The following is a 57,671-nucleotide window of genomic DNA, read 5'->3' as shown; positions in this document are numbered from 1 at the left end:
TGACTTTACTTATGTGGATGACATCGTTGAGGGCGTTGTCCGCGTGATGAAGAAGGCACCGGACAAGAAGAACGGTGAAGATGGTCTGCCGATTCCGCCGTATGCAGTTTACAACATCGGTAATCAGAATCCGGAGAACCTGCTGGACTTCGTGCAGATTCTGAGTGAGGAGCTGGTTCGTGCAAAGGTACTGCCGGAAGATTATGACTTTGAAGCACACAAGGAACTGGTTCCGATGCAGCCGGGTGATGTGCCTGTGACCTATGCAGATACCAGTGCGTTGGAGCGTGACTTTGGGTATAAGCCGAGTACAAGCCTGCGGACCGGTCTGCGGAACTTCGCTGAGTGGTACGCTGAGTTTTATAAGTAAGGAAAGTTTCATATTGGCACTTTGCTGATTACAAATAAAGGAGATAAATATCATGAGAGAATTTAAGGATTTGAAGATTGCTGTGGCTGGTACTGGTTATGTGGGTCTTTCCATTGCTACGCTGTTATCTCAGCACCACAAGGTGACTGCTGTGGATATCATCCCTGAGAAAGTGGAACTGATTAATAACAAGAAGTCACCGATTCAGGACGAATACATTGAAAAGTATCTGGCGGAGAAAGAACTGGATTTGACCGCAACTCTGGATGCCAAGGAAGCATACTCTGATGCTGATTTTGTAGTCATCGCAGCACCGACAAATTACGATAGCAAGAAGAATTTCTTTGACACCAGTGCGGTGGAAGCAGTCATCAAGCTGGTCATTGAGTACAATCCGGAAGCCATTATGGTTATCAAGAGCACCATCCCGGTTGGGTATACAGCAAGTGTTCGTGAGAAGTTCCACTGCGACAATATCATCTTCAGCCCGGAGTTCCTGCGAGAGAGCAAGGCATTGTACGACAACCTTTATCCTTCCCGTATCATTGTTGGTACTGATGTGGATAATGCTCGTCTGGTAAAGGCGGCACACACTTTTGCAGAACTCCTGCAGGAAGGCGCAATTAAAGAGAACATTGACACTCTGTTTATGGGCTTTACTGAGGCAGAGGCAGTTAAGCTGTTCGCTAACACCTATCTGGCACTGCGTGTCAGCTACTTCAACGAACTGGATACCTATGCTGAGATGAAGGGGCTGAACACTCAGCAGATCATCAACGGTGTTTGCCTGGATCCTCGTATTGGTACTCATTATAACAATCCGTCCTTTGGCTACGGTGGATACTGCCTGCCGAAAGACACCAAGCAGCTGCTGGCGAACTACGCCGATGTACCGGAAAACCTGATTGTAGCTATCGTCGAGAGCAATAGAACCCGTAAAGATTTCATTGCCGACCGTGTGCTTGAAATTGCTGGTGCTTATGAAGCAAACGACAGCTGGGATGAGAGCAAGGAAAAAGAAGTTGTTGTTGGTGTATACCGACTGACCATGAAGAGCAACAGTGATAACTTCCGCCAGAGCTCCATTCAGGGTGTCATGAAGCGCATCAAGGCTAAGGGTGCAACTGTGATCATCTATGAGCCGACGCTGAAAGATGGCGAGAAGTTCTTCGGATCAGTAGTGGTTAATGATTTGGACGAGTTCAAGAAAAAAAGTCAGGCCATCATAGCGAACCGCTATGACAAGAGCTTGGATGATGTGAAGGATAAGGTTTACACTAGAGATATTTTCCAGCGTGACTAAGGCAAAGTGATTTCTTGTGAAGGATGCAGAGATGAAGATACTGATTATTCGAAACTACCCGTCTTATATGGCGGTTAAGAACAATACATATAATATTCAAGAAGTTGGTTTGGCAAAGGCGCTAGTACGAAAAGGACACATTTGTGATATCGTTTTTTGGACAGATAAGAAAGAAGAAACAATAACGATACCGGTAGATGATGTCGGGAGCATTCATGTCTTTTATAGACATGGAATGACAATGCTAAAAAATACGGTATATAAAAATTGTGAAGATTTGTTTAATCAGTATGATGTCCTTCAACCGTGCGAATACAATCAGATGCAAGCGTGGATTTTGGCAAAAAAGTATCCTGAAAAAACTGTGATTTATCATGGCCCTTACTTTAGCCCATTCAATAAACGTTACAACTTGATGTGTAAAGCATTCGATGCGATTTTTCTTAAGCGATATATCAAGCAGAAAACCTCCTTTATTGTTAAAAGTGAAATGGCAAAGGAATTTCTCATAAGTAAAGGGATATCTTCACAAAACGTAAAAACGATAGGCGTTGGTATTGATGCTCAGATGCTGTCAAATGACAGAAAAAAATGTTCAGAACCACTGTATCAGGCAATGACCGATGACCATAGTAGTATGAAGCTACTTTACATTGGACGATTTGAAGATCGTAGGGACATTCCTTTTATAGTTGATGTCTTTCAGAAAGTTCTTGAGAAAAATGTGAACGCACGGCTGTACATGATTGGAACAGGAGATCCAGAGTATATAAAGAAAGTCTTTCTGTATATGGAAAACGCTGGAGTTCGAGATAAGGTGGTTTGGCAGGAAAAGATGGAGCAGAAATATCTTTCTTGTATATACAAACAAGCAGACTTTTTCTTGTTGCCAACGGAATATGAGATTTTTGGAATGGTTCTTTTAGAGGCAATGTACTACGGAAATATTGTACTAACAACTCGAAATGGCGGTTCCAGTACATTAATTGAGCACGAAGAAAATGGATTTGTTTTTGGAAAAAAGGATGCTCTACAGTGGGCAAATACAATTTTGAATGTTACGGAAGAAAAGAAAAAAATAATCCAAAAGAGTGCGGAAGAAACAATTTCAAATGGGTTTACATGGGATAAACTTTCAGAGGAGTTTCTAAATGTGTATAGAAAAAAATCGGAGAGATGAGAGTGGAAAGAATATGAAAGAAGTTATTATTGCTACCGGTACGCTTGGAGGAGGAGGAGCAGAGAGAGTTTTTTTAAATATTGCAAATGAAATGGCTGAACGCGGAATCTGCGTTAGAGTTCTTGTCACAGGTTCACGACCTGCGCAGAGCTATCCTCTAGCAGAAGGTATTGCAGTAGATAAAATTGCATCTAAGAAAAAAAACAAGGCGCTGAAAATATTTGATAAATATCTTCAGTTCAGAGAGTATTTTAAACACCATGAGAATAGTACGGTGATTTCTTTTTTTCCTGATGTAAGTGCCTATTGTGTTCTGGCATCTGTTGGATTGCATAATAAAAATATTGTGTCAGAACGTAATGATCCAAACATAATTCCAAGAAAAAAATTCATGAAAAAAATCCGTAATACTGCATTTAGATATGCAGATTGCTGTGTGTTTCAAACCAGTGATGCAAAGAATTATTTTCCAAAGAGTGTACAAGAAAAAGGTATCATAATTGCAAATCCAATCAGTTCTGAAAAACTACCGGATCCTTGTGATTTAGGTGATCGAGAAAAACTTGTTTTAGCTGTTGGCCGTATTGTTCCGCAGAAAAATTTTTTGATGTTAATTAAGGCTTGGGAATTGATTGAAAATAAGTTCCCAGAATATGTGCTACATATTTACGGAGATAAAACATATAGAGATGGTGTGTTTGCTGAAGAACTTCAATTGTATATTGATAATCATAAATTACGGGAGAGAGTTTCTCTAAAAGGCTTTTCTAACAATATTTATGCAGTTATGAATCGTGCAGCGTTGTATGTTTCTTCTTCTGATTTTGAGGGTATGTCTAATACGATGCTGGAGGCAATGGCAATGGGAGTTCCGACAATTGCGACAGACTGCCCTATCGGAGGAGCGAAAGCAGTAATCAAAGATGGTAAAAATGGAATTTTGGTTCCCGTAGGTGATGAGAAACATATGGCAGCAGCAATAGAGAAGCTTCTGAGCAATCCAGAAGAATGTAAAGAGCTATCCACTGAAGCCAAGAAGGTGCGCGTTAATATGTCAATTCAAAAGGTATGTGATGACTGGATTAAGCTGCTCTAATTTTGAATAGAAAGGAGTACGCATTACTCAATGCGCGTGGTATAAAGATGAAACGAGTGATTATTTCAGGCGGTAATTTTGTAAATAAAGGCGCTGAAGCAATGCTATATGTGACCGCGAATGAGTGCTTTACTCGATTTGATGGGTGCGTTTGCAGTGTGCAGTTAGCAGAAGGTTTTTTCGAAATAAGGTCATTGGAAGATTTGAATCGATTAGCTAATAGCAGTGTTAAGAAAATGCAATCTAGCGGCAAAATTAAAAAGCTCATAGCAATGTTGGAAGAATACAAACGAGCAGATCTGATGCTGGATATCAGCGGATATGAACTGTGTTCAAAGTTGGGAAATTATCCGACGCTGCGCTACCTTTTTAAGATAGCACTGTGTAAATGGACTAAAACAAAAGCAGCTCTTATGCCACAATCGTTTGGTCCCTTTAGTTATGACGGAAAAATTAAATATATTATTCGGCTTATGATAAGGAAGTATTTAAAATATCCAGTAGTTTGTTTCGCTAGAGAGAAAAAAAGTGCGGAAGATTTGAAAAAAATTGCACCAAAAGCTAATGTGCGGATATCATCGGATCTTGTCTTACAAAATTCTCGGATTTTCGAAGCGGCTAAAGATTTTTTTCAAGATAGTAATTTCGAGATTAAAAATGAAAGCGTTGGTCTCGTTGTAAATAGACGTCTATATGAACAGTATGGTCACGACCGCATATTGTCGAAATATATAGTTATTGTTAACGCAATACTAGAAAAAAAGAAGAATGTATATCTATTATGTCATGCTACCGATGATTTGAATATTTGTAACGAGATTAAGAAAGAGTTTGAGAATGAGCATAGAGTTGTTATATTGAATGAGGTGCTTTCTTGTTTTGCTTTTGAATCACTGGTTCAAAATTTTGACTATATAGTTGCTGCAAGATATCACTCTATTGTACATTCCTATAAGGAGTGTATTCCTTGTGTTGCACTGGGCTGGGCAGTTAAATATCAAGAGTTATTAGGTCTTATGGGACAAAGTAAATATGTTCTTGATGTTGGGGACGTAAGCGACATCGTAATAATTGAAACACTTGAAAGAATGGATAAAAATCATAAAGTGGAAGAAGAAACAATCAGGCAAAATTTGAAAAAAGTGCAGAAGGAAAATTGTTTTGATGAATTGGAAAGGCGATTGAGGAGAAAAAATGAGTAAAAGTATACAGCAAGTTGTTAATAGTGGACAATGCTGTTCATGTGGAATTTGTACTGGCGTTTGCCCTAAATCGGCAATTTCATTGGAAAATGAAAAAGGAATACCGACACCAAGAATACATGAAGAAAATTGCATTCAATGTGGTCTTTGTGTTGATGTTTGCCCGGGTAAATCAGGCATAGATGAAGCGGTATCTCTAAAACCAAATGAGGTGAAAACATATTGTATAGGCGATTATAAAGCCACAGAGATATGTCATACCACTGATGAGGTATTGTTAAAAAAAGCAACATCTGGTGGAGTTATTTCAAGTATAATTTCCACATTACTCAGAGAAAAAAGTGTTTATGGATATGTAGCTGCCTTTGTTGTAAAGTCGAATAATTTTGAAACAACGGTCAAGACTGAAATATGCAAAGAACCTGAACAAGTAACAGGAAGTGAGAAATCTAGGTACATATCAGTTTCTCAAGAGGACGTTGTGCGATATATACTTGCACATAGAGAAGAGAAGATAATTGTTACGGGAACAAGTTGTGCAATTCAAGGAATATCTAATGTTATTCGAAAATTTCATTTAAAACGTGAAAATTATCTGCTAATTGGTCTGTTTTGCGATAAACTAATGACTTATCATGTGTGGGACTATTTTAATAGCATTCATAATAATGAAGGAATTCTTACTGAATTGTATTTTAGAGATAAAGAAAAAAATGGGTGGCCTGGGGATTTAAAGCTGGTGCAGAAGAATACAACGGAAGTTTTACCAAAGAAAATGCGATCTCAAGTTAAGGATTTCTTTTGCCATCCGAGATGTATCTATTGTATTGATAAATTGAACCGCTATGCAGATATTTCAGTTGGAGATAATTACACAGGTGAAAATACTTACCCAATGGGAAGCAGCTGTGTAATTATTAGAAGTGATTGTGGAATGAAAGCATACCAATCGATAAAAGATACATGTGTTACCTATAATACAAGTATAAAAAAAATAGTTGATAGTCAAGAAGTCTTGAAAAGATTGGAGAATTATCGTTTCACAAGATTTAAATTCTCTAAGGAAAAATTTCAGAGTGTGAAGCTAGGACTTAAATTTTATTACAAATTAATCAAAATAACGTTTGGAAATGAATTTTATGGAAGACAGAATGTAATAAAGTTTTTTATCAAACTTGATGAAATAATTAAAAATGCATTTTGAAACTTAATTGAGAACTTAATTGTTTAGGGTAATATCACGGAATGTAAAGATTAAAAATGAAGAGCGTTTAGCTACTAATGTTCCGAAACTCCTGTGAATTTGCTCACGAGTAAATACTACATCAAACTGTTAGATACAAGCTTGCTAATAAATAATATTATATCAATTCAAGCAGGTTGGTTGTTATTGGAGTCTAGCCCGATATGTTTCTTAATGTCAGAGGTGCCTTGGATGGCATTTATTGAAATAATAAAACTTAGATTATTGTACAAATATGAAAGCAGTGCAGACTTTCAATCTGAGCATGGGTTTTAGGAGTGAGATTATATTATGGAGAGAAACGGTTTAAAAATATCAAAAAATAGGTTACTACTAAATTTGATATTTATATATATTATTTCATTAGGAATTTGGGACTCTTTGACTAATATTTTTATCCCTAACAATATTAGAATTGTATTATGTGGCTTTTCTTTGTTTGTGCTACTTTTTATGACTAAATGGACGAAAAGAATGTCTCCATTGCCATGTGACATATTATTTATTCTTTCTATTTTAGTTTACTGTATAAACAATTATTATATAGAGATAAATAATAGTTTTGGATATTTAAGATATTTCTTATTATTTGCATTGCTGTTTATTGGGAGAACAATCTATAATTTTCCTAATCGTATTGTAAAACTATATACCTACATGTCATTGATACATGTGTTTGCCACTATATGGCTGAAATTTGATGCCTATTCGTATAAAAACATTATTGTCAAAATGTTTGATGCCAAGAGACAATCGTTGCTTTTAGCTCATTATGCACATGGATGGATATCTGGACTAGCAAATCATTATTCGTCTAATGGAATGTACCTAGCGACTACTATACTGCTATTGTTTTCGTACATATTATTTAGTGATTCAAATAGACGGAAAAAACAATTTAAGCTTTTGTTTTGCCTGGCATTTCTGGCCTTATTGTTTACAGGAAAGCGTGCTCATATGATTTTTTCTGTAATGGCAATGCTACTTGTCTATTATATTTATTCGGCAAATAAAAAGCACGGAAGATTTTTTAAAATTCTTACAATTGTAATTGGCGTTATAGGCTTCTTTTATATTGGATATTCATTGTTTCCAAACCTGTTTTCATTTATAGGTAGATTTTATGAGACAGCAGAGGATGGAGATGTAACACAGGGGAGATTAACAACATGGACTGCTGTTATGAGCGTATTTAGAACAAGCCCTCTTTTTGGAATTGGATGGATGCGGTTTAGCACATTAGCAGAAGGCTTTGGCGTTACGTCAAACGCACATAATGTTTATATTCAATTATTATGTGAAACCGGAATTGTTGGTTTCACTGTCTTTGTTGCTATGTTTGTTAGTATGTTTGCAATATCAGTGTACTTGTTTTCTAAAATGAGAACTGGTCGAGTTGAGTTACCAGATGAAGAGCAAAAAAATATGGCGTTCTCAATTGGCATGCAATTGTTCTTCTTGTTATATTGTTTTTCTGGAAATCCATTATATGATGCACCTATGTTTGTGCCATATTTTCTTTCTTTAGGAATAACTACATATTATTGGTGCTTAGTGCGAACATTGAATAATACGGAGGATATAACATGAAGATCTGTTTTTTGAGTTTGAATCTCTTTATGCATGGAGGAATACAGAGGATTATTCCGAATATAATCAATGGGATGACAAAAGAACACGAAATAACAATTGTTATGCCATATTCTAATAAAGATAATAATATTTTTGGGTTAAATAATGAAATTAAGATAAAAAATTTAAATGACTTCCCAAGACATAACAAGTATACATTGATAGGAGCATTTTCTTTAGCTGTTTGGAAAATAAATAAAAGAATTGGAATTCTTAACAATGAAATTGGTGCAGATATATTGTTGAAAACGTTATATGCAACGAAGCAAAAGAAAGGATTAATTCAATATTTTAATGATAATTCGTTTGATATAATTATTGCATTGACCGATTATTATTCGCTGCTTCTTGCAATGATAGCGCCAGAATTAAAAGCAAAGACTATTGGATGGCAGCATAACACTTATGAAAGTTATTTTTTGATGAAAAATCGAAATAGCTATGGGCAGGAAGTGCTGTTTAAAAAGATGATGAAGAATCTGAACCATCTTATAGCTTTGACAGATACAGACAAAGTTAAATTTTCAGAGAGTTTTGGGGTTGAAACAAGTACATTATATAACCCGGTTTCATTTGATATTTGTAATAAAGAGCCTCGAAAAGAAAATCCGCTTATTTTTGTTGGAAGAATATATCAGTATCAGAAGGGAATAGACTATTTAATAGATATTGTAGATGAAATAAGAAAAAAAAAGGAAAATGTTAAAATTGTTTTGGTGGGAGATGGTCCTGACAAAAAGAACTTGGAAGAAAATGTAGAGAAAAGAAATCTTCAAGATTGCATAAAGTTTGTTGGAATGTCATCAGATGTGGCGGAATACTATAAAAATGCATCCGTGTTTTTGCATACATCAAGATATGAGGGGTTTGGTGTTGTTCTTGTTGAGGCTATGGCGTTTGGTATTCCTGTTGTTGCATTTCATAATAATGGACCAGATGAAATAATTTCGAACGGAAAAAACGGTTTCTTGATAGAAAAGTATGATATTACTTCATTTGCAGAGCAGGTGATTAATCTGTTAGAGGACGATGGTCTATACCGATATATATCTTTAAATGCGAAAAAAAGAGCAGAGGATTTTTTACCAAAGAAGGTAACTGAAAGATTTGAAGAAATACTAACGAAAGTTTTGCTGGAAGAGGGAGTTGAGATGCAATGAGCATAGGAATTGTGACATACTATAATGCTATTAACGAGGGCGCATTTTTACAGGCATATTGTTTGAAGAATTTCATCGAGAGTTGTAGCACTTCTAAAGTGTATTTTGTTCCTAATAAAAGTGCGGACATTTTTAGCATACAAAAGAAGCAACTTTTGCAAACAAAGAATCCAAGATTGTTTTGGGTGAATTTGAATAGGATTATAGCCAATCGAGAAGCTCAAAAAGCATATTTACCAATTGGGACTATCAACAAAAACTATGATATTGTAGTTGTTGGTAGTGATGAAATGTGGAATGAAAAAAATAAGGCTTTTAATAAATATAACACTGCAGCATCGGTAAATGCAGGAACAAGAATATCCTATGCGGTGAGTATGGGGAATTTTGATGAAACTCTTTCCCGTGATAGTATAAAAGAAATTTCTAAATTTGTAGCAATCTCAGTTCGAGACTTAAATTCAAAGAAGATTTTAGAAGTAGCTGGGTTTACAAATGTGTCTGTTCATTTAGATCCAGTATTTTTATATCAGATACCATCTCAATTACCTAAAATACGGAAAAGCTTTATAATGATATACGGCTCGATTTCTAATGAAACAACGGTAAGAAAGATAAAGGAATATGCGCATAGAAATGGCTTTGTAACACTGTCGGTTGACATTTATAATAAATGGTGTGATGTAAACGTTGCTGCAAAAAATCCATTTCAATTTGTTGGCTATATAGACAAAGCAAACCTGATAATAACAAATATGTTCCATGGAACAATGTTATCTGTTGTACGTAATAAATCGTTTATTTCAATTCAAACGGAAAGACGAAAAAAGAAAATAGAATATGCCTCAAAGAAATTAATGTTTACAGAAAGATGTGTTGATGAACAGTTTGATTGGGATATTGAAGATGTCTTAAAAAATAAACTTGATTTTCAAATAATAAATAGTGTTATAGAGCAAGAAAAATGTTTTGTAAGAGAATATTTTGCGAGAATACTATTGAACAAGAGAGAATGAAAGGAAGTTTAGTATGCCGATTGAAAGCTTTATAATAAAACACAAAAATATGTTCGTCCGCGAAAACTCTAGAAGTGGGGGGATATTTACTGCTTTGACAGATATTATCCTTGACGAAAAAGGCGTTGTTTATGGCTGCCAACTTGATTCCGATTACGTTGCATATCATGGACGAAGTGAAACAATAGAAGGACGTGATCGATTTAGAGGGTCAAAATATATCCAGAGTGATTTGAAGGATACATTTAGACAGGTAAAAAAAGATCTTGTTGATGGAAGAACTGTCTTATTTTCAGGGACATCTTGCCAGATTGCGGGATTAAAAGCGTACTGTGCAAGTGTAAATACAGATAATTTGTATTGTATTGATATCATCTGCCATGGTGTTCCTTCACCCATGGTATGGAAAGATTATCTTATATATTGTGAAAAAAAATATGGTGGGAAAGTTACTGAGGTTGAATTTATTAATAAAAAAAGATTTGGGTGGAAAGCTCACAAAGAATCAGTTTGGATTAATGGAAAAGAGTATGATAACGTAATCTTCACTCATTTATTTAGAGATCACAATATTTTAAGACCGGCCTGCTATGAATGTCCATATAAATCAATAGAGCATCCTGGGGACATTACAATCGGTGATGCGTGGGGGATAGACAAAGTCAATCCCGAGTTTAATGATAATAAAGGTGTTTCGTTGGTATTGATTAATTCAGATAAGGGAAAGCGTCTTTTGCAAAAAACATATAATGACATAGATAAAATTGAGATAAATGTGTGTGACTATATGCAAACTCCGTTAATTCGTCCATACGAAAAACCGTGTACTAGAGAAAAGTTTTGGAAGCAGTATAAAAATAAGGGTTTCTCATATATTGTATCAAATTATGTTGAACTAAGTTGGCATAAAAAAATTATTCGTAAATTTTTGAAATATACAACGAGGAAAAAATATGAATGAAAAGAGTATAGTTAATAACCACAATCAGAAGAAAATTCCGATTTTATATACTAAAAAAAGTGATTGCTGCGGATGTTCTGCTTGCTATGCGATTTGTCCAATGCAAGCTATACATATGGAATTTGATGCTGAGGGATTTTTGTATCCCTTAATCGATGAGCATAAATGTATTGGATGCTATCAATGTCTTAAAGTTTGTGCTTATAAAAAAGATAAAAAAGCTAAATTAAAGAGGGGTTTAGATGAATAAAGATGGTATTAAAAAGAACTATATTTACAATTTGACTTATCAAATACTTAATCTTATTTTGCCGTTAGTTACAACACCTTACATTTCAAAAGTATTAGGCCCAGGTAATATTGGTATTTATAGTTATACTTACTCATTTGTATCCACATTTGTTATGGTTGGATCCTTAGGTATTGCAACATACGGACAGCGTGAAATAGCATCTGTTAATGACAACAAGGAAGAGTATTCTCATAGATTTTGGGAAATACAAGTGGTAAAAATGTTGTCGGTTTCATTATCCATGCTGTTTTATCTTGTTTTTGCACTGTGTTATAAAGACTATAGAATTTATTTTTTAATTCAAATACCTTATTTTTTAGCGGCAATCTTTGATATCAGTTGGTTGTTTCAGGGAATTGAAAAGTTTAAGTATGTTGCACTCAGAAATATTTGTGTAAAATTGCTAAGTTTGGCGTTAATCTTTTTACTTGTAAAAACTAAAAATGATTTGCCAGTTTACATTATGCTACTTTGCATTTCACAATTTGCTGGAAATGTAACAATGTGGATGCATTTAAGAAAATATGTGTATGTGAGCAAAGTGGCAGTTCGTGATTTAAAGAAGCACATTAAACCTACATTTATATATTTTGTGCCAACAATTTCATATCAGATCCATTCTGTTCTTGATAAAGCCATGTTAGGTGTTCTTTATCAAGATAACGCAGAAAATGGTTATTATGAGCAAGCACATAAAATTGTAAATATGGCAACTATGGTAATTAGCTCATATAATATAGTAATGCGCTCTAGAATGACAGCACTTTTTGTGCAAAAAAAGAAAAAGGAATTTGAAGTGAATTTTAATAATTCATTGCATTTTATTTCGATGCTAGTTTTTCCGATGTCGTTTGGTATGGCAGGAATTGCAGCGAATCTTGTTCCGTGGTTTTTAGGAATAGAGTACGGAAAGGTGACCACATTACTGTTGATGTTTTGCCCGATGTTCATAATACAGGGATTAAGAACATGCATTGGGTATAATATTATTACTCCAACTGGTATGCAGAGCAAAGGAAATATCGTGCAAGTAACTTCTGCTATAACAAATGTGTTTTTGAATGCAATGCTTATTCCAAAATATGGTGCGATTGGTGCAACGGTTGCTTCGGTTGCAGCAGAAGGCGTTGTTTTGATTGGTTACTTACATTATACTAAAGAGTATGTACGATTGAAAAATGTTATATACGCAGGTTATAAATATTTAGCAGCTTCGCTCGTAATGTTTTTTTCATTAAGTGTTTTGTCTAATAAATTTGATGCTAATATTTTAGATACTTTTGGTTTAATTATGCTTGGGGGTATAATATATTTTGTGGTCTTATTGCTATTTCGCGATGAGTTCTTTGTCACAAAAATGCAACAGTGTATTGGTAGGATGCTAAAAAGAACTAGAAAATAATGTTGAAATTTAAGTGAAAATGATTGGTTTCCACAAAAAGAATGTTGTATAAAAGTCAATACTACCCACACGAGTTTAACGAAAGAGAGTAGACCTTGTTCAGAATGTTTTTGAAAATCGTTCGTTTGATAGAAGTGAATTAAACACATAGCTCAGAAAACAGTAATCGTCTATGATATCTGGACATTAAGATTTACCTTTTTAAAATAAATGAATGAATACAGAGAGAGGAGAAAACGTGAAAACAACATTACTTATCATGGCGGCCGGTATCGGTAGCCGATTTGGAACAGGAATCAAGCAACTGGAGCCGGTGGATGTTTCTAACCATATTATCATGGATTACTCGATTCATGATGCGATCGAGGCTGGTTTCAATCATGTAGTATTTATTATACGTAAGGATATTGAGAAGGAATTCAAAGAGGTTATCGGCGATCGCATTGCCTCCATTTGCTCCTCTCACAACGTAACTGTAGACTACGCTTTCCAGGATATCAATGACATTCCGGGAACTCTGCCGGAAGGACGTACAAAGCCTTGGGGGACGGGTCAGGCAGTCCTTGCAGCAAAGGATGTCATCAAGACCCCGTTCATTGTCATAAATGCAGATGATTACTATGGAAAGGAAGGCTTCAAAGCCGTCCATGAGTATTTGGTGAATGGTGGCAAGTCTTGCATGGCAGGCTTTGTGCTGAAAAACACACTGTCCGATAACGGCGGTGTGACTCGTGGTATCTGCAAAATGGACGAGCAGAACAATCTGACTGAGGTTGTTGAGACTAAGAACATTGTAAAGACGGCAACCGGAGCAGAAGCAGACGGCGTAGTGGTTGATGTGAATTCTTTGGTTTCCATGAACATGTGGGGATTGACTCCGGAGTTTCTGGATGTACTGGAGGAAGGCTTCAAAGAGTTCTTTGAGAAAGAAGTTCCGGGCAATCCTCTGAAAGCAGAGTATCTGATCCCTATTTTTATCGGTGAACTGCTGGAACAGGGTAAATTGTCTGTGAAGGTTCTGAAAACAAATGATACCTGGTATGGCATGACCTACCATGAGGATGTTGCAGCTGTAAAGGACAGCTTCAAGAAGATGTTGGAGAACGGCGTGTATAAGGCCGACCTGTTCAGTGATCTGTAAACAGCGATGAAAGAAGCGATTGATTTACTCGGAAAGATCATCACAAACATCCTGACTGCTCTCTATGAGCCGTTTGGATTCTCGGTTCTTCTTTCTTTCCTAGCCATGTTTTTCTACCTGTATGCGTATGAGCCAATACATGCGGGCAAAGGATGGAAGAGTGCCATAGTGACCTGGTATCAGAAATTTAAAGAGAGCGTGTTCTTCCGGAAACTATTCTTCCTGGCCTTTGTGACATCAATGATTTTGTTTAGGACGTTACTAAACCGTAATCTATGGCTAAATCCTTTGTCCGATGTTATGGGCGGTTGGGGCATCTGGGAGACTGTGAATGGTGGACAGCAACTGACCACCGAGTGCATCGAGAACGTAATCATGATGGTGCCGTTTTCAGCAGTAGTGGCATGGACATTTGAAGAAAAGATAGGAAGCGGTTGGAAGAAGATACTGTGGCAAAGTGGAAAGATAGCGTTCATCTTCTCGATAAGCATTGAGATGCTGCAGTTACTCTTGCGGCTTGGTACGTTCCAGCTATCAGACATCTTTTACAACACAGTCGGCGGAGTGCTCGGTGGTTTATTGTACTGTGTAGTGATGAAGGCAAGAAAACGTCTGTAAAATTGGATGAAATTGTGATATACTGGGAGCGCGGGTAGCTCCCTACGCCGCTCGAAACTTTGCACACCTCTTCGTGGTGAGCGGCAGGCAACGATCTTACGGTCGGCTGAGATGCATGGAACTTTATACATAAGAACCTAAAGAGGTAAAAGAATGATTAAGAAAATAGTAATTGATAAGTTTAAGAGTATTAATCATCTTGAAATTACACCGGCGGGAAACTTTAATGTTCTTATCGGAGAAAATAATATTGGAAAAACTACCATTTTTGAAGCGATTCATTTGTGGAAAATGTGTTATGATAATAACCTAAAGAAAGACAAATCAGGCTTCTATTCTACAGCACATCATTTGAAGTTTGAAAGCATGGAATTCATCCGTGCTTATCATGACGAAGATTTGTTTCCAATAGGATGCAGTGGAAAAGATGCAAAATGCGCTGTGACATTGTCGATAGAATATAATGACCAGAGTTATGATTTGGGCTTTACCGTAAGCAAGGTTAGCAATATAGACGATGCTTATTTGCAAGTGGATTACATTGATGGAAATACATTTAAATCTTTCGCAACAATGGTTGCTGGAATTCAAGGCAAAAATCTTGCAAACTTTTTCGGTATAAACGAATCAAGACCTATTCCTAATATTGTGGCCAAAGAGCCATATATGTATAAGGCACAGGTGCTAGATAAAATAGCTAAAGGAAAAGGCTATGAAGTATTACGGAATAAGGTGATAAGCCATATTAATGAAGTGGAAACACATATTAAGAATGTCACGGGTGAAGATTTTGTGTTTTCCGAATCGGATAGAGATGACAAAACATACATATCCATAAAAGTTAATGGAAAAGATATTTTTTCATATGGAAGTGGATTTTTGCAACTAACAGAAATTTTCTCCTCAATGGAGTATCTTGATCCGAAAATATATATTTTATTAATTGATGAACCGGATGCTCATCTCCACTTAAAGTTGCAGAAGAGATTGATAGAGGAGTTTAGGAATATTCCGAATGCTCAAATGTTTATTATTACACATAATGAACGGTTCATGGAGCAAGTCGACGAAAATGAGATTCTGTTTTTAGATGAATGCTCCAAAAGCACGGGAGCTTTGAACCATTTACAAGCCGGCACAAAATGGGTGGCTCTTGAGGATTTAAAAGGATGCCTTAATCAACTTGACAAATTGAGATTTGCAAACAAATTGATTATGGTGGAGGGGCAAACAGATATAGAGTTCCTTGATAATATTAAGCCGAAGTATGAGGCTGTTACTGGGAAAAGTGAACCGGTTGCTAATGTGTATATTTCTATGAGGGGAATTGATACGCTTAATGGAAAACTGGTTGCATATTCAAGAGCTTTAAAAGGCGTAATCCCTGATTCTTGCAAATGGATTATTATTCGAGATACAGATTGTGTTCCGTGTACTAGGACGGAATCCGCGGGCAATGATGATAAAAAGGATATGGATACCTCTGCAGATGTTAAGGTGTTATTTCAAAACGGTTATGGCATAGAATCTACATTCGCTGCGGAACCAGGAAAACTTGCTAGAATTCTAGGACGGTACTACCTGTTGGATGATTCTGCACATACAACTATTGAAACGTACATAAGTGAAACTAGTAGTGATTTTGCACGAAGAGTGAGAGATATTACTGATACGGAATTATATGGGGAGTTTGAAAATCATTTTAATCGGCAGATTAAAAACAGGTCTGGAAGAACTTATAGAAGCTTACAATTCCGTGACGTCTTAGCGGTAATATCAAGTAATAATATTCAGTATATCATGACAAAAGGAATCATGAACAAATATCTGAAGGCTATTCACGATAAAATAGTAATCGGATTTCCGCAGACTGCAAGCATGACACCGTTAGATAAAGATTCCATTTTTAATGAGTACTACGCACATATAAATACTGTGGATGATTTATTAGACTGTCATAAAAAAATACTAGATGAGATATATACATAAGCCGCTTGCAGTCGGTATTGCCCTCAACACAACAAGCTACAACACTTAAACAAAAGGAAAGAGGTTATCACCATGCCCGGAACGAAAGGCAGCAAAAACCGTCCCAAAACCAATATCACCAAAGACTACGCATCCCAGATCGCGGAGAAGTAGGAATCTATCACTTCCTTGACTGCTGAGATCGCATCCATCACTGCCAACATTGACACTTTGAAGGCTGATCTGAAAGAAAAGAAGACTGCTCTGAAGAAGGCCGAAAAAGAAGTGGTATCCCTGGAAGCGAAGAAGGCAAAGGCAGATGCTAAGGCTGTTGAAGAAGCTAAGAAGGCTGAAGCCGAAGCAGTGCTGAAGAGGCTGCTGGCAAGCGGGATGAGTGCGGATGAGATTCTGGAAAAGCTGAAATAAACAAGAAAACTAATAATAAAAATAAATGCCGTGTGGACAAACTGAACTCCAGGAGTTCACACGGTATTTTTTGAAGGTTGCCGTATAGTTTATAACGAAAATAAAAGAAGGACAAAATTTAAAGAAATGGAGCGTGAGAAAATGAACTTATCCAAAATACATCATATTGCAATCATTGTATCTGACTATGAAGCAGCTAAGGATTTCTATGTGAACAAGCTGGGATTCTCTGTTATCAGGGAAAACTATCGCCCGGAGCGTAAGGACTGGAAGCTGGATCTTCGTGTTAATGAATACACAGAGCTGGAGATTTTCGCTGAGGAAAACCCGCCGAAGCGTGTGAACCGCCCGGAAGCATGTGGGCTGCGTCATCTTGCTTTCTGTGTAGAGAGTGTGGAGCAGACGGTGAATGAGCTGGCGGAGGTAGGCATTGAATGTGAGCCGATTCGTGTTGACGATTATACCGGAAAGAAGATGACTTTCTTCCATGATCCGGATGGTCTGCCGCTGGAGCTGCACGAATAAGCATGGGAAAGAAAAGAGCGTATAAATCTCGGAAACCCGGTGGAGGCCGAAAGAAGTTGAAGCCAGAGTACGATGCCGGGAAAAATCTGAAAGAGCAGATGGAAAGTGCTGCGGCACTTTATGATTCTGAGATGTCCTTGCAGGCCATCGGCGAAGAACTGGGATTAAATCCAATCAAAGTAAGAAAGCTGCTCATCACGGCCGGTGTGTATGAATCTGAAGTGGCGGAGAAGGTGCAAGCTACCTTTCAAGAATACCGTGAAACACAAGACTACAAAACCTCCATACTCTCAACTGCAAATACTCTGAAACTTTCCAAAGCCTCCGTCACCTCGTACCTGCCATATCGGAAAGGTGTGTACTTCCCAAGCACAGCAGAAAAAGGAAAGATCAGTGTCGGAGCAGAGCGGCAGCGGAGATACAGAGCAATGAAGCGGTGGAGGGATGAGCCAACAGAAGAAAACTTCTGGGGTGTGGTTCTGACCTATACTGGAGTAAAATTTAAGACCTACTCCGGGTTGCCATTCTCTTACGAAATTAAAAAGGGCAGGAACGGCGAGTACACAAAAGAACTGTGGATTGACCGCCGGGAGAAGAGTAAGAGTTTGGCATGGAGTTCAGTACTGCTGGCACTGAAGAATATTAAAGAAGAAGTAGTAGAGAGACCCAAAGCTCTGGGCGATATTCGAGGCGTGACCTACATATACGGAATGTTCTATCGGTTCGGGCTAATCGATGTGCCGGACGAAGTGAAGGAGAAGATGGGTCATCCGAAAAACCGCAAAAAACAGGTTGCTATGTACAGAAGTGTGCAGTAATATGTGCCGTAACTGAGGATGTGAATCTTAGTTTGGAAGGATGGCAGCCTTCCTATTGAGCTGAGTGAAATCGGCCAGTGGTGGGGGACAGATCCGAAGAAGAAAAGCAGATACAGATTGATATCGTCGGAACTCCTGTTGAGGGCAAAGACTATATCATCGGTTCATGCAAATACCGGAATGAGAAAATCGGTGTGGATAAACTCGATTTGATTCGGGATTATGCCTCAGTTTTTGGAAAGGGAAACAACTATCACTACTATATCTTCTCGAAAGGCGGATTCACAGATGGGCTTTTCTTATGCCTGCGAGGAGGTGGTTACGCAAATAGCATCCAGAATCCAGGGCATTCGCTGGACTTAAATCCAATCAAAATAAGAAAACTGCTCATCACGACAGGTGTGTACTTCCCAAGTACAGCAGCCAAATTATTCTGCTGTTCAAGCAAAGGTAAACGATTAGTAACCTGATAGAAACAAAAGAGTGACAAACACATCAGAAAGCCTTACAATATAGGAAACACAGTTATCTTGGAACTATTAAAACAGTAATTTGGATTATAAATTACAGTATAATTAAAGATTATGGAGAATAATAAACAGCTATGTCGATTAAAGAACGAGAAGAGTTTTTATTTCAAAAATTAAGAGAAAAAGATGCCAGTATTGTAGCCGATGGAGTGATCTGCGAGCAGGAATTTTTAAATGCCAGATATAAGATCGTATATATCTTAAAAGAAGTAAATGGCGGAAAAAGCTGGGACCTGCGGGATTTTGTTTATGAGGGTGGAAGACCACAGACATGGGATAATATTGCACGCTGGACGGAAGGAATTCTGTCCTGGGAAAAAGAATTTCCGTGGTCTGAGATGGAGATGGACAATGAACAGAGACGCTTGAGGGAGTTGAAGAAAATAGCAGCGGTCAATTTGAAGAAAACTTCTGGTGGACATACTTCAAATAATGGTGAAATTTACAGGGCAGCAGTTGATCATCATGTCATTATCAAGGAGCAGATTGATTTGTATAAAGCAGACTTTATTATTTGCTGTGGCACGGAGTATGCTTTTATGGATGCATGTTATAAGGACAGAGAGGTTGACTGGAAAATGACTTCAAGGGGAATCTGGTATTTCAGAGATGGCAAATCTGTTGTCATCTCATTTTCGCATCCGGAAGCAAGAGTGAAAGATGCGTATTTGTTTTATGCACTGACGGATGCGGTGAAGGAGATTATGCGTTGTGAAGAGTTTGAAGAACAACTATAAGGAGTATAAGAAAAAAGAAAAAGCCTTTTGTGGCGGTTTGGTGTGATAAAAGTGCCGGAAAATACAGCGAAGAAAATGGAGATCAGATGAGAACAGCAAAATGGATTATTTTCGGAATGTTAGTAGCTTTGCTTGCAGGATGTTCTGGAAGGAAAACAGCAGAAACTTCTGCGGATGCAAAAAATGCGGAAAGTACAGATGAGAAAAATACGCTTGATTTTGTAGATGCACACGGAGAGCGTTATACGGTGGAAATCAATGAAGCAGTTGCGAAGAATCCGTATGATAAAGCACTTTTTGTAAAAAATGAAAATAAGGTAAGTTATGAGGATAAAAACTATACTTCAAGGCAGGGCGTAGATGTATCTGTTTTTCAGGGAGATATTGACTGGGAGCAGGTGAAAGCAGCAGGCTATGAGTTCGCAATTTTGCGGATCGGATATCGTGGCTATGGTGAAGAAGGTACGTTAAATGCAGACGAGAAGTTTGAACAGAATATGGAAAATGCCCGAAAAGCTGGAATAGATGTGGGCGTTTATTTTTTCTCGCAGGCGGTAAATGAAGAAGAGGCAAAGGAAGAGGCTGATTTTGTTCTGGAACATTTGAAAGGGCAGGAGCTTCAGATGCCGGTTGTGTACGATCCAGAGCATATTCTGGAAGACGAAGCACGGACGGATGGTGTAACGGGAGAACAATTTACCCAAAATGCGAAGGTATTTTGTAAAGAAATAGAAGAAGCGGGATATGATGCCATGATTTACAGCAATATGCTGTGGGAAGCGTATGAACTGGATCTGGAAAAGCTGTTGGATTATCCGGTCTGGTATGCAGATTATGAAGAACTTCCGCAGACGCCGTATAGGTTCAGTATGTGGCAGTATTCCAGTACAGGAAGCGTGCCGGGGATTGAAGGAAATGTGGATCTGAATATCCAACTGCTTAAAAAATAAAAAATCTATAGTTGTAATCTTGTGGTCGGCGAAAAAATATAGTATAATCGGAAAGAGAACATATGTTCCCTTAAAAAGTGTTAGGAGGTGCGGCGAATGCCGGAGCAGACACGCAGTTATGTAGCGATTGATCTGAAATCTTTCTATGCTTCGGTGGAGTGCAAGGAACGGAATTTGGATCCGCTTACGACGAATCTGGTTGTAGCCGATCCGGAGAGGACAACGAAGACGATCTGTCTTGCTGTTTCTCCTGCGCTGAAAGCATATGGGATTCCGGGAAGGGCAAGACTTTTTGAGGTTGTCCGGAAGGTGAAGGAGATCAACGGCGAGCGAAAGCGGAAAAATGGAGGACATGAATTTACCGGGCAATCCTGTGACACCGGGGAATTAAAGGCAGACCAGAGCTTTGCACTGGATTATATCACGGCGGTTCCGAGGATGGCACTCTATATGAAGTACAGCACCCGGATTTATGACATTTACCTGAAGTATGTTGCACCGGAAGACATACATGTCTATTCAATCGATGAGGTTTTTATGGATGTTACCGATTATCTGCATACTTACCGGCTGACACCGGAAGAACTTGCAGGAAAGATAATGCGGGAAATCTATGAGCAGACCGGGATTACGGCGACAGCTGGAATTGGTACGAATTTGTATCTGGCAAAGATTGCGATGGATATCATGGCAAAGCATAGCGAACCGGATGAGAATGGTTTCCGGTTTGCAAGTCTGGATGAGATGAGTTATCGCAGATCTTTGTGGAATCACAGACCGCTTACGGATTTTTGGCGTGTGGGAAGAGGCTATGCGAAAAAGCTGGAACAATGTGGATTGTATACCATGGGAGATATTGCCAGATGCTCGGTTGGAAAAGAGAATGAATTTTATAACGAAGAGCTTTTGTATAAAATGTTTGGTGTGAATGCAGAACTTCTGATCGATCATGCATGGGGGTGGGAACCGTGTACGATTGCAGATGTAAAAGCGTATCAGCCGGAGCATAACAGTGTTGGTGCAGGACAGGTACTACATTGCCCGTATGATGCCCAAAAGGCGAAAATTGTGGTTAAAGAGATGCTGGACCTTTTGACACTTGATCTTGTAGAAAAGCATCTGGTTACGGATCAGATCGTGCTGACTGTCGGATATGATATCGAGAATCTGACAAGTGGAAAAGGTTATACAGGGGAGGTGACAGTGGACCGGTATGGAAGAAAGATTCCAAAGCATGCACATGGAACAGCGAATCTACGAGAGTATACAGCTTCTGCGAGAATGATAACCGATGCAGTGATGGAACTGTATGACCGGATTGTGAATCCGCATTTGATGGTGCGGCGGATTTCGATGGCAGCGAATCACGTTTTGGATGAAAAGAAAGCGGCAGATAAGACAGAATTCCGGCAACTGGATCTGTTTACTGATTTTACCGGAGGCAATGAAAAGAAGCAGCAGGATGAGAAGCTTGAACGGGAGAAGAAGATGCAGGAGGCAGTGCTTTCGATTAAGAAGAAGTATGGGAAGAATGCAATTCTGAAGGGACTTAATTTTCAGGAAGGAGCCACTACCAAAGCGCGGAATGAGCAGATCGGAGGGCATAAGGCATGACAGGATACGAGGATATCATTCATTTACCGCATCATGTATCGGTCAGACATCCGCAGATGTCAAGGGAGGACAGAGCGGCGCAGTTTGCCCCGTTTGCAGCGCTGACCGGACATAAAGATGCAATCAGGGAGACCGAAAGACTGACCGAGCGGAAACGCAGACTCAGTGAGGATTGCAGACAGATATTGGATCTGTATTTACGGGAAGTATGCCAGATGCAGGAACCACGGGAAGTGGATTTTGAATATTTTGTACCGGATCAGAAAAAGGAAGGTGGCTCTTACCAGAAGAAGTCCGGTTGTATCCGGAGGATTGACACCTATCTGAATGAAATCGTATTGCAGAGCGGAGACCGGATTCCGCTTGATGAAATCGTAGACATTGATGGAGTGATTGCCGCGGCTGACGAAGTGTGATAGAATAAATTTTATAATTTCATGGACAAATGCCCATAAATTCAGAAAAGATACAGAAAACCAGGCAGGGAGAATATAGAAAATGAAACCAGTTTACGAAAGATTTATCGATAATCCGGATTTTACAAAATCAGAATTTGTCGAATTGATAAAATGCGCAGAAGATCCGGAGGCAGTCCGGAGACTGAAAGAGGAAGCAGTCCGTATCCGGGAGATTTATTACGGGAAAAAGGTATTTACCAGAGGGCTGATCGAATATACCAATTATTGTAAGAATGACTGCTATTACTGCGGAATCCGTAAGAGTAATACGAATGCAAAGCGCTACCGTCTGACAGAGGATGAGATCATGGCATGCTGTGAGAATGGGTATGAGCTTGGATTCCGGACGTTTGTGCTACAGGGCGGAGAAGATGCTTATTATACGGATGACCGGATGGTGGCGATTATTAAAAAAATCAAGGAAGCATATCCGGAATGTGCACTGACTTTGTCTATCGGAGAGAAGTCTTATGAGAGTTACAAAAGATTTCGGGAAGCTGGAGCAGACCGGTATCTGCTTCGCCATGAAACGGCGAATGAGGAGCATTACCGGAAGCTACATCCGGAAAAGATGAGCCTTGCCGTTCGTAAGAATTGTCTGTATGATCTGAAGAAGCTTGGTTATCAGGTGGGGGCTGGCATGATGGTTGGTTCACCTTATCAGACGACAGAAGATCTGGCAGAAGACCTGGTATTTCTGAAGGAATTGCAGCCGGAGATGGTGGGAATCGGACCGTTTATCCCACATCATGATACGCAGTTTGCAAAAGAACCGGCAGGAAGTGTGGAGATGACACTGTTTTTGCTCGCTGTGATCCGAATCCTGCTGCCGAAGGTACTTCTTCCGGCAACGACAGCACTTGGGACGATGGATCCGCTTGGAAGAGAGAAAGGGCTGCAGGCAGGAGCCAATGTCGTGATGCCGAACCTTTCTCCGGTGAAGAACCGGAAGCAGTATGAGCTGTATGACAACAAGATCTGTACCGGTGAAGAGGCAGCAGAATGTCGCGGATGTATGGGGAGACGAGTAGCAAGTGTTGGATATGAGCTGGTGACAGAGCGTGGGGATGCAGTGTAGAATCGAACGGATTTTCTGTAAAAAATCACTAAAATCCTGTTTCTGATTTTGAACAGATATTACAAAGAAGAAAATTTATTTTGAATAATTAAAAGGAATTCGGAGAAAGAAAACATTTTTCGATACATTTCGGTGGATTTCGCAAGCTGTCAAACCGGTATTTTCAGTAGCAAAAGAATCTCCCTTTTTACCACTAGGAAAGTACACCGCAGATATGCTACTATATAGAAGTCGACAATACTTATACGCGTAAGAACAGGAGGAACTTGATTTAGCCGTTTCTAATAAAAGACCGCAAGCCTTTCTTGTAACATGCGGTATCAGAAATAGAATATTTTATTTTGAAGCATATGGAAATTGTATATAGATAACCATATATACAAACCGGACACCGGGGAATGGAACTGTAAAAGGTTTCGTTCCCCGGTGTTTTGTTGGAGAATGAAAGGTATCGTTTGAATTTATGGGTGAATTTTTGTTTCAGGCTTCTGTTTCAGGCTTCTGAATTTTATCCCTACCGAAATTTACAGTTTTATGGTATGATGAAAAAGTATGTAATCATTGCAGAAAAAGTCGTTTATGATAAAAATATGAGGATTACATGAAAGAGGAAGCTAGCCTGGAAAAGATCTTGTTTCCGATTCCAGATTTTGGGAGGAATAAAGTTTGAGTAAGAAAAATGAATATCAGGGACATTTGATCCGTGAGGTTTACCCGGATTCAATTGCCGAGGCGATGGAGATCGAGCCGGGAGATGTCCTTCTACGAATAAACAACCAGAAAATAGAGGACGTTTTTGATTATCGTTACATGATCAAGGATGAGTATGTAGAAGTGCTGATCCGCAAGCCGGACGGGGAAGAATGGCTTCTGGAGATCGAGAAAGAGTATGATGATGACCTTGGCGTAGAATTTGAAAATGGTCTGATGAGCGACTACCGTTCCTGCAGCAACAAGTGTATTTTCTGTTTTATCGACCAGATGCCGCCGGGAATGCGTGAGACCTTGTATTTTAAAGATGATGATTCCCGTCTGTCTTTCCTGCAGGGCAATTATATTACCCTGACGAATATGAAGCAGAAAGATGTGGACCGTATTATCGAGATGCAGCTTGCGCCGATCAATATTTCTGTGCAGACAACGAACCCGGAACTGCGCTGCAAGATGCTCCACAATCGTTTCGCCGGAGAAAAGCTGAAATTCCTGGATGATCTGTATGCCGGACATGTGGAGATGAATGGGCAGATCGTACTGTGCAAGGGAGTTAATGATAAGGATGAGCTGAAGCGTTCTATCGAAGATCTGATGAAGTATCTGCCGTTTATGCGGAGTGTGTCAGTGGTTCCGGCAGGACTTTCCAAATACAGGGAGGGACTTTATCCACTGGAGCTTTTTGATAAAGAAGAAGCGGAAGAGGTCATTGATCTGATCGAGAGCTATCAGAAGAAGGCGTATGACGAGTTTGGACTTCATTTTATCCATGCAAGTGACGAGTGGTATATCCTTGCAGAGCGGGATTTCCCAGAGGAAGGACGTTATGACGGATATATCCAGCTGGAAAATGGTGTTGGCATGATGCGGCTTCTACGGGATGAATTTTACCATGCCTTTGAAGAGCTTCAGAAAAGTGAAGAATATCCAAAGTTAAAAGAAGGGATCGCACGGACATTTACCATTGCGACTGCAAAGCTTGCGTATCCGACAATTCAGGAATTTGCAGACAGGATCACGGAAGCATTTCCAAAAGTAAAGATCACGGTTGCCTGCATCCGTAATGATTTCTTTGGTGAGACGATCACCGTATCCGGTCTGATTACCGGACAGGATCTGGTGGCACAGTTAAAAGAGAGAAAAGAAGCAGGAGAGGATCTGGGAGATACTCTGCAGATTCCAATCAATATGCTGCGAAGCGGAGAAGAGGTCTTTCTGGATGATCTGACGGTGCAGGACGTGGAAGCGGCACTTGGCATGACGGTGAAGGCAGTGGAGTCCGGTGGTAAGGATTTTCTTGACGCGGCACTGAATTTGGATTATCATACAGAACGAAACAATGAGAATTTTATATACATCAAAGCATACGACAGAGAGGATGAGTAACTTGAAATTTTCAAAACAGATGTCAGAATCAATTAAACTTGGTGTGATCCTTGCGATTGCCGGTGGATTTATGGATGCCTATTCCTATATGTGCAGAGGAAAAGTATTTGCCAATGCACAAACCGGAAATATTCTGCTTCTTGGAATCAATATTTCAGAGAGAAACTGGCATATGGCACTCCACTATCTGGTTCCGGTGCTGGCATTTGCCATTGGAATCGCCCTTGCGGATCTGGTGAAAATACGGACGAAAGATCTGACACTTCTGCACTGGAGACAGATTTCGGTATTCTGTGAGGCAGTGATCCTACTGAGTGTCAGCTTTATTCCACAGGATTTTAATCTGGTGGCGAATGCACTCACATCCCTTGCGTGTGGGATTCAGGTGGAAAGCTTCCGCAAAATCCATGGAAACGGAATTGCAACCACCATGTGCATCGGAAACTTACGAAGTGCGACCCAGCATATGTGCAGTTATGCGAACACGAAGGATAAAGAGTATATCAAGAAAGGACTTTTGTACTATGGAATCATCTTCTTCTTTGTGATCGGTGCAGTTATCGGAAATGCCTGTGTGGAAATGTTTGCTGAAAAGGCACTTCTGATCGCTTCTGCAATTCTGGCAGTTGCTTTTGTGATGATGTTTGTTGATGGAGAAAAAGAACAATGCAAATAAAGCAGATCGCGTATATAAGATCTGATTTTGTGGAGAAATTCGGGATTCCGCGACAGAGTAATCTTGCGGATACCCGGGCAGAAATCCATTTTCTGCCGGAATATCAGAATGCGGATGCACTGCGGGAAATCGAGGCGTATGATTATCTGTGGCTGATCTGGGAATTTTCGGAATCTATCCGGGATACCTGGAGCCCGACAGTACGTCCACCGCGGCTTGGTGGTAACAGACGGGTGGGAGTTTTTGCCACCCGTTCTCCATTTCGCCCGAATCCGATCGGACTTTCTTCCGTAAAGCTTATTGGGGTGGAATTCCGGGAAAAAGAAGGTCCGGTGCTGATCGTGGAAGGTGCGGATCTTCTGGATATGACGCCGATCTACGATATCAAGCCCTACCTTCCATACGTGGATAGCCACCCGGAGGCAAAAGGCGGTTTCGCGGAAGAAAAGAAAGATTATAAATTGGATGTGAATTTCCCGGAAATGTATTTGGAACAGATTCCGGTTGAAAAAAGAGCAGTACTGATTCAAATCCTGGAGCAGGATCCGAGACCTTCTTATCAAAAGGATCCAGTCCGGATTTACGGCATGGCTTACGCGGGAATGGAAATTCATTTCCGGGTAGACAAAGAAACACTTTATGTGACGGAGGTAGAAAGGTTATGAAAATCTATCTGGCGCCAATGGAGGGCATTACAGGTGAGGTATACCGCAGGGCGTATCACACCTTTTTTGAACCAATGGATAAATATTTTACACCATTTTTAAATCCAAACCCGAAAGGCAAATTCAGCAGACAGGAATGGAATGAGATCCTTCCGGAAAATAATGAGGGCATGTATACCGTTCCGCAGATCCTGACCAACCACGCCGAGGATTTCATCCGCCTGGCCCGGCAGTTGAAAGAATTCGGATATGAAGAAGTCAATCTGAATCTCGGCTGCCCCTCCAAAACAGTCGTCAACCGGAAAAGGGGATCCGGTTTTTTGTTTTATCCCGATGAACTGAATCATTTCCTTGCCGAAGTTTTCGATCAACTCAATCTGAAAATCTCTATCAAAACAAGAAGCGGTAAATACGATCAGGAAGAGTTCGAAGAGCTTCTGGATATCTATAACCAATATCCTCTGGAAGAACTGATCCTTCATCCAAGAGTCCAGCAGGATTACTACAAAAACAACCCCGACTGGACCACTTTTGCCTACGCCTGCCGGAACAGCAAAAATTCTCTGGTCTATAATGGAGACACTTTTTGTGCGGAAGACTACAAAATTTTCCAGGAGAAATTTCCTGAAGCAGAATGCATCATGCTCGGAAGAGGAATTCTGATGAACCCATTTCTTCCGGCAGTTATAAAAGGGAAATCTACATTTGACACCAAGAAGATTGCTACATTCTGCGATCATCTTCTTGATGCCTATATCGAAAAATCTCCAGAAGAAAAAAACGCAGTAGTCAAAATGAAAGAACTCTGGTGGTATCTTGGAAAAAACTTTAAAAACAGCGAAGAATATCTGACGCAAATCCGCAAAAGCCAGACCATCCAGGAATACCGGATGGCGGTTGAATGTTTATTGAAAGAGTGCCCATATGAATAAAGCGTATCTTCAAGAAACACCTTCCACCTGGAACAACGGTCAAGCGCCCCTTCCCCGGTTTTATCAATTTCTCGTACTGTGGAAAAAGAGTAAATTTTAGTCGAGTGTCTAAGTTCCAAAAAGAATGGGACAGGACTCTTTTTGGGACGCATCTTGCGACAAAATCCCCCTATTTTCTAGTAAAATTGCATAAAACCACAGGCGTTAGCTTTGACTAAGATTCACAAAAATCTGAAAAACATTAGAATTTAAACTAATTTTCTGATAAAATAAAGAAGTAGAGATTCGGCAAGTTTAAGAAAGAAGGAAGAAAATGTACGAAGTAGGAGATTTGATTGTTTATGGCCGGACAGGAATTTGTGAAGTGACTGAAATTACGACGCTGAAAATGGATGGAGTGCCGAAGGACAAACTGTATTATATTCTGCGACCGGTACGTGAAAAGCATGGAAAAGTATTTACACCGGTAGACAATGAGAAGATTGTCATGAGAAAAGTCATTTCCAAAGAAGAAGCAGAAAAATTGATCCGTGAGATTCCACAGATCGAAGGACTCTGGATCGGAAGCGAGAAGCAGAGAGAGGAAAAGTACAAGGAATGCATGAAAAGCTGCAAATGTGCAGAATGGGTGCGGATCATCAAGACCCTTTATCAGCGGAAGATGTCCCGCCTGAAGCAGGGAAAGAAGATCACGGCGACTGACGAACGTTATCTGAGGATGGCAGAAGGCAACCTGTATTCGGAGCTATCCATAGCACTTGGGATTCCGGAGAGCGGAATGGAAGCCTATATCACGAATCAAATAAATGAGACAGAGGAACCGGTACTTTGCTGATGCAAGGAACCGGTTCTTCCGGGTATAATGGATGTGAAAAAAATGGTGGTAGTAGCGAAAAAGGGTGATTTTACAGAACATTTGCCACTTCCTGTTTTTTGTGAAAAAAGGGTTCTTCAAATAGAGATCATTCTATGCTATACTGTTTTAGATAAAACAAAAAATGAGGTGTAATCATGGATAAAGAATTAGAACTTGTGGAGCATAAAGCTTCAATCCTGATAGATGCATTACCATATATCAGAGACTTTAATCAGAAGACAGTAGTTATCGAGTACGGATGTGCCGAGTGGCTCAGCGGAGTGGAAGAGCAGAGACTGATGCAGGATATCGTTCTTTTAAAGAGCGTTGGTATGCGTCCGATCGTGGTACATGCTACCCGTATGGGACTGGACAAATTCCGTGAAAATAAGCGGATTGCCAAGCTCCTTGAACTCTGTGGAGTTAAGGCAATCGGTATCTGCGGCGTGGATACAGAGACGATTGGTTTGATGCTGGACAATGATTATATTCCGGTCATCGTGCCAAATGATATCGACAACGAAAGCGAATATATTGATCCAAGAGAGACTGCACTTGAGATTGCAGAGAAGATGCAGGCGGACAAGCTGGTTTATCTGTCAAAATATCCTGGAATCTACAAAGACGAAGAGAGAAAAGATATTTATTATAAGATTACCGTCCCGGAAGTAGAAAAACTGCGCAAAGAACGTAATTTCCCGAAAGAATTTGACGAGATCATCGGCTATGGTCTTCAGGCATCAAAAAATGGTGTCAACCGTGTACATATTCTGGACGGAAGAATCCGTCACGTTCTTCTGATCGAATTCTTCAGTGTAAACGGAGCCGGAACGATCTTCATTGAAACAGAAGCAAAATTATATCTTCACGAACTTGGCAAATAGGAGACGGCTCGATGAAGAAAATGACAGGAAAGAATACACTGATGCTCTTTTTGACCGCATTTATCTGGGGAACAGCTTTTGTAGCACAGAGCGTGGGGATGGATTATATCGGGCCCTTTACATTTACCTGTGTACGCTCTTTGATTGGTGGGATTTTTCTGATTCCATGTATCTGTTTCCTGGACAAATGGCGTGCGAAAAATGACGGAGCAGAAAGACAGAAAAAAACAGATAGGAAAGAAGAAAAAAAGAATGTCATCCTGGGTGGAATCTGTTGTGGACTGGCACTTTGTGTGGCAAGTAACCTGCAGCAGATCGGAATACAGTACACAACGGTAGGAAAAGCCGGATTTATTACAGCACTTTATATCGTGCTTGTGCCGATCTTTGGAATTTTTCTGAAAAAGAAAGCCGGAGTGAGAATCTGGATAAGCGTGGCAATTTCTGTCGCAGGCTTGTATTTGCTGTGTATTACCGATAAGCTGGTACTTGCAAAAGGAGACATTCTGGTACTGCTATGTGCGGTTGTATTTACCATCCACATTCTGGTGATCGATTATTTTTCACCAAAAGCAGACGGTGTGCGGATCGCCTGCACCCAGTTCTTTATAACCGGAGTTTTGTCGGCAATTCCAATGTTTTTATTTGAAACACCACGGCTGTCAGATATTTTCGCAGCAGCAGTACCGGTACTTTATGCCGGAGTTCTCTCAAGTGGTGTAGCCTATACCCTCCAGATCGTGGCACAAAAAGATGCCGATCCAACCGTGGCATCCCTGATCCTCAGTCTGGAGTCCGTATTCTCTGTCCTCGGAGGCTGGGTGATATTAGGTCAGAAACTAAGTATCCGAGAAATAGCAGGATGCATTCTGATGTTCAGTGCCATCATCCTCGCCCAATTGCCAGGAAAGCCAGAAAATAAAGAAGCATAGTTCCAATCAATTGTTGAAATTGCGCTACCCACCCTCAATGTAATAAACTTAGAACTTCCATTTTAAACACAGGTATGCTATACTAAATCCAGGTATGCGAAAGTATCTTAAAAACCAAGAGACAGGAGCAAAGACAGATGAAAAGAGTTCTTTTAAAATTAAGCGGAGAAGCACTTGCAGGAGACAAAAAGACAGGTTTTGATGAGGCAACATGCATTGGCGTTGCAAAGCAGGTAAAGCAGATCGTAGATCAGGGAATCCAGGTTGCAATCGTAACCGGAGGCGGTAATTTCTGGAGAGGAAGAACCAGTGAGACGATCGACCGTACCAAAGCTGACCAGATTGGAATGCTTGCAACGGTGATGAACTGCATCTATGTATCCGATATTTTCAGACATGTAGGCATGAAGACAGAGGTTTTCACTCCATTTGTCTGTGGAGCATTCACTTCCCTGTTTTCAAAAGATGCAGCAGTGGAAGCACTGAACGAAGGAAAAGTAATCTTTTTCGCAGGTGGCACAGGACATCCGTATTTTTCAACAGATACAGGAGCTGTTCTCCGTGCAATTGAGATTGAAGCAGATGCAATGCTTCTTGCAAAAGCAATTGACGGAATCTATGACAGCGATCCGAAGGTGAATCCGGAAGCGAAGAAGTATGATGAGATTTCTATTCAGGAAATCATCGATAAGAAGCTTATGGCAGTAGATCTGACCGCATCGATCATGTGCCTTGAGAATAAGATGCCGATGCTGGTATTCGGACTGAACGAAGAGAACAGTATCGTAGAGACAATGAGCGGTAATTTCAACGGAACAAAGGTGACTGTATAAGCAGCACCCATTAAGGGAGGATAACATATGAACGAAAAATTAAAAATATACGATGAAAAGATGCAGAAAACCATCCATGCACTGGATACAGAGCTTGCTTCTATCCGTGCAGGACGTGCAAACCCGAATATTCTGAACAAATTAACGGTAGAATATTATGGAACACCGACACCAATCCAGCAGGTAGCGAACATTTCTGTTCCGGAAGCACGTATGATCCAGATCCAGCCATGGGAAAAGAAGATCATCAAAGATATTGAGAAAGCAATCCTGATGTCTGATATCGGAATCAATCCAACAAACGATGGTACTGTTATCCGTCTGGTATTCCCGGAACTGACAGAGGAACGAAGAAAAGAACTGGTGAAAGATGTTAAGAAAAAAGGAGAAGCATCCAAGGTTGCAGTCCGTAACATCCGCCGTGATGGAAATGATGCATTCAAGAAGCTGAAAGGCACAGACGTTTCAGAGGATGAAATTCAGGATCTTGAAGATCAGATCCAGAAGCTGACTGACAAATACATCAAGGAAGTTGATGCAGCAGTCGATGCAAAGTCAAAAGAAGTTATGACAGTATAAGAAGGAAAGATAAGGGGCGGCGAGATGTTTGGCGCCTCTTTTCCTTTTTTATATCAGTAAATTTAGTATCAATCAAGAGAGGATTAAAAGATGAATGTACCGCAGCATATAGCCATTATCCTTGACGGTAACGGACGATGGGCGAAAGCAAAGGGAATGCCGAGAAACTACGGGCATGCGCAGGGCAGCAAGAATGTGGAAAAGATCTGTGAGGCTGCTTATAAGATGGGTGTCAAATATCTGACGGTCTATGCGTTTTCCACAGAGAACTGGAGTCGACCGAAGAGTGAAGTGGATGCACTGATGAAGCTTCTTCGTAACTATATGAAAACCTGTCTGAAGACAGCGGAAAAGAACCGGATGCGTGTCCGTGTGATCGGAGATAAGACAGGTCTGGATGAAGATATCCGTACCAGAATTAAGGAACTGGAAGAGGCATCAAAAAATAATGACGGACTGAATTTCCAGATTGCGATCAATTATGGAAGCAGAGATGAGATGATCCGTGCCATGCGAAAAATGACAAAAGACTGTGCAGATGGCAGATTTGCACCGGAAGAGATTACAGAAGAACTGTTTGAAGGATATCTGGATACACATGGGATTCCGGATCCGGATCTTCTGATCCGTACCAGCGGAGAACTCAGACTTTCCAATTATTTGTTATGGCAGCTTGCTTATGCAGAATTTTATTTTACAGATGTTCCGTGGCCGGATTTTTCAAAAGAAGAATTAGAAAAAGCAATTGAGCAATATAATAGCAGAGACAGAAGATACGGCGGAATCAAGGAGGACGAAGAAAATGTTTAAGACAAGATTACTCAGCGGAATTGTACTGGTTATCATTGCATTTGCAACGATCTTCCTTGGTGGGGATGTATTGTTTGCAACACTTCTGATCATCAGTCTGATCGGAGTTTCCGAGCTTTACAAGGTTGTAAAGATTGAGAAAGCACCACTCGGAATCGTAGGCTATATAGGTGTAGTTGCATATTATTTTCTGATCCGTGCACAGAAAAAAGAAGATCTGATGATGTTTGCAATCATTTTGCTGATCCTTGTAATGGCAGTTTATGTATTTGCCTTTCCGAAATATGTGTCTGAACAGGTAATGACTGCGTACTTTGGCGTATTTTATGTGGCGATTATGTTATCCTATATTTATCAGACACGTCTGTTGAAAGACGGACTTTTCCTCGTGGGACTTGTATTTTTATGTTCCTGGGGATGTGATACCTGTGCGTACTGTGTGGGTGTACTGATCGGAAAGCATAAGATGGCACCGAAGCTCAGCCCGAAGAAATCCATAGAGGGCGGAATCGGTGGACTTGCAGGCGCGGCACTTCTCGGCGCGCTTTACGCTCTTGCAATCAATAAATGGGGTGGTGCTTCGGCAGGAGTCGGCGAATATGCGCTGATCTGTTTTGTTGGTGGAATCATTTCCATGATCGGGGATCTTGCAGCATCTGCGATCAAGAGAAATCATGAGATTAAGGATTACGGAAAACTGATTCCGGGACACGGTGGAATCCTGGACCGTTTCGACAGTGTGATCTTCACGGCTCCGGTGATTTATTATCTGGCAGTTGCACTGATGTAATCTGACAGGAGGTTTCGAATGAAAAAAATAGCAATATTAGGTTCAACAGGTTCGATCGGAACCCAGACACTTGAGGTAATCCGTGAGAACAAAGATATCGAAGTGACAGGACTTGTGGCAGGGACAAATGTGGATCTTCTGGAAAAACAGATCCGGGAATTCCAGCCAAAACTTGTGGCAATGTGGACAGAAGAGAAGGCAAAGGAACTGAAAAGCCGGATCCGGGATCTGGATGTAAAGGTTGTTTCCGGAATGGATGGACTTCTGGAGATTGCCACGATGGAGGAAAGTGAGATCCTTGTGACGGCGATCGTGGGTATGATCGGTATCCGTCCGACAATTGCAGCGATCAAAGCCGGAAAGGATATTGCCCTTGCAAATAAAGAGACACTGGTTACGGCAGGGCATATCATTATGCCGCTTGCAAAGGAATGTGGTGTGAAGATCCTTCCGGTGGACAGTGAACACAGTGCCATTTTCCAGTCTCTGCAGGGAAGCCATGGAAAGAATGAACTGAAGAAGATCCTGCTTACGGCATCCGGTGGCCCGTTCCGTGGAAAGAAGCAGGAGGATCTTCTGAATATCCGTGTGGAAGATGCTTTAAAGCATCCGAACTGGGCGATGGGACGTAAGATTACGATCGATTCTTCGACCATGGTCAATAAAGGACTGGAAGTGATGGAAGCCAGATGGCTTTTTGATGTGGATATTGATGATGTGCAGGTGGTTGTGCAGCCGCAGAGTGTGATCCATTCTATGGTAGAGTATGTGGACGGAGCCGTGATCGCACAGCTTGGTACTCCGGATATGAAGCTGCCGATCCAGTATGCACTTTATTATCCGGAAAGAAGATTTCTTCCGGGAGAACGTGTGGATTTCTGGAGTATCGGACACCTTGATTTTGAAAAGCCGGATATGGATACCTTCTACGGGCTTGCACTTGCTTATGAGGCAGGGCGATGCGGTGGAACACTTCCAACGGTATTTAACGCAGCAAATGAACTTGCAGTCAGCCAGTTCCTGAACCGGGAGATTAAATATCTGGAAATTACAGAGATTATCGAAGACTGCATGAAAGCACATAAGACAATTGCGAATCCGACTGTGGAACAGATTCTGGACACAGAACAGGAAACGTATGACAGAATCAGAAGCAGGAGGTAGCAAATGGGAATCGTACTGGCGATTTTACTTTTTGGATTCATCGTATTTTTTCATGAACTGGGACATTTTCTTCTGGCGAGGATTAATGGAATCAATGTGTATGAATTCTGGATCGGAATGGGGCCGACACTGGCACACAAAAAGATCGGAAATACAGACTACTGTCTGAAAATACTGCCGATCGGCGGTGCGTGTGTGATGGGGGAAGATGAGAAAGAGGATCTGTCAGAGGGAAGCTTCAACAGCAAATCGCCGTGGCGCAGGATCTCGGTCATTGCCGCAGGTCCGGTATTTAACTTTATTCTTGCCTTTATTGGTGCATTCATTATTATCTGCTTTGTCGGTGTAGACAAACCGGTCATAGGAACGGTAAATGCAGGAACGCCTGCAGCTGAGGCAGGGCTTCAGGCAGGGGATGAGATTGTAAAGATCAATGATAAGAACATCCATATTTTCAAGGATATTTCTACTTACAATCAGTTTCATCAGGGACAGACGATGAAGATTGTATACAAAAGAAATGGCGAAAAGAATACGGTTTCCGTTACCCCGGAGAAGAATGACAGTGGATATTATCTGATTGGAATTACGAGCAGCAATTATGTTAAGACCAATGTATTTGAGACTGCCGCATACAGTGCGTATAATGTTAAATACTGGATCAATCTGACGATTGACAGTTTGAAACAGCTTGTGACAGGACGGATCGGAGTGGATCAGTTATCTGGACCGGTGGGCGTTGTGAGCGCGGTGGATACCACGTATAAGGAAAGCAAATCTGGTGGAGCACTGTTGATTTTCCTGAATCTTCTGCAGATGACGATCCTGCTTTCTGCGAACCTTGGAGTGATGAATTTACTTCCGCTTCCGGCATTGGATGGAGGCCGTCTAGTATTTCTGATCGTGGAAGTGATCCGCGGAAAGCGGGTGCCTCCGGAAAAAGAAGGGTATGTACATCTGGCAGGAATGGCACTTCTTCTTTGCCTGATGGTATTTGTGATGTATAATGATATCCGGAGAATCTTCTTTTAGTGATATTGGAAAATTTTACGAAGCACTTCGATTGGCTGCAATTGAGGTGCTTTGTGTTAGGTGCATCAGTGGATGCATATTTTGATGGAAATTATTTTACAGAAAGAAGGATGGAAAGATATGCGTGAGCAGCTTACAGAAAGTGATGTAAAGAAAATTGAAGAGGAAATCCAGCATCGCAAGCATGTGATCCGTAAGGAAGCCATTGAAGCGGTCAAGGAAGCGCGTGCGCAGGGAGACTTAAGTGAGAACTTTGAATACCATGCAGCAAAAAAATATAAGAACCAGAATGAAAGCCGGATCCGGTATCTGGAAAGAATGCTGAAAAATGCGGAGATTGTATCCGATACTTCCGAAGAAGGTGTTGCCGGAATCAATAACCGTGTGACCGTATATTTTCCGGAGGATGACGAGGAAGAAACCTATAAGCTGGTTACTTCGATTCGTGGGAATTCAATTCATAATTATATCAGTACCGAATCTCCGATCGGAAAGGCAATCTTCGGGCATAAAGCAGGAGAGACTGTGAAGGTGAAGGTTAGCGATGATTATTCGTATGAGCTTGTGATACGGAAGATTGAAGATACGACGGATGATGAGGAGGATAAGATCCGGGCGTTTTAGTTTGAAGGTGGGAGCAGAGTATGTGAGCAAGGGAGCAGAAATTTCCCAAAAGCAATGTCAATGAGAAGAATAAAAACGGATCATGAGATTCCAGGCTCCATACAAAATCCCAGCCCCTGATATAGTCGCAAGGATATAGACCAGAATTGCAGAATTATTTCCGTAGAGTTCACCGATTTTCACAAAGAAAATCTGTTCCATCCGGTAATCTGGATTAATGTAGAAAAGATTAATTTCACCAAAGGGATCCAGAATGTGGTTCAGATATTCTGCGATGAGAGCAAACAGAATATAGAGCAAAGTGATGCGGGAAAAAGAAGGCAGCAGACGGCGTGAAGAAGCGTCAGTCGGCTGTCTTTTAATATTTTTTGAACAGGAAAGAGGAGTCATTGGTACAGATTTCTGTACCAGAAATATACCGGACAGGATTCCTGTGACAATTAGTAAAATATGCCAGAGATAGGAGTGAACTGTCAGGATCAGAAGCGGATAATGCATTCCACTGGTATCGAAAAAAACGGCAATTCCACCGAGAAGATTATAGGTGGAAAGGAAGCCGAGGATGGTATTTCTGGCAGGTTCTGTGTGAAAAAATGGGTAGAGAACCAGCAGATACATCGGGAGGCTGCAGAGCTGGAATGGGAAGTACCACAGGTTGTAGTGCCCATTATTCATGACGAAGGTCAGGAGTAATTGTTTCAGGATTTCGCTGGTAAGCAGAAAAATGCCGATGAAGAATAAAACTTTTTCTATACAGTGTAGTGAAAATTTTTTTATCATATGGGCTCCTCAAAATTTTGTTTTATAGGTGTAGTATACGCTGCAATAAAGTTTGTTACAAGATTTTATGGGGAATTTGACCAGTTATTCATAGAAAAGTCCTGAAAAAATATAGAAAAATACCATGATAAAACATAGTTAGAATTGACTGACCTATAGGCGTGGAGATATAATTAAAAATAATGATGCAGACGGAGTGGAAGATTCCTATCTGAATGCTGAATGGAGATAATTTTATACAAGAGACTTTGACGGCAAGGTAGATCCGAGCGGGAAACAGTTGGTGATATACGAAGATGTATAGTGGGACTCGTCTACCGTTTTGGGAGGCGGGTTTTTTGTGTATACGATAAATTGCCTGCTTGGTTATAGAAAGGAAAAAGGATTATGTTAAAGGTTGCAATTTATGGAAAGGGCGGTATTGGAAAGTCTACGATTACGTCCAACCTGGCGGCAGCATTTGCGGCGATGGGAAAGAAAGTAATCCAGATTGGATGTGATCCGAAGGCAGATTCTACGATCAATCTGCTTGGCGGCGAGCCGCTCAGACCAGTGATGAATTATATGAGAGAAGAGGATGAAGAACCGGAGGAGCTTTCAGATATTGCAAAAGAAGGCTATGGTGGTGTGCTCTGCATTGAAACAGGTGGACCGACACCGGGACTTGGATGCGCGGGGCGCGGGATTATTGCCACATTCCAGCTGTTAGAAGATTTGCAGTTATTTGAAACATATAAGCCGGATGTTGTACTTTATGACGTTCTTGGTGACGTGGTATGCGGTGGCTTTGCAGCACCGATCCGGGAAGGGTACGCCGAAAAGGTTCTGATCGTAACTTCCGGAGAAAAGATGGCACTTTATGCAGCAAATAATATTTCAAGTGCGGTGAGGAATTTTGAGGACAGAAGCTATGCCAGAGTTTTCGGTATTGTACTGAACCACAGGAATGTGGAAAATGAGACGGAAAAAGTACAGGCATTTTCCGAAAAAAGCGGGATCCCGATCGTCGGGGAAATCCCGAGAAGTGATGAGATCATCCGCTATGAGGATCAGGGAATGACGGTGATCGAAGGGGACAAAGATTCCGCGATCAGTAAGAGATTTTTTGATCTGGCAGAGTTATTACTGAAGAGTGAGGAATAGAAGGTATGGCAAAAGAAGCATATTATTGTACCGTAAAAGAATTAAATAAACTGGGAAGAGATGCGATTCCGGCACAGCTCCGGTCGAATACACACCTGATCTACAGCTCACCGGCAACGCTTGCATTTAACTCACCGGGAGCAGAAGGATTCGGAGTAAAAAGAGCGGGACTTGCTGTGCCGGATTCGATCATGCTGATCGTGGCACCGGGCTGCTGTGGACGAAATACTTCGCTTATCAGTTCCATGAGGGAATATGATAACCGTTTTTTCTATCTGATGATGGACGAGACCGATATCGTAACGGGACGTCATTTGAAAAAGATTCCGAAGGCAGTAGAAGAAATCTGCAATTGCTGTGAAAAGAGACCGTCCGTTGTGATGATCTGTATTACCTGTGTAGATGCTCTTCTTGGGACGGACATGGAGCGTGTGTGCAGAAAAGCGGAGGAAAGAGCCGGACTTCCGGTTCGACCATGCTACATGTACGCGCTGACAAGAGAAGGAAGAAAGCCGCCGATGGTGCATGTACGTCAGTCTTTATATTCCCTTCTGGAGCCAAAGAAGAAAAAAGGAAATGTGGTGAACCTGCTTGGATTTTTCTCGCCGCTGATCGATGAGTGTGAGCTGTATGATCTTTTGCACAGCGCAGGAGTTAAGACCATCCATGAAATCTCCAGATGCAAGGACTATGAGGAATATCAGACCATGTCTGAGGCAAATTTTAATCTGGTACTTCACCCGGAAGCCAGATTTGCGGCAGAGGATTTTCATAACCGTCTGCAGATTCCGTTTATTGAACTCAGGAGACTCTACCAGACAGACAAGATCGCCAGCCAGTATCAGGCATTTGGGAAAGTGCTTGGGGTGACATTTTCTGATGAAGTTTATCGTGAAAAAGCGGAAGAAACCGTGGCGAAATTCAAAGAGAAACGGCCGGATGCAAGCTTTGCGATCGGGGAATGCATGAACGGAGATCCATTTGAAATGGCACTTGCGATGATCAAATATGGATTTAAGGTGCCGGAAATCTATGGAACACTGACAGCAGAGAACTTTATTTACCTGAACCAGTTATCCCAGCTCAGCCCGGAGACGAAGGTATTTTCCAATATGGAACCGACCATGCTGTACTACGATCCGGAAAAGAGCGGCGTGAATATGACCATTGGAAAGGATGCGGGATACTATCATCCGGATCAGCCGAATGTGATCTGGAATCAGGACAGACAGCCTTATGGTTATGCAGGTGTGACACGGTTGTTTGAAACCCTTTTGGAGGTGTAGTATGAGAGGACTTAGAAAATATCTGACACCATTTGCACCGGATCAGTCGGGCGCAGTGTCTGTGTTATATGAACTTGGCGGAATCATCGTCATCTGCGACGCGGGAGGATGCACAGGAAATGTCTGCGGTTTTGATGAGCCGAGATGGTTTGAACGGAAAAGTGCAGTATTCAGCGCAGGACTTCGTGATATGGATGCAATCCTTGGAAGAGATGACCGTCTGGTCGCAAAGCTGGTCGATGCAGCTGATAAGATTGATGCGAATTTTGCGGCGATTGTCGGCACTCCGGTTCCGGCTGTGATCGGAACGGATTACCAGGCACTGAAAAGAATGTGTGAAAAAAAGACCGACCTTCCGATTCTTGCCATTGATACCGACGGAATGGAGCTTTACGATAAAGGGGAAGAAAAAGCGTATCTTGCATTATTTACTGCATTTGCAAAGGAAAAATATGAGGTATGCAAAGAAAAAGTCGGTATCCTTGGAATGACGCCACAGGATGTAAGCGATCTGAAAGCAGCAGATAAAGTAAGAGAGGAACTGAAAAAAGAAGGAAAAGAAGCCATTTGCTATGGAATGGGCGATGGGCTTGAGGCAGTAGAAAGGGCATCGGAAGTTGGCAAAAATATTGTTGTATCTGCGGCAGCACTGGAAGTAGCCAAATATTTGGAAAAGACCTTTGGTACGCCGTATGAGATCGGTTATCCGGCAGCAGATGAGTTGGTTCCGAATCTGGACTATCAGGGAAAGAAGATCCTTGTGGTACACCAGCAGGTGATGGCGGAAGCAATCCGGCAGGAAATTCTTAAAAGAGAGAATTCGGCAGAGGTGCAGACAGCAACCTGGTTTATGAGGAAAAAAGAGCTTGCCTGTCCGCAGGATGTGTCGTTGCGTGAGGAAGATGATTATATCGATCTTGTGAAAAATGGTGGATTTGATATCATTTTCGCAGATGCATGTATGGAAAAAATGGTTCCGGATTTTCAGGGAATCTTCGTAAATACAAGACATTTTGCAGTGTCAGGGAGACTGTGTGAATAGATGAAAAATGAAGTGACAAAACAGATCCGCGTCTATGGGATCGTGCAAGGCGTAGGATTTCGTCCGACTGTGAGCAGGCATGCGGCTACGCATCAGATCCGGGGCAGCGTGTCCAATAAAGGTCCGTATGTGGAAATCTTTGCGCAGGGACCGGAAGAGGCAGTGGATGGATTTATCTCGGATATTGAGAATAAGCCGCCGAAGCGGGCAGCAATTTTGAAAATGAATATTGAGCCGGTAGCAGAAGCAGAAGACTTTCCGGAGTTTGCGATCATTGAAAGTGAAAAGACGAAAGGTGAGATTTTTGTCTCACCGGATATTGCAATTTGTGATGAATGCAAGGAAGAAATGTTTGATCCGAAGAACCGTAGATATCTGCATCCATTTATCAACTGTACCTGCTGTGGACCAAGACTTACGATCCTGGATGCCCTTCCGTATGACCGGGAGCGCACCAGCATGAAAGAATTTCCGATGTGTCCGGATTGCGCAAAAGAATATTATGATCCGGCAACCCGGAGATACGATGCACAGCCAGTCTGTTGTAACGAGTGTGGTCCGGAGGTCTACCTGATCGGCAGAGAAGAACGCGGAAGAGACGCAATCATTTACACCAGACGGACCATTGCAGAAGGCGGAATTGTGGCGATTAAGGGGATTGGAGGTTTCCACCTGTGCTGCGATGCGACTAATGAAGAGGCGGTGAAGCGCCTCAGAGAACTGAAAAAACGTCCGGCGAAACCATTTGCAGTTATGGCAAAAGATCTGGAATCTGTGAAAAGAGAATGCCTGGTCAGTGAAGAACAGGAAAAAATTCTGACCGGACATCAAAAACCAATCCTGCTTCTGGACAAAAAAGAAGATGGTGAAGAAACACTTTGCGAAAGTATTGCGCCTGGTAATCCAAAGGTTGGAGTAATGTTGCCGTATGCACCGGTACAGCTTCTGCTCTTTACCTATGATGATGGAATCCGGATGCCGTCTTTTTTGGTTATGACCAGTGGAAATACATCCGGTGCACCGATCTGCAGGGAGGACAAAGAAGCGATTCAGGAGCTTTCCCGTCTGTGCGACTGTATGCTTTCCCACAACCGGAAAATCCGGATCCGTGCCGATGATTCAGTGATGGATTTTTATAAAAATGAGCCATATATGATCCGCAGATCCAGAGGCTATGCGCCACTTCCGACCATGGTTCAGATGTCGTGGAAAGGGCAGGTACTTGCCACTGGAGGAGAACTGAAAAATACATTCTGTATCGGTGTGGACGGCAGATTTTACCCATCCCCTTATGTGGGAGATCTGGAAGATCTGCGCACCGTGGAAGCTTTAAAAGAAACAATCGGTAGAATGGAAACACTTCTGGAGATAGAACCAAAGGTTGTGGCATGCGATCTGCATCCGAAATACAATGCGACAGTTGTTGCGGAAGAACTTGGACTCCCGGTTCTGAAGATACAGCACCATTTTGCACATATTCTGTCCTGTATGGCAGAAAATGACTGCGAAGATCCGGTGATCGGCGTTTCCTTTGACGGAACCGGCTATGGAACGGATGGGACCATCTGGGGTGGAGAAATTCTTCGTTGTGATTACAATGGATTTGAAAGACTTGGCAGCATTAAGCCATTCTGGCAGGTAGGTGGAGATCTTTCTGCAAAAGAAGGCTGGCGAATTGCCGGTTCTCTTCTCTATGAAGAATTGCAGGATAAAGAAAAAACGGTCGAATGGATGAAGAAACTGGAGCTTTGCACCGAACCGGAGGCAAAAGTACTGGTGACAATGACCGGACGACACCTGAATGCTGTTCGATCTACCAGTGCCGGCCGTCTCTTTGATGGAGTCAGTGCTATCCTCGGAATCCGGAAAAAATCCACTTTCGAGGGAGAAGCATCTACGGCATTAGAGTTCGCAGCAGAAGCTTACGAAAAAACAATGCAGCATCCATACGAACCCCTCATGCTTAAGCCATTTACAGAAACGGCAGAAGACCGCCTGATTCTAAATACCGGCGAATTAGTCAAAAACCTCGCAAAAAAACGTCTCGCTGGGGAAGGCACCGGACAACTTGCATACGAGTTCCACCAGGAACTTGCAAGACAGATCATATCCGCAGCCCTTACAGCAAGTCATCAGACCGGAATCCGGAAAGTTGCTCTAAGCGGCGGAGTTTTCCAGAACCGCTTACTACTACGGCTGGTAGAAGAAGGTCTGGTTAAGCAAGGTCTCATCACCCTGCACCATCACCTCATTCCACCAAATGACGGAGGATTGTCACTTGGTCAGGCAGCCTACGCAATGGCATATTTACAGAAGCATGAGATAAAATAAAACCAGACTTTATGGATTTAGAAAATTAAAATCAGACATAAAAAATTTTAAACAAAGTTAATCTAAAGCTATTAGAACTTACAAATAAAAGAGGAAAAGGAGGAATTACCCACATGTGTGTTGGATTATCAGCAAAAGTTGTAAAAATCAGTAACGGAACCGCCGTCGTTGACGCAGGCGGTGCAAAAAGAGAGGTTTCATCCAAGCTCCTGGAGAATCTGGAACCAGGTGATTACGTCATGGTCCACGCCGGAGTTGCGATCGCAAAGATCACCGATGAAGATGAAAGCGAGACCGATCAGCTTATGGAGGAACTGCTGTAATGGAAAAACAAAAGAAACGAACAGCCAGAGAGATCATAGAAAATTATGACGGACCGGCAGTGCGGATCATGGAAGTATGCGGAACCCATACCCATGAAATTTTCCGTCTGGGGATCCGAAAACTTTTGCCAAAGCAGGTAGAACTGATCTCAGGACCGGGATGCCCGGTCTGCGTAACACCGGTCAGCTTTATTGATGAAGCAATTTATCTGGCGTTGGAGAAGCAGGTGACGATCTGCACATTTGGTGATCTGGTCCGCGTACCGGGAAGTCAGATGAGCCTTGCCGGAGCAAGAGAAAAAGGAGCAAAGATCCATATCGTTTATTCACCGGCAGATGCGGAAAAATATGCGAAAGATCATCCGGAAGAACAGGTGACATTTTTATCCGTTGGGTTTGAGACAACGACACCTGCAGGATGCCTTTCGGTTAAACAGGCAAAGGAAGATGGAATTTCCAATTATTCTCTTCTGGTTGCCAATAAGACGATGCCGGGAGCCTACGAGGCACTCAAAGGCAGTGCGGATGTATTTTTATATCCGGGACACGTCAATGCAATCACGGGGACCGAACTTTGTGAGGAACTGGTAAAAGAAGGAGTCAGCGGTGTGGTAGCAGGATTTACGGCAAAAGAACTGCTTACAGCACTTGCGGTCGCACTGGTACGCTTCCAGGAAGGAAAGCCGTTCTTCGTAAACTGCTATCCGAGAGTTGTCACCAGAGAAGGAAGCCGTGAGGCACAGAGGCTGGTGAATGAACTGATGGAAGGATGCGACAGCGAGTGGAGAGGTCTTGGAATCATTCCGGGATCCGGTATGCAGCTGAGAGAAGAATGGGAAGCATACGATGCCAGAAAGAAATACAATATGCCAAAGATCGAAGGAAAAGCAAATCCGGCATGCCGCTGCGGAGATGTACTGCAGGGAAAATGCAAACCGTCCGACTGCAAGGTGTTTGGCAAGGTATGTACACCGCAGCACCCGGTAGGAGCCTGCATGGTATCCGGCGAGGGCGCATGCTCGGCTTACTATATGTATGATACCAGGGGATAAAAGTCAGAAGTCTGACGCAAGCTTGCTTGCAGGAAGACTTCTGACCTTTATCCCCGCCAAAACATGAGTAAGTAGCCATTTTTCAAAGAAAAATGAGCGGATTACGAATGTATTGAGGATTGTGAGAGCACGTAAGTGCGGAACAATCCGGTATCAGGGAAACGAAGGAACGGAACACCGGAACAATCCGGTATCATATATACGGAAACGATTAGGAGAGAAGGAAGTTAAAAATGGAAAATAAAATGGACAACCAGACAGTAACTATGGCACACGGAGCCGGCGGAAAGCAGACTTCAGAGCTGATCGATAAAGTATTTGCAGCACATTTTGCCAATCCGGATCTGACTGCGAATGATGCGGCAGTTCTTACACCACCAGTCGGAAAGATGGCAGTATCTACGGATGGATTTATTGTATCTCCGGCATTCTTCCCAGGAGGAAATATCGGAAAGCTTTCCATCTGCGGAACAGTTAATGACCTTGCATGTATGGGAGCAAAACCACTTTATCTGACTTGTGCATTTGTAATTGAAGAAGGATTTCCGATGGAAAAACTGGAAGAGATTGCAGCAGCAATGGAGAAAACGGCAAAAGAAGCCGGTGTCCGTATTGTATCCGGAGATACCAAGGTAGCAGGAAAGGGACAGGTAGACGGTGTATTTATCACAACAACCGGAATGGGACAGATCGAGGACGGCGTAAAAGTCGGAGGAGAACTGGCACAGCCGGGAGACGCGATCATTGTGACCGGAGATGTGGGACGCCATGGTTGTACGATCCTTCTTGCAAGAGAAGACTTCGGAATCGAAGCGGATGTGACCAGTGACTGTGCACCACTATGGCATACTGTGGAAGAAGTGATAAATGCAACACATGATCTGCATGTCATCCGTGATGCGACAAGAGGTGGAGTTGGAACAGTACTTTATGAGATTGCGGGACAGAGTAATGTTGGAATCCGTCTGAATGCTGAAAAAGTTCCGGTTGCACCGGAAGTGAAGGGAGTCTGCGGAATGCTTGGACTGGAGCCACTTTACCTTGCATGTGAAGGAAGAATGGTCATTATGGCACCAAAAACAGAGGCAGAAAAGATTGTAGAAGTACTGCACAAATGTCCGTATTCACAGAATGCGGCAATTATCGGAGAAGTAACTGCAGAGCAGCCGGGGAAAGTAGTCATGACTACAGAAATCGGAACGCAGGCACTTCTTCCACAGCCGGGCGGAGAATTGCTGCCACGTATCTGCTAAACAATCTGAAATGCGGAATCGGTGACATTTCAAAAAAGGAAGGAGACTTTTCATGGACACCAGAGTAGCAGTCATTTCAATTATTGTGGAGAATCCTGCCGCGATTGAGGAACTGAACCATTACCTGCATGAAGCAGGAGAGTATATCATTGGAAGAATGGGAATTCCGTACCGGGAGAAGGGAATTAATATCATCAGCATCGCCATTGATGCACCGCAAGATATGATCAGTGCTTTGTCAGGGAAGATCGGGCGTCTGAATGGGGTATCCACAAAAACGGCGTACTCGAACGTCATTACGAAAGCGGAGGAGAAAGCGGAATGAAAAAGATAGCAGTGTACGGAAAAGGCGGGATCGGAAAATCCACAACTGTATCCAATCTTGCGGTGGCACTTGCCGAAAAAGGATACAAGGTCATGCAGATCGGCTGTGATCCGAAGGCGGATTCGACCATCCAGCTCCGACACGGAAAGGAGATTCCAACCGTACTGGAAATGTTCCAACAGAAGAAACAGAATCTAAAACTGGAAGATATGGTTACGGTTGGCTATGCAGGTGTGGTCTGTGTAGAAGCAGGTGGACCGACACCGGGACTTGGATGTGCAGGACGCGGGATTATCACCGCCCTTGAGAAGCTGGAAGAAACCGGTGCTTATGAGACCTACCAGCCGGATATCGTGTTATACGATGTACTTGGTGATGTAGTCTGCGGTGGCTTTTCCATGCCAATGCGAAAAGGCTATGCGGATCAGGTATTCATCATCACATCTGGTGAAAATATGGCGATCCATGCCGGGGCCAATATTGCAATGGCAGTAGAGAATTTCAGGAACCGGGGATATGCTTCCCTTGGCGGTATTATTTTAAATAAAAGAGAGGTTCCGAGAGAGGAAGAAAAGGTGCGGGAGCTTGCAGAGGATTTTCACACGCAGATCATTGGACGGCTTGATCGGAGCGAACTTGTGATGGAAGCAGAAGAAGCCGGCAAGGTTCTGCTGGAATACGCACCGGATTCGCAGATGGCAGAGGAATACCGGAAGCTGGCAGATCAGATCCTTGCAGTGTGCGGAGAGGAGAGACCATGTTAAAACGGGTAGGACATCCGGTGGATGAAAAAGGCGCGGCAGTAGCCATCAAGGATGCCACATTTCCGGTTCCATTTGCACCGGGGCTTGAATTTAACTCGCCGGTCCACGGCAACTGGAACATCGTACATACCGGAATGCTGATGCCGGAGGCAAGACAGATCTATGTCTGTGCAGATAACTGCATGCGAGGTGTGGTGCTGACAGCGGCGGAAATGAATGCGGCTGACCGGTTTTCCTTTGTGATCGTAAAAGAAGAGAATCTGTTAAATGGAAATCTGGAGGACATCACCATCGAAGGCGTGACGGATGTGCTGAATAAGTTGGAAGAAAAACCGAAAGCAGTTCTTTTATTTACCGTCTGTCTGCATCATTTTCTGGGATGCGATCTGGAACGGGTGTATCAGGAACTGGAAGAGAGGTTCCCAAAGATTACATTTATCCGCTGTTATATGGATCCGATCATGCAGAAGCATGGACCGACACCAGATCAGAAGCTGAGAAAAGCGATTTATGAACCACTTCCAAAGCGAAAAGCAGATGAAAAAGCCGTGAGTTTTCTCGGCAGTGATTTCGTACTGGAAAAAAATGCAGATCTGAAACGAATCGTCCGGGCACATCAGGGAATCTTCCGAGAACTGCCGGGATGTAAAAGCTGGGAAGACTATCTGGCACTTTCCGAAGGGAAACTTTTTATATCTTCTTATCCACCATCTAAGTATGGTGCGGAAGCGCTTTCAGAGCGTCTGAAACGACCATACCTGTATCTGCCGGGCAGCTTTGATTATGAAGAAATCACAGCACAGCTGGAAAATTTTTGCCAGACAATGGGCTATGGAAAGCTGGAGGAAACGATTTCGGTAGAAGAGGAAATTGCTGCCTGTGAAAAGGCACTGGAAAAGGCGCATGAGGTGATCGGAGACACTGCGGTTGCCATTGATTATCTGTACCATCCGCGTCCACTCGGACTTGCAAAGCTTCTGCTTACTCATGGCTTCCGGGTAATACGGATCTATCTGGATTCCATCAGTCCGGAAGAAAAAGCAGAATTTGAGTGGCTGAAGGAGCATGCACCGGATCTGCAGTTGATTGCAACGATCCAGGTGAAAATGCGTGTGCTTCCGAGAACATCGGATGAAAAAATACTGGCGATCGGACAGAAGGCGGCATGGTTTACAGGAAGTCCGTATTTTGTCAATATGGTACAGGGCGGCGGCCTTTACGGATTTGACGGGATCCGCAGGACGGCAGAGCTTATGGTCGAAGCATTTACCGAAGAAAAAGACACGGAAGATCTGGTTGTGCGAAAAGGATGGGGGTGTGAAAGCTGTATATGAGACAATCTTATCGAATCATACCAATTTACACATCGGATGTATCCGGTGTGTGTTCTGCACTTTATGAGCTTGGCGGCATGACAGTCATGCACGACCCGTCCGGATGCAATTCGACCTATAACACTCACGATGAGATCCGCTGGTACGATCAGGACAGTCTGATCTATATTTCCGGTCTGACAGAAATTGATGCGATCATGGGAAATGATGAAAAATTTCTGGATGATATCAAAGAGGCAGCAAGGGAGCTGCATCCGAAATTTATTGCCCTTGCAGGATCCCCAATTCCGTATATGAATGGAACCGATTTTCCGGCACTGGCACAGGTACTGGAAGAAGAAACCGGGATTCCTGCATTTGCAGTACCGACGAACGGAATGCATGATTATGTGTATGGGGCAGGAATTGCATTAGAGGAGATCGCGAAAAGATTTACCGGGGAAAAGACAGGACGGATTCAGACACGCACCGTCAATCTGCTTGGTGTGACACCACTGGACTTTGGACCGGTATCTCATGTAGAGGTGCTGAAAGAGAACCTGAAAGCCTGTGGATGGAAGGTGCTGTCTACCTGGGCAATGGGAGATGAACTGGATGCATTTTTGCAGGCAGGAGAAGCAGAGGTGAATCTGGTGGTATCTTCGGTCGGGCTTCGTGCGGCGAAAGTACTGGAAGAAAAGTTCGGAACCCCGTATGTGGTTGGAACGCCGATTGGCTCTTATACAGAGCGGATTGCGAAAGCACTGGAAGAAAAAGAGCAGATGCCATATCTGAAGAATCGGATGCAGGGTGAAATTGAAGAAATCATGGAGCAGAAGGGAAACAGAAATCCGGCATCGGGAGAAGAAATAAAGAAGCCTGAAGCGGCAGGCAGACAAAAGAAAGTGACTCTGATCGGAGAACCGGTGACCATGGAATCTCTGGCAGCAGGGATCGAACAGAAATATGGCTGTCCGGTGGAAGTTCTCTGCCCGCTGGAAAAAACAGAAGGTCTGCTTTGCAGACAGGACAGATGGATCTGTGGGGAAGAAGAGATGGAAGAAGCATTGAAAGATGCAGAAATCATTGTAGCGGATTCATTGTATCAGCCAATCTGTCCGAAGCATTGTATGTTTTATGAATTGCCGCATATTGCATTTTCCGGAAGAATTTATCTGAAAAGGCTTCCGGTGCTGGGACAACTGATTTAGATGCGGTAAAAATGGATCAAATTCTCACAAAAGAGATTGATCCATTTTTTGTTTCCGTTTTTTCTATAACAGGAAATTGCATTTCCTGTTATTAAAAGGTCTCCGGCAGGTTTCAAAATATTGTCATGATCAATTTTGTGACAGAAAAATTAAATAAAGCATTAAAAACAGTATCTTTTTTGCGAAAGAACTGATATAATTTATAACAAATCATTTAATTATGAGAGGATGTTTGTGGTTTTAGAAATCATATTATGGATAATAAGGTTCTTTTTCGGAGCTGGCATCTTCAGCTTCTTACATATTGTCATCGATAAATTAACATACGGGAAAAGCGCAATATGTGCAAAGAGCAAGAGGATTGCAAGATATTTCTTAGTGGAATTAACAGGTGGAGTATCCATGACCGGTTGTGCGATTGTATATGGTTGCGGGAAAATGGGTGTGATTTCACTAAGAGGCGCAGTTTTTTTTATATATTTGGGAATACTGTTTGTGATTGCCTTGGTTGACTGGCATATACAGATGATTTATGATCGATTTCATATTATGATCTTGATACTTGCGGTTTTGGACTTTATGCTTTATCCGGAGATGGGAATTGCTACAAGACTGACCGGTATGGGAATCATATCAGTGCCGATGCTGGTGCTGGCACTTGCAATTCCAGGGGCTTTCGGAGGCGGAGATATCAAGCTGATGTCGGTAAGCGGATTGCTTATTGGTGGCGCGTCAATGATATGTGCAATGTGTATTGGGATTATAACAGGAGGTGCTTATGTGACACTGATGCTGGTACGAAAGAGGCTGAATAAAACAGATCAGTTTGCGTTTGGACCATTTCTTGTGTTTGGACTTGCAACTGCAATTTTTCTGGGAGATAAGATGGCAGTGTGGTATCTGCAGTTTGGGGCGGTATAGGCAGAAAATGATTTGCGTGTGGAATTGTGCAGATCAAGTATGGACGGATAAGGGCTGGTATGATAGTATAAATGCGGAAAATTTGTATATTTCGAAAAATATATCATAGGAGTAGACAATTATCGTGGGAGCTTTAAATATAAAAAAAGGTACAAAAATGAACCGACCCCCAGAAGTTAGACCCAAAAATCTAACTATTGGAGGTCGGTTTTCTTATGGCAAAATATAACTTTGAGCTTAAGAAAAAAATTGTTCTAGAGCATCTAAGTTTAGGTGTTGGTTCAAAAGCACTAGCAAAAAAATATAATGTTAAAAGTGCTAGACAGATTCGACAATGGATTCATAATTATAATGAGTTTGGTGAGGAAGGCTTAAAAAGAAGTAGACAGAAGGGCGTGTGAAAAAAATAAACTCAAAAATGAGAATCTATGGTATAATAAAAAATTGTTCGGCAGTTATGCTGACGCGATTATATCTGCCGGAATGGCAAAAAATATTATAAGAGAGAATGATTATGAAAAAGATACATACTGCAGTTACTCTTATAATTATCTTCTTTATGGTAGCTGCATTATATATTTGCGGGAGATATGAGAATGCTCCCGACAGAATTTTTACAGGAAAAGTAAGTGCCCCGGAAGGTGAGTGGACGATTGATGCTTCCGACGGTGTTACGAAGGCGGAGATCACAAATCTTAAATTGCAAAGAATTATTAATGGATGTGTAGCATATTGCGTTTTCAGCATTATAGCACTCGTTTTATTTTATTATGGAAATGTAGTGAGCTATTCCTATCTCTGTTGCAATGGGATATGTCTGGACAGATGCAGAGGAAAAGAATCTGCCGGAGCTGATCCATTGTGCTGACGAGAAGATGTATAAAGACAAAAAGAGGATAAAAGAAAATACACCTTCTGCATAAATGATAGGTTGGAAATGATAGAAATGCGCAATATATGATTACGAGGTGACGTATGAAATTACTGGTGACCGGAAATATCGGATATATTACAACAGAATTTATCGAGGAGGCTTTCCCTGAGTGTCAGATCCTTCTTCTTGGAGAGACTGAACAAAAGTCAAATCGCAATAAGAGCTTATCGGTATACCCGATGCCGAAGACGGAGGAAGAATTCAAAGACATTTTCAAGACATATGAATTTGAGGGAGTGATTTATTTTTCTAATTATCTTACATTTCATGGGACGATGGAGGGTGAGATTGAGACTTTACGCAAGCTATTACATTACTATAAGGGGAATCTGAATTCCAGGCTTCTGTATATTACAGGACCGGATAGTTTATATGAAGATACAACAGGAAAGACGCTGATGGTCCGCTCGGCAGAAGAGTTCTGCAGGCAATACGGCGAGCTGCATCAGATCGCTGTCAAGATTCTGCGTGCGCCGTATCTTTATTCCGGTACTTATGAGGAGGATTATTTTTTCAAGCTGTTCTCAACTGTGATCAATAAGAAGCAGATTACATTTGAAGAAGCACCGGCACAGGAGATGCATTTTCTTGCTTTGAGTGATCTTGGGGATTTATTATACAAGATTTTTGATAACTGGGGAGAGGGGAGCGCCTGTCTTCAGGTTCCGCAGGTATTTCATTTTACTTTTCAACAGTTCGGGGAGAGACTGGCACAGATGTTTCCGGCTGCAAACATTACCTATTTGTCAGATGTGCTGATCCGGGATGGGATATCTGATGACCACGTTCTGAGAAATGAATACGGTTGGTTTCCGAAGATTTCTCTTTTGGAGGATCTCACAGAAATTTATGAGGATTATTGTGAGAAAACGAACCATAAGACACGGAAGATCGATGTAGTAAAAACTTTTTTGAAAGTACATGATAAAATCGTGAAAATCGCGGAATTGCTGCTCACATTTTTTGTTTTTGAAGCATTGAACCGGGTGGCGGGAAATCAGGTGCAGTTTCAGATGATCGATCTGAGGCTTGTTTACATCGTGCTGTTCAGCAGTCTGTACGGTATTAATTACGGGCTTGCTGCAGCGGGGCTGGAAACACTTTCATTGCTGGCAGCATATACGAAAACCGGGATCGGCTGGACGACACTTTTCTACGAACCTTCGAACTGGATTCCGTTTATCTTCTATTTTGCAGTCGGCGCGATCTGTGGTTACATCCGACTGAAAAACAGCGATAATATTCAATTCATGAAAGAGGAGAATAAACTGATCCTGGATAAATTTCTGTTTATGAGAGAAATGTATCAGGAGACGCTTTCTGATAAACGGCAGTACAAGAAGCAGATTCTGGGAAGCCGTGACAGCTTTGGTAAGATTTTTGATATTACGAAAAAACTGGATATCATTCTTCCGCAGGAGCTTTTTATTGAAACTCTGCATGTGATGGAATCAGTTCTTGAGAATCATACATTTGCGATTTATTCAGTTGGAAAGAATCAGAGCTATGGACGTCTTGAGATCGCATCCCAGGGAATGACAGATGTGTTGAAAAAATCCATTTGTCTGGATGATTATCTGGAAGCGAAAGAGACGATTGTGTCCGGAAAGGTGTGGGTAAACCGGAATTTCCTGGACGGCTATCCGATGTATATGAACGGGATTCACAAGGATGGAGAGCTCGTGATGCTGATTTTCATTCAGGAAGTGGGAAATGAACAGCTTTCCCTCTATTATCTGAATCTGTTCCAGATTCTCTGCGGTCTGGTAGAAACAGCACTTTTGCGCGCACTGGAATATCAGGAGGCAATCAAGAACAGGCAGTACGTGCAGGGTACACGTATATTGAAGCAGGAGTATTTTGAAGAACGGCTGTATTCCTTCCATTCTATGAGGGAGGAGAATCGGGCATCCTATGTGCTTTTGAAGCTGGAGTATCCGAAGATGACACTGGAAGAGGCAGACACAGCGCTACAGGCTTCGGTCCGTGAAAATGATGTCAGGGGGATTTCTGAAAAAGGAGAGATCTTCCTCATTCTTTCACAGACGGACAGAAGTTCCTTGCCGATCATTCTTGCAAGACTGGAAAATAACGGCTTCGTCTGTCATGAGATCGATACCGTGGAGAATGCAAATACAGGAGAAAAATTATGATTCAGACAGTGCTTGGAGTATTCCTGATCCTGTTACATATTGTCTGCTGTGTGCTGGTCTGGCTGGGGATAAAGACACATCTGCTGAAGGTGAAAAAATATCTGATGGCACTTGTGATCTTCGTCCCTTTCTGGGGAACAGTGTGCGTGCTGCTTTTGCATTTGCAAATGCTGACCAGAAGAGACAATAGGATAGAACCGGGAGTGGAAAAGCTTCGTGTAAATGAAGAGATTTATAAAAATATTTTTCAGGCAGTTTCGGATACGGACAAAAAGATCGTTCCGTTAGAGGAAGCACTTTTGATTAACGAACCGAGAGTGCGCCGTGAACTGATCATGGATGTGTTAAATGATGATCCGGAAGAATATATGGATCTTCTGAAACAGGCCCGCATGAATGAAGATGTAGAGGTTGTCCATTATGCGATCACAGCCATGGTTGAACTTTCCAAGGAATATGATTTTCGTTTGCAGAAGATGGAGAAGCTGTATGCGGAATCACCGGACGATCCGGAGATCCTGGAGCAGTACTGTGATTTTATGGAAGAGTATCTGAATCAGGGGATTCTGGAAGCCCAGATGGAGAGAGAACAGAGGGAACGTTATATCCGTCTTTTAAGACAAAAGCTGAAGGTGAAAACGACGCTTTCCACATGTGTGCGTCTGTTCCAAAATCTGATGAAAACAGGAGATTATGTTCAGGTGGAAGAGATTCTAGGGCTGATGGATCAGAAATGGCATCGGAAAGAGGAGTTCTGGATTTTGAAGATCCGGTATCTGGCAGAACGAAAAAAGGGAGCGGAGTTGCAGCAGTGTTTAAGACAGATGAAAGAGGAGCAGATCTATCTGTCGTCTAAGAGTAAGGAGGTATTGGCTTTTTGGCTGGATTAAAATCATTGAAAACATTTCCGTTTAAAAGTATGCTGGTGATCCTGGGTGTATTTCTGATGATCGCGATCGTCCTTTTTGCTGAACGAAGTGGAATTCAATATACTGAAAAAAACAGAAAAGTCGCATATATCAGTCAGGAAGAAGTGGTTACGGAACAGATGGCTGCGAAATCACTGCCGAAGACCTGTCTGGTACTTCGTAACAGTGAAGATGAGGCGAGTGTGGCTGCATGGGAGCAGTTTCAACAAATTTTTAAAGATATGAAGGTTGGAACAGATGTGGTAGACCTGCAGAGTGCATCCTCTATTCCAGATTATCATGCTTATGAAACGGTTGTTGTATTACTGAGCGATGTAAGTCCGTTGAAAGAGAATCTTATGGAACTGTGTGATTGGGTGTCAGAGGGTGGGAATGTACTTTTTGCCCTGACACTTCAGAAAACAGCGTATTCATCAGTGATTGAGCAGAAGCTTGGAATCATTTCTTCCGGATATGACAATATACTTGTAGACAGTATTTATTTTGAACCGGAATTTATGCTTGGCGGCGGACAGGCTTATGCAATCACGGATCCGTATGACTCTGCCTGGGCAGTGCAGCTGAGTGAGAATGCGAAGGTTTATGCGCATGTCAATGAAAAAAACGGTCAGCCTGTCATTTGGGAGAACCAATATGGAAAAGGGAAGTTTGTAGTAGACAACTTTGGACTGTATGAGAAAGCGGTGCGTGGATTCTATGCGGCTTCCTACAGTCTCCTTACTGATGTGGGGGTTTATCCGGTGATCAATGGATCAGCATTTTATCTGGATGACTTTCCGTCACCGGTTCCGGAGGGAGATGGTACTTATGTGAAGCGGGACTATGGAATGAGCATTAGTGATTTCTATATGGATGTGTGGTGGCCGGATATGCAGGAGCTTGCATCTAATCACAACGTTCGCTATACCGGTGTGATTATTGAAAATTATGAGGATGCGACGGATGGAACGATTAAGAAACAGAAGGATACCAGACGTTTTCAGTATTTTGGAAATATGCTGCTTCATCAAGGTGGAGAACTCGGGTATCATGGATACAATCATCAGCCGTTGAGTCTTTCAAATGTGGATTATGGTGACGTGCTTCCGTATGATACATGGAAAAATGAGGCGGCCATGAAAAAGGCTGTAAAAGAATTGATCCATTTTGGAGAGGATACATTTCCCAGTGTATCAATGTCAGTCTATGTACCGCCGTCCAATGTATTATCAGCAGAAGGAAGGGAGATGCTCGCGAAAGATTTCCCGGAGATCCGGACGATCGCCAGTAATTATTTCACCGGTGAGTTTGCGTATGTGCAGGAATTTGAAGTTGCAAAGGATGGGATTGTAGAACAGCCGCGTATCATCTCCGGTGCAATTATCGATAATTATATGAAGATGGCGGCACTGTCGGAATTAAATATGCATTTTGTGAACAGTCATTTTATTCATCCGGATGATCTTCTGGACGAAGACCGCGGTGCGGCGCTTGGCTGGGAAAAGATGAAGGGCAACCTCGCTGATTATATGGACTGGCTGGTGGATTCGGCACCGTCCTTGAGACAACTCACCGGTTCAGAACTATCCGGTGCGATCCAGCGTTATGGAGCGGTTACATTCACAAAGACAGTGACAGAGCGGTCTATAGAATTGGAGCTTAAAAACTTCTATGATGAAGCATATTTTATGGTGAGGATCAATGAAGGAACACCAGGTGAAGTTTCAGGAGGAAAACTTACACATCTGACAGGAAATCTCTATCTGCTTCAGGCAAAGGAACCAACAGTAACTATTGAGAAATTAGAAGATTGAAATACAAAGCGGTAACACGCGACAGATAAGGAGTTAATTGTGAGAATCTGTCTCATATTGGAGGGGTGTTATCCCTACATATTTGGAGGTGTATCCACCTGGATGCACCAGTATATCAATGAAATGAAAGAGCATGAGTTTGTTTTGTGGGTGATTGGGGCAAATGCGAAGGATAAAGGGAAATTTGTCTACGAGCTTCCGAAAAATGTTGTAGAAGTTCACGAGGTCTTTCTGGATGACGCTTTGCGGCTGAAGGATTCTGGAAAAATGCTTCATGCCTTTACAGAGGAAGAGACGAACAGCCTGAAAGAGCTGATGCTGTGTAGACGCCCGAATTGGGAAATCTTGTTTCGGCTCTATCATGACCAGAAGCTGAATCCTATGTCTTTTTTAAGAAGTGAGAAATTCCTGAATATATTGACGGAGTGCTGTATAAAAGATTATCCATATACTCCGTTTGCGGATGCATTTCACACAATGCGTTCTATGCTGCTTCCGGTCCTTTATCTAATGGGAAGTGAAGTGCCCAAGGCAGATGTCTATCATGCAATCTGTACAGGATATGGCGGACTTCTTGCATGCCTGGGCGGGTATGTTTATAGGAAGAAAGTGCTGCTGACAGAGCATGGAATATACACAAGAGAGCGTGAAGAAGAGATCATTCGTGCAAAATGGGTACAGCCGGCATTTAAAAAGCAGTGGATTTCTTTCTTCTATATGCTGTCGGATATTATTTATACGAGAGCGTTTCTAGTCTCAGCATTATTTACCAATGCCATGCATGCACAGATCCAGATGGGATGTGACAAGGAGAAATGTCGTGTCGTTGAGAACGGAATCAACTATGAAAGGCTTTCCCCTATTCCATTGAAAGAGGAAGACGGATGGGTTGACATCGGTGCGATCGTGCGTCTGGCACCGATCAAGGATATCAAGACGATGATCTATGCGTTTTATGAGCTTTGCACGACAAGAGAACATGTGCGTCTCCACATTATGGGAGGCGTCGATGATGAGGAGTATGCGCAGGAGTGTTATGCGCTGGTCGATCAGCTTCATCTGGAAAATGTGATCTTTACAGGACGAGTGGATATCATCTCTTATATGGAGAAGCTGGATTTTACAATTTTGACGAGTATATCGGAAGGACAGCCGCTGTCTGTTTTAGAATCATTTGCTGCAAGGCGGCCTTGTGTGACTACAGATGTAGGATGCTGCAGGGAGCTTCTGAATGGTAACGAGGAGGATCGATACGGAAAAGCAGGATATTGTGTTCCACCGATGTATCGAGAGGGGCTTGCGCAGGCAATGGATCAGATGTGCGCTTCCAGAGCTCGGAGACTCCGCATGGGGGCGAATGCACAGAAACGAGTGAAAGCATATTATCGAAAAGAAGAAATGCTTGAAAAGTACCGGAAGATGTATCAGGAGGTGGAAGAGGCAGATGGCCGGAATCGGATTTGAGTTAAAAAAATTATTCCAGAAGCGCGGACTTGCAGCGACGGCAAAAGCGTATGGGTATGC

The 57,671-nt window shown here is 42.0% G+C and carries 58 protein-coding genes (2 of these 58 only partly in view); 57 read left to right on the top strand and 1 reads right to left on the bottom strand.

Going from position 1 to position 57,671, the window contains the following annotated elements; all coding sequences use genetic code 11:
- From PG840_RS01110 to greA, 38 genes are all read left to right on the top strand, one after another.
- A protein-coding gene (locus tag PG840_RS01110) for an NAD-dependent epimerase/dehydratase family protein (protein WP_270613275.1) crosses the window boundary here: on the top strand, nt 1–370 show its end. The gene continues 680 nt to the left of window position 1, outside the view; the window shows 370 of its 1,050 coding nt (coding positions 681–1,050); the start codon falls outside the window, past its left edge; it ends in the stop codon at nt 368–370.
- Nucleotides 371–422: 52 nt separating this feature from the next.
- Nucleotides 423–1,673, top strand: coding sequence for a nucleotide sugar dehydrogenase (locus PG840_RS01105; protein WP_270613274.1), 1,251 nt, complete (start codon nt 423–425; stop codon nt 1,671–1,673).
- A 31-nt stretch (nt 1,674–1,704) separates the two neighbouring features.
- Nucleotides 1,705–2,853, top strand: coding sequence for a glycosyltransferase family 4 protein (locus tag PG840_RS01100; protein ID WP_270613273.1), 1,149 nt, complete (start codon nt 1,705–1,707; stop codon nt 2,851–2,853).
- On the top strand, nt 2,825–3,949 hold the full coding sequence (locus PG840_RS01095; RefSeq protein ID WP_270613272.1) for a glycosyltransferase: 1,125 nt from the start codon (nt 2,825–2,827) through the stop codon (nt 3,947–3,949). The genes PG840_RS01100 and PG840_RS01095 overlap by 29 nt, the downstream gene beginning before the upstream one ends.
- Before the next feature lie 47 nt (nt 3,950–3,996).
- Nucleotides 3,997–5,151, top strand: a complete 1,155-nt coding sequence (locus PG840_RS01090) for a polysaccharide pyruvyl transferase family protein (protein WP_270613271.1) — start codon at nt 3,997–3,999, stop codon at nt 5,149–5,151.
- Complete coding sequence (locus PG840_RS01085) at nt 5,144–6,355, top strand: Coenzyme F420 hydrogenase/dehydrogenase, beta subunit C-terminal domain (protein ID WP_270613270.1); 1,212 nt, start codon at nt 5,144–5,146, stop codon at nt 6,353–6,355. The genes PG840_RS01090 and PG840_RS01085 overlap by 8 nt, the downstream gene beginning before the upstream one ends.
- Before the next feature lie 330 nt (nt 6,356–6,685).
- On the top strand, nt 6,686–7,984 hold the full coding sequence (locus PG840_RS01080) for an O-antigen ligase family protein (RefSeq protein WP_270613269.1): 1,299 nt from the start codon (nt 6,686–6,688) through the stop codon (nt 7,982–7,984).
- Nucleotides 7,981–9,186: a glycosyltransferase gene (locus tag PG840_RS01075; RefSeq protein WP_270613268.1), complete on the top strand. Its 1,206-nt coding sequence runs from the start codon at nt 7,981–7,983 to the stop codon at nt 9,184–9,186. Before PG840_RS01080 ends, PG840_RS01075 begins: the two co-directional genes overlap by 4 nt.
- Nucleotides 9,183–10,202: a polysaccharide pyruvyl transferase family protein gene (locus PG840_RS01070; protein ID WP_270613267.1), complete on the top strand. Its 1,020-nt coding sequence runs from the start codon at nt 9,183–9,185 to the stop codon at nt 10,200–10,202. The genes PG840_RS01075 and PG840_RS01070 overlap by 4 nt, the downstream gene beginning before the upstream one ends.
- Nucleotides 10,203–10,215: 13 nt before the next feature.
- A complete protein-coding gene (locus tag PG840_RS01065) occupies nt 10,216–11,163 on the top strand; it encodes a Coenzyme F420 hydrogenase/dehydrogenase, beta subunit C-terminal domain (protein WP_270613266.1) in 948 nt (315 codons plus the stop codon).
- Nucleotides 11,156–11,413 (top strand): NADH-quinone oxidoreductase subunit I, encoded by a 258-nt coding sequence (locus tag PG840_RS01060; RefSeq protein WP_270613265.1) that lies wholly within the window; start codon nt 11,156–11,158, stop codon nt 11,411–11,413. The genes PG840_RS01065 and PG840_RS01060 overlap by 8 nt, the downstream gene beginning before the upstream one ends.
- On the top strand, nt 11,406–12,857 hold the full coding sequence (locus PG840_RS01055; RefSeq protein WP_270613264.1) for a flippase: 1,452 nt from the start codon (nt 11,406–11,408) through the stop codon (nt 12,855–12,857). The genes PG840_RS01060 and PG840_RS01055 overlap by 8 nt, the downstream gene beginning before the upstream one ends.
- 238 nt (nt 12,858–13,095) lie before the next feature.
- Nucleotides 13,096–13,998, top strand: a complete 903-nt coding sequence (locus tag PG840_RS01050; RefSeq protein ID WP_270613263.1) for a sugar phosphate nucleotidyltransferase — start codon at nt 13,096–13,098, stop codon at nt 13,996–13,998.
- A 6-nt stretch (nt 13,999–14,004) separates the two neighbouring features.
- Nucleotides 14,005–14,616: a VanZ family protein gene (locus tag PG840_RS01045; protein WP_270613262.1), complete on the top strand. Its 612-nt coding sequence runs from the start codon at nt 14,005–14,007 to the stop codon at nt 14,614–14,616.
- A gap of 153 nt (nt 14,617–14,769) precedes the next feature.
- A complete protein-coding gene (locus tag PG840_RS01040) occupies nt 14,770–16,605 on the top strand; it encodes an ATP-dependent nuclease (RefSeq protein WP_270613261.1) in 1,836 nt (611 codons plus the stop codon).
- Nucleotides 16,606–16,773: 168 nt separating this feature from the next.
- Nucleotides 16,774–17,010 (top strand): hypothetical protein, encoded by a 237-nt coding sequence (locus PG840_RS01035; protein ID WP_330674074.1) that lies wholly within the window; start codon nt 16,774–16,776, stop codon nt 17,008–17,010.
- 141 nt (nt 17,011–17,151) lie between these two features.
- Nucleotides 17,152–17,535, top strand: coding sequence for an SMU1112c/YaeR family gloxylase I-like metalloprotein (gene gloA2, locus PG840_RS01030; RefSeq protein ID WP_195479403.1), 384 nt, complete (start codon nt 17,152–17,154; stop codon nt 17,533–17,535).
- 56 nt (nt 17,536–17,591) lie between these two features.
- Nucleotides 17,592–18,353 carry a hypothetical protein gene (locus PG840_RS01025; RefSeq protein ID WP_270613260.1) on the top strand — a complete coding sequence of 254 codons (762 nt, stop codon included), beginning with the start codon at nt 17,592–17,594 and terminating at the stop codon, nt 18,351–18,353.
- A gap of 77 nt (nt 18,354–18,430) precedes the next feature.
- Entirely contained in the window at nt 18,431–18,823 is a 393-nt protein-coding gene (locus tag PG840_RS01020) for a hypothetical protein (RefSeq protein WP_270613259.1), read from the top strand.
- A 134-nt stretch (nt 18,824–18,957) separates the two neighbouring features.
- The gene (locus PG840_RS01015) at nt 18,958–19,620 is read left to right on the top strand and encodes a hypothetical protein (RefSeq protein ID WP_270613258.1); all 663 of its coding nucleotides are present in this window, start codon (nt 18,958–18,960) and stop codon (nt 19,618–19,620) included.
- 29 nt (nt 19,621–19,649) lie between these two features.
- Complete coding sequence (locus tag PG840_RS01010; RefSeq protein WP_270613257.1) at nt 19,650–20,570, top strand: glycoside hydrolase family 25 protein; 921 nt, start codon at nt 19,650–19,652, stop codon at nt 20,568–20,570.
- 96 nt (nt 20,571–20,666) lie between these two features.
- Complete coding sequence (locus PG840_RS01005; protein ID WP_195368120.1) at nt 20,667–22,184, top strand: Y-family DNA polymerase; 1,518 nt, start codon at nt 20,667–20,669, stop codon at nt 22,182–22,184.
- Nucleotides 22,181–22,600 carry a hypothetical protein gene (locus PG840_RS01000; RefSeq protein WP_270613256.1) on the top strand — a complete coding sequence of 140 codons (420 nt, stop codon included), beginning with the start codon at nt 22,181–22,183 and terminating at the stop codon, nt 22,598–22,600. The genes PG840_RS01005 and PG840_RS01000 overlap by 4 nt, the downstream gene beginning before the upstream one ends.
- Before the next feature lie 82 nt (nt 22,601–22,682).
- Nucleotides 22,683–23,720: a [FeFe] hydrogenase H-cluster radical SAM maturase HydE gene (gene hydE / locus PG840_RS00995; protein WP_270613255.1), complete on the top strand. Its 1,038-nt coding sequence runs from the start codon at nt 22,683–22,685 to the stop codon at nt 23,718–23,720.
- A 666-nt stretch (nt 23,721–24,386) separates the two neighbouring features.
- A complete protein-coding gene (locus tag PG840_RS00990; RefSeq protein ID WP_270613254.1) occupies nt 24,387–25,817 on the top strand; it encodes a DUF512 domain-containing protein in 1,431 nt (476 codons plus the stop codon).
- 1 nt (nt 25,818) lies between these two features.
- Nucleotides 25,819–26,493, top strand: coding sequence for a YoaK family protein (locus PG840_RS00985; protein ID WP_022220568.1), 675 nt, complete (start codon nt 25,819–25,821; stop codon nt 26,491–26,493).
- Complete coding sequence (gene tsaA / locus PG840_RS00980; protein ID WP_270613253.1) at nt 26,484–27,158, top strand: tRNA (N6-threonylcarbamoyladenosine(37)-N6)-methyltransferase TrmO; 675 nt, start codon at nt 26,484–26,486, stop codon at nt 27,156–27,158. The genes PG840_RS00985 and tsaA overlap by 10 nt, the downstream gene beginning before the upstream one ends.
- Nucleotides 27,155–28,090: a tRNA dihydrouridine synthase gene (locus tag PG840_RS00975; RefSeq protein WP_270613252.1), complete on the top strand. Its 936-nt coding sequence runs from the start codon at nt 27,155–27,157 to the stop codon at nt 28,088–28,090. Before tsaA ends, PG840_RS00975 begins: the two co-directional genes overlap by 4 nt.
- 313 nt (nt 28,091–28,403) lie before the next feature.
- Entirely contained in the window at nt 28,404–28,925 is a 522-nt protein-coding gene (locus PG840_RS00970) for a CarD family transcriptional regulator (protein WP_270613251.1), read from the top strand.
- A gap of 176 nt (nt 28,926–29,101) precedes the next feature.
- Nucleotides 29,102–29,830, top strand: a complete 729-nt coding sequence (locus PG840_RS00965; RefSeq protein ID WP_008372369.1) for an amino acid kinase family protein — start codon at nt 29,102–29,104, stop codon at nt 29,828–29,830.
- Between the two features lie 11 nt (nt 29,831–29,841).
- Nucleotides 29,842–30,762, top strand: a complete 921-nt coding sequence (locus tag PG840_RS00960) for a DMT family transporter (protein WP_182438649.1) — start codon at nt 29,842–29,844, stop codon at nt 30,760–30,762.
- Between the two features lie 137 nt (nt 30,763–30,899).
- Nucleotides 30,900–31,595: a UMP kinase gene (gene pyrH, locus PG840_RS00955; RefSeq protein WP_022220574.1), complete on the top strand. Its 696-nt coding sequence runs from the start codon at nt 30,900–30,902 to the stop codon at nt 31,593–31,595.
- 27 nt (nt 31,596–31,622) lie between these two features.
- Nucleotides 31,623–32,174 (top strand): ribosome recycling factor, encoded by a 552-nt coding sequence (frr, locus tag PG840_RS00950; RefSeq protein ID WP_008372365.1) that lies wholly within the window; start codon nt 31,623–31,625, stop codon nt 32,172–32,174.
- A gap of 90 nt (nt 32,175–32,264) precedes the next feature.
- Nucleotides 32,265–32,984 carry an isoprenyl transferase gene (locus PG840_RS00945; RefSeq protein ID WP_055158498.1) on the top strand — a complete coding sequence of 240 codons (720 nt, stop codon included), beginning with the start codon at nt 32,265–32,267 and terminating at the stop codon, nt 32,982–32,984.
- Nucleotides 32,977–33,774: a phosphatidate cytidylyltransferase gene (locus PG840_RS00940; protein WP_008372362.1), complete on the top strand. Its 798-nt coding sequence runs from the start codon at nt 32,977–32,979 to the stop codon at nt 33,772–33,774. The genes PG840_RS00945 and PG840_RS00940 overlap by 8 nt, the downstream gene beginning before the upstream one ends.
- A gap of 18 nt (nt 33,775–33,792) precedes the next feature.
- Nucleotides 33,793–34,938 (top strand): 1-deoxy-D-xylulose-5-phosphate reductoisomerase, encoded by a 1,146-nt coding sequence (gene dxr, locus PG840_RS00935; protein ID WP_270613250.1) that lies wholly within the window; start codon nt 33,793–33,795, stop codon nt 34,936–34,938.
- Between the two features lie 3 nt (nt 34,939–34,941).
- Complete coding sequence (gene rseP, locus PG840_RS00930) at nt 34,942–35,970, top strand: RIP metalloprotease RseP (RefSeq protein WP_055248262.1); 1,029 nt, start codon at nt 34,942–34,944, stop codon at nt 35,968–35,970.
- A 120-nt stretch (nt 35,971–36,090) separates the two neighbouring features.
- Entirely contained in the window at nt 36,091–36,594 is a 504-nt protein-coding gene (gene greA / locus PG840_RS00925) for a transcription elongation factor GreA (protein WP_008372359.1), read from the top strand.
- Between the two features lie 57 nt (nt 36,595–36,651).
- Here the strand turns inward: greA and PG840_RS00920 are convergent, their stop codons facing one another.
- Nucleotides 36,652–37,374 (bottom strand): hypothetical protein, encoded by a 723-nt coding sequence (locus tag PG840_RS00920; protein ID WP_195488133.1) that lies wholly within the window; start codon nt 37,372–37,374, stop codon nt 36,652–36,654.
- Nucleotides 37,375–37,761: 387 nt separating this feature from the next.
- Here PG840_RS00920 and PG840_RS00915 point away from each other — a divergent pair, with 387 nt between their 5' ends.
- The 19 genes from PG840_RS00915 to pelG all read left to right on the top strand — a co-directional run.
- The gene (locus tag PG840_RS00915; protein WP_022220578.1) at nt 37,762–38,517 is read left to right on the top strand and encodes a nucleotide-binding protein; all 756 of its coding nucleotides are present in this window, start codon (nt 37,762–37,764) and stop codon (nt 38,515–38,517) included.
- A gap of 5 nt (nt 38,518–38,522) precedes the next feature.
- Nucleotides 38,523–39,803 (top strand): nitrogenase component 1, encoded by a 1,281-nt coding sequence (locus PG840_RS00910; RefSeq protein ID WP_008372356.1) that lies wholly within the window; start codon nt 38,523–38,525, stop codon nt 39,801–39,803.
- Between the two features lies 1 nt (nt 39,804).
- Nucleotides 39,805–40,845: a nitrogenase component 1 gene (locus PG840_RS00905; protein WP_270205095.1), complete on the top strand. Its 1,041-nt coding sequence runs from the start codon at nt 39,805–39,807 to the stop codon at nt 40,843–40,845.
- A complete protein-coding gene (gene hypF, locus PG840_RS00900; RefSeq protein ID WP_270205094.1) occupies nt 40,846–43,176 on the top strand; it encodes a carbamoyltransferase HypF in 2,331 nt (776 codons plus the stop codon).
- Nucleotides 43,177–43,289: 113 nt separating this feature from the next.
- Nucleotides 43,290–43,499 carry a HypC/HybG/HupF family hydrogenase formation chaperone gene (locus tag PG840_RS00895; protein ID WP_022220582.1) on the top strand — a complete coding sequence of 70 codons (210 nt, stop codon included), beginning with the start codon at nt 43,290–43,292 and terminating at the stop codon, nt 43,497–43,499.
- Nucleotides 43,499–44,551 (top strand): hydrogenase formation protein HypD, encoded by a 1,053-nt coding sequence (gene hypD, locus PG840_RS00890; RefSeq protein ID WP_270613249.1) that lies wholly within the window; start codon nt 43,499–43,501, stop codon nt 44,549–44,551. The genes PG840_RS00895 and hypD overlap by 1 nt, the downstream gene beginning before the upstream one ends.
- Nucleotides 44,552–44,784: 233 nt before the next feature.
- A complete protein-coding gene (gene hypE / locus PG840_RS00885) occupies nt 44,785–45,804 on the top strand; it encodes a hydrogenase expression/formation protein HypE (RefSeq protein ID WP_270205092.1) in 1,020 nt (339 codons plus the stop codon).
- 52 nt (nt 45,805–45,856) lie between these two features.
- Nucleotides 45,857–46,129 (top strand): TM1266 family iron-only hydrogenase system putative regulator, encoded by a 273-nt coding sequence (locus PG840_RS00880; protein WP_008372338.1) that lies wholly within the window; start codon nt 45,857–45,859, stop codon nt 46,127–46,129.
- Nucleotides 46,126–46,893, top strand: a complete 768-nt coding sequence (locus PG840_RS00875; protein WP_055248272.1) for a nucleotide-binding protein — start codon at nt 46,126–46,128, stop codon at nt 46,891–46,893. The genes PG840_RS00880 and PG840_RS00875 overlap by 4 nt, the downstream gene beginning before the upstream one ends.
- Nucleotides 46,887–48,227, top strand: coding sequence for a nitrogenase component 1 (locus tag PG840_RS00870; protein ID WP_195502011.1), 1,341 nt, complete (start codon nt 46,887–46,889; stop codon nt 48,225–48,227). The genes PG840_RS00875 and PG840_RS00870 overlap by 7 nt, the downstream gene beginning before the upstream one ends.
- Complete coding sequence (locus PG840_RS00865) at nt 48,224–49,417, top strand: nitrogenase component 1 (protein WP_195502010.1); 1,194 nt, start codon at nt 48,224–48,226, stop codon at nt 49,415–49,417. Before PG840_RS00870 ends, PG840_RS00865 begins: the two co-directional genes overlap by 4 nt.
- Before the next feature lie 378 nt (nt 49,418–49,795).
- Nucleotides 49,796–50,338: a prepilin peptidase gene (locus tag PG840_RS00860; protein WP_270205091.1), complete on the top strand. Its 543-nt coding sequence runs from the start codon at nt 49,796–49,798 to the stop codon at nt 50,336–50,338.
- A gap of 215 nt (nt 50,339–50,553) precedes the next feature.
- Nucleotides 50,554–50,739 (top strand): helix-turn-helix domain-containing protein, encoded by a 186-nt coding sequence (locus tag PG840_RS00855; RefSeq protein WP_195502008.1) that lies wholly within the window; start codon nt 50,554–50,556, stop codon nt 50,737–50,739.
- A 113-nt stretch (nt 50,740–50,852) separates the two neighbouring features.
- On the top strand, nt 50,853–51,206 hold the full coding sequence (locus PG840_RS00850) for a hypothetical protein (protein ID WP_195502007.1): 354 nt from the start codon (nt 50,853–50,855) through the stop codon (nt 51,204–51,206).
- Nucleotides 51,207–51,313: 107 nt separating this feature from the next.
- Nucleotides 51,314–53,425, top strand: a complete 2,112-nt coding sequence (locus PG840_RS00845; RefSeq protein ID WP_270205090.1) for an NAD(P)-dependent oxidoreductase — start codon at nt 51,314–51,316, stop codon at nt 53,423–53,425.
- Nucleotides 53,422–54,315, top strand: a complete 894-nt coding sequence (locus PG840_RS00840; protein WP_270205089.1) for a hypothetical protein — start codon at nt 53,422–53,424, stop codon at nt 54,313–54,315. Before PG840_RS00845 ends, PG840_RS00840 begins: the two co-directional genes overlap by 4 nt.
- Complete coding sequence (locus PG840_RS00835; protein ID WP_270205088.1) at nt 54,303–56,147, top strand: DUF2194 domain-containing protein; 1,845 nt, start codon at nt 54,303–54,305, stop codon at nt 56,145–56,147. Before PG840_RS00840 ends, PG840_RS00835 begins: the two co-directional genes overlap by 13 nt.
- A gap of 39 nt (nt 56,148–56,186) precedes the next feature.
- Complete coding sequence (pelF, locus tag PG840_RS00830) at nt 56,187–57,611, top strand: GT4 family glycosyltransferase PelF (RefSeq protein ID WP_330663197.1); 1,425 nt, start codon at nt 56,187–56,189, stop codon at nt 57,609–57,611.
- Nucleotides 57,592–57,671, top strand: the 5' portion of a protein-coding gene (gene pelG, locus PG840_RS00825) for an exopolysaccharide Pel transporter PelG (protein WP_270205087.1). Its footprint extends 1,390 nt past the window's final position; only the first 80 of its 1,470 coding nucleotides appear in the window; its start codon is at nt 57,592–57,594; its stop codon lies beyond the right edge, outside the window. Before pelF ends, pelG begins: the two co-directional genes overlap by 20 nt.

Origin of the sequence: Coprococcus sp. AM97-35 (assembly GCF_027697525.1) — a bacterium.
Taxonomy (GTDB): Bacteria; Bacillota; Clostridia; order Lachnospirales; family Lachnospiraceae; genus Allocoprococcus; species Allocoprococcus comes.
The sequence above is the reverse complement of the archived record's forward strand: the minus strand, read 5'-3'. Positions and strand labels throughout refer to the sequence as shown.

Coding starts and splice junctions, on each gene's coding strand:
- PG840_RS01105 (WP_270613274.1), top strand. CDS start 423: ATGAGAGAATTTAAGGATTTGAAGATTGCTGTGGCTGGTACTGGTTAT.
- PG840_RS01100 (WP_270613273.1), top strand. CDS start 1,705: ATGAAGATACTGATTATTCGAAACTACCCGTCTTATATGGCGGTTAAG.
- PG840_RS01095 (WP_270613272.1), top strand. CDS start 2,825: ATGTGTATAGAAAAAAATCGGAGAGATGAGAGTGGAAAGAATATGAAA.
- PG840_RS01090 (WP_270613271.1), top strand. CDS start 3,997: ATGAAACGAGTGATTATTTCAGGCGGTAATTTTGTAAATAAAGGCGCT.
- PG840_RS01085 (WP_270613270.1), top strand. CDS start 5,144: ATGAGTAAAAGTATACAGCAAGTTGTTAATAGTGGACAATGCTGTTCA.
- PG840_RS01080 (WP_270613269.1), top strand. CDS start 6,686: ATGGAGAGAAACGGTTTAAAAATATCAAAAAATAGGTTACTACTAAAT.
- PG840_RS01075 (WP_270613268.1), top strand. CDS start 7,981: ATGAAGATCTGTTTTTTGAGTTTGAATCTCTTTATGCATGGAGGAATA.
- PG840_RS01070 (WP_270613267.1), top strand. CDS start 9,183: ATGAGCATAGGAATTGTGACATACTATAATGCTATTAACGAGGGCGCA.
- PG840_RS01065 (WP_270613266.1), top strand. CDS start 10,216: ATGCCGATTGAAAGCTTTATAATAAAACACAAAAATATGTTCGTCCGC.
- PG840_RS01060 (WP_270613265.1), top strand. CDS start 11,156: ATGAATGAAAAGAGTATAGTTAATAACCACAATCAGAAGAAAATTCCG.
- PG840_RS01055 (WP_270613264.1), top strand. CDS start 11,406: ATGAATAAAGATGGTATTAAAAAGAACTATATTTACAATTTGACTTAT.
- PG840_RS01045 (WP_270613262.1), top strand. CDS start 14,005: ATGAAAGAAGCGATTGATTTACTCGGAAAGATCATCACAAACATCCTG.
- PG840_RS01040 (WP_270613261.1), top strand. CDS start 14,770: ATGATTAAGAAAATAGTAATTGATAAGTTTAAGAGTATTAATCATCTT.
- gloA2 (WP_195479403.1), top strand. CDS start 17,152: ATGAACTTATCCAAAATACATCATATTGCAATCATTGTATCTGACTAT.
- PG840_RS01015 (WP_270613258.1), top strand. CDS start 18,958: ATGTCGATTAAAGAACGAGAAGAGTTTTTATTTCAAAAATTAAGAGAA.
- PG840_RS01005 (WP_195368120.1), top strand. CDS start 20,667: ATGCCGGAGCAGACACGCAGTTATGTAGCGATTGATCTGAAATCTTTC.
- PG840_RS01000 (WP_270613256.1), top strand. CDS start 22,181: ATGACAGGATACGAGGATATCATTCATTTACCGCATCATGTATCGGTC.
- hydE (WP_270613255.1), top strand. CDS start 22,683: ATGAAACCAGTTTACGAAAGATTTATCGATAATCCGGATTTTACAAAA.
- tsaA (WP_270613253.1), top strand. CDS start 26,484: ATGCAAATAAAGCAGATCGCGTATATAAGATCTGATTTTGTGGAGAAA.
- PG840_RS00975 (WP_270613252.1), top strand. CDS start 27,155: ATGAAAATCTATCTGGCGCCAATGGAGGGCATTACAGGTGAGGTATAC.
- PG840_RS00970 (WP_270613251.1), top strand. CDS start 28,404: ATGTACGAAGTAGGAGATTTGATTGTTTATGGCCGGACAGGAATTTGT.
- PG840_RS00965 (WP_008372369.1), top strand. CDS start 29,102: ATGGATAAAGAATTAGAACTTGTGGAGCATAAAGCTTCAATCCTGATA.
- PG840_RS00960 (WP_182438649.1), top strand. CDS start 29,842: ATGAAGAAAATGACAGGAAAGAATACACTGATGCTCTTTTTGACCGCA.
- pyrH (WP_022220574.1), top strand. CDS start 30,900: ATGAAAAGAGTTCTTTTAAAATTAAGCGGAGAAGCACTTGCAGGAGAC.
- frr (WP_008372365.1), top strand. CDS start 31,623: ATGAACGAAAAATTAAAAATATACGATGAAAAGATGCAGAAAACCATC.
- PG840_RS00945 (WP_055158498.1), top strand. CDS start 32,265: ATGAATGTACCGCAGCATATAGCCATTATCCTTGACGGTAACGGACGA.
- PG840_RS00940 (WP_008372362.1), top strand. CDS start 32,977: ATGTTTAAGACAAGATTACTCAGCGGAATTGTACTGGTTATCATTGCA.
- dxr (WP_270613250.1), top strand. CDS start 33,793: ATGAAAAAAATAGCAATATTAGGTTCAACAGGTTCGATCGGAACCCAG.
- rseP (WP_055248262.1), top strand. CDS start 34,942: ATGGGAATCGTACTGGCGATTTTACTTTTTGGATTCATCGTATTTTTT.
- greA (WP_008372359.1), top strand. CDS start 36,091: ATGCGTGAGCAGCTTACAGAAAGTGATGTAAAGAAAATTGAAGAGGAA.
- PG840_RS00920 (WP_195488133.1), bottom strand. CDS start 37,374: ATGATAAAAAAATTTTCACTACACTGTATAGAAAAAGTTTTATTCTTC.
- PG840_RS00915 (WP_022220578.1), top strand. CDS start 37,762: ATGTTAAAGGTTGCAATTTATGGAAAGGGCGGTATTGGAAAGTCTACG.
- PG840_RS00910 (WP_008372356.1), top strand. CDS start 38,523: ATGGCAAAAGAAGCATATTATTGTACCGTAAAAGAATTAAATAAACTG.
- PG840_RS00905 (WP_270205095.1), top strand. CDS start 39,805: ATGAGAGGACTTAGAAAATATCTGACACCATTTGCACCGGATCAGTCG.
- hypF (WP_270205094.1), top strand. CDS start 40,846: ATGAAAAATGAAGTGACAAAACAGATCCGCGTCTATGGGATCGTGCAA.
- PG840_RS00895 (WP_022220582.1), top strand. CDS start 43,290: ATGTGTGTTGGATTATCAGCAAAAGTTGTAAAAATCAGTAACGGAACC.
- hypD (WP_270613249.1), top strand. CDS start 43,499: ATGGAAAAACAAAAGAAACGAACAGCCAGAGAGATCATAGAAAATTAT.
- hypE (WP_270205092.1), top strand. CDS start 44,785: ATGGAAAATAAAATGGACAACCAGACAGTAACTATGGCACACGGAGCC.
- PG840_RS00880 (WP_008372338.1), top strand. CDS start 45,857: ATGGACACCAGAGTAGCAGTCATTTCAATTATTGTGGAGAATCCTGCC.
- PG840_RS00875 (WP_055248272.1), top strand. CDS start 46,126: ATGAAAAAGATAGCAGTGTACGGAAAAGGCGGGATCGGAAAATCCACA.
- PG840_RS00870 (WP_195502011.1), top strand. CDS start 46,887: ATGTTAAAACGGGTAGGACATCCGGTGGATGAAAAAGGCGCGGCAGTA.
- PG840_RS00865 (WP_195502010.1), top strand. CDS start 48,224: ATGAGACAATCTTATCGAATCATACCAATTTACACATCGGATGTATCC.
- PG840_RS00855 (WP_195502008.1), top strand. CDS start 50,554: ATGGCAAAATATAACTTTGAGCTTAAGAAAAAAATTGTTCTAGAGCAT.
- PG840_RS00850 (WP_195502007.1), top strand. CDS start 50,853: ATGAAAAAGATACATACTGCAGTTACTCTTATAATTATCTTCTTTATG.
- PG840_RS00845 (WP_270205090.1), top strand. CDS start 51,314: ATGAAATTACTGGTGACCGGAAATATCGGATATATTACAACAGAATTT.
- PG840_RS00840 (WP_270205089.1), top strand. CDS start 53,422: ATGATTCAGACAGTGCTTGGAGTATTCCTGATCCTGTTACATATTGTC.